The 49,773-nt window shown below is 71.9% G+C and carries 49 protein-coding genes, 1 pseudogene and 1 riboswitch (1 of these 51 running past the window's edge); of the genes and pseudogenes, 29 read left to right on the forward strand and 21 right to left on the reverse strand.

Annotated elements, in window-relative coordinates:
• From AC07DS_RS05975 to AC07DS_RS05995, 5 genes are all read left to right on the forward strand, one after another.
• Positions 1-282: the final stretch of a bifunctional methylenetetrahydrofolate dehydrogenase/methenyltetrahydrofolate cyclohydrolase gene (locus AC07DS_RS05975; RefSeq protein ID WP_145879650.1), read on the forward strand. The gene continues 573 nt to the left of window position 1, outside the view; the window shows 282 of its 855 coding nt (coding positions 574-855); its start codon lies beyond the left edge, outside the window; the stop codon is at positions 280-282.
• Entirely contained in the window at positions 272-724 is a 453-nt protein-coding gene (locus tag AC07DS_RS05980; RefSeq protein ID WP_479143057.1) for a DUF3017 domain-containing protein, read from the forward strand. Before AC07DS_RS05975 ends, AC07DS_RS05980 begins: the two co-directional genes overlap by 11 nt.
• 525 nt (positions 725-1,249) lie before the next feature.
• Positions 1,250-2,521 carry a helix-turn-helix domain-containing protein gene (locus tag AC07DS_RS05985; protein WP_479143059.1) on the forward strand — a complete coding sequence of 424 codons (1,272 nt, stop codon included), beginning with the start codon at positions 1,250-1,252 and terminating at the stop codon, positions 2,519-2,521.
• A gap of 367 nt (positions 2,522-2,888) precedes the next feature.
• Positions 2,889-3,878, forward strand: a complete 990-nt coding sequence (locus AC07DS_RS05990; RefSeq protein ID WP_479143060.1) for a malate dehydrogenase — start codon at positions 2,889-2,891, stop codon at positions 3,876-3,878.
• A gap of 130 nt (positions 3,879-4,008) precedes the next feature.
• Positions 4,009-4,989, forward strand: a complete 981-nt coding sequence (locus AC07DS_RS05995; RefSeq protein ID WP_479143062.1) for a hypothetical protein — start codon at positions 4,009-4,011, stop codon at positions 4,987-4,989.
• 37 nt (positions 4,990-5,026) lie between these two features.
• On the opposite strand, the gene AC07DS_RS06000 is transcribed toward AC07DS_RS05995, so the two are convergent.
• Positions 5,027-6,433 (reverse strand): MFS transporter, encoded by a 1,407-nt coding sequence (locus AC07DS_RS06000; RefSeq protein ID WP_479143064.1) that lies wholly within the window; start codon positions 6,431-6,433, stop codon positions 5,027-5,029.
• Positions 6,434-6,534: 101 nt separating this feature from the next.
• Here AC07DS_RS06000 and AC07DS_RS06005 point away from each other — a divergent pair, with 101 nt between their 5' ends.
• Entirely contained in the window at positions 6,535-7,452 is a 918-nt protein-coding gene (locus tag AC07DS_RS06005) for a LysR family transcriptional regulator (protein WP_479143066.1), read from the forward strand.
• On the opposite strand, the gene AC07DS_RS06010 is transcribed toward AC07DS_RS06005, so the two are convergent.
• Together AC07DS_RS06010 and AC07DS_RS06015 are read right to left on the reverse strand one after the other, a co-directional pair.
• Positions 7,435-8,331, reverse strand: coding sequence for a GNAT family N-acetyltransferase (locus tag AC07DS_RS06010; protein WP_479143068.1), 897 nt, complete (start codon positions 8,329-8,331; stop codon positions 7,435-7,437). The two genes, AC07DS_RS06005 and AC07DS_RS06010, sit on opposite strands and share 18 nt — an antisense overlap.
• Entirely contained in the window at positions 8,328-9,086 is a 759-nt protein-coding gene (locus AC07DS_RS06015; RefSeq protein ID WP_479143069.1) for a LolA-like protein, read from the reverse strand. The genes AC07DS_RS06010 and AC07DS_RS06015 overlap by 4 nt, the downstream gene beginning before the upstream one ends.
• A gap of 200 nt (positions 9,087-9,286) precedes the next feature.
• On the opposite strand from AC07DS_RS06015, the gene AC07DS_RS06020 reads away from it, so the two are divergent.
• The 5 genes and pseudogenes from AC07DS_RS06020 to AC07DS_RS06040 all read left to right on the forward strand — a co-directional run bounded on the left by AC07DS_RS06020 (position 9,287) and on the right by AC07DS_RS06040 (position 16,712).
• Positions 9,287-10,807 (forward strand): aldehyde dehydrogenase family protein, encoded by a 1,521-nt coding sequence (locus AC07DS_RS06020; protein ID WP_479143071.1) that lies wholly within the window; start codon positions 9,287-9,289, stop codon positions 10,805-10,807.
• Positions 10,808-10,851: 44 nt separating this feature from the next.
• Entirely contained in the window at positions 10,852-12,381 is a 1,530-nt protein-coding gene (locus AC07DS_RS06025; protein WP_479143073.1) for a GMC family oxidoreductase, read from the forward strand.
• Positions 12,381-13,499: pseudogene (locus tag AC07DS_RS06030) on the forward strand (quaternary amine ABC transporter ATP-binding protein); the annotation flags it as partial. The gene AC07DS_RS06025 and the pseudogene AC07DS_RS06030, both read left to right, overlap by 1 nt.
• Before the next feature lie 293 nt (positions 13,500-13,792).
• Positions 13,793-15,739, forward strand: coding sequence for an ABC transporter permease (locus AC07DS_RS06035; protein ID WP_479143075.1), 1,947 nt, complete (start codon positions 13,793-13,795; stop codon positions 15,737-15,739).
• Between the two features lies 1 nt (position 15,740).
• Positions 15,741-16,712, forward strand: coding sequence for an ABC transporter substrate-binding protein (locus AC07DS_RS06040; protein ID WP_479143077.1), 972 nt, complete (start codon positions 15,741-15,743; stop codon positions 16,710-16,712).
• An 8-nt stretch (positions 16,713-16,720) separates the two neighbouring features.
• On the opposite strand, the gene AC07DS_RS06045 is transcribed toward AC07DS_RS06040, so the two are convergent.
• From AC07DS_RS06045 to AC07DS_RS06055, 3 genes are read right to left on the reverse strand one after another with little or no spacing between them, the layout of a single operon-like run.
• Positions 16,721-17,440: an isocitrate lyase/PEP mutase family protein gene (locus AC07DS_RS06045; RefSeq protein WP_479143079.1), complete on the reverse strand. Its 720-nt coding sequence runs from the start codon at positions 17,438-17,440 to the stop codon at positions 16,721-16,723.
• A complete protein-coding gene (locus AC07DS_RS06050) occupies positions 17,437-17,907 on the reverse strand; it encodes a carboxymuconolactone decarboxylase family protein (protein ID WP_479143080.1) in 471 nt (156 codons plus the stop codon). Before AC07DS_RS06050 ends, AC07DS_RS06045 begins: the two co-directional genes overlap by 4 nt.
• Positions 17,904-18,404, reverse strand: a complete 501-nt coding sequence (locus tag AC07DS_RS06055; RefSeq protein WP_479143081.1) for a carboxymuconolactone decarboxylase family protein — start codon at positions 18,402-18,404, stop codon at positions 17,904-17,906. Before AC07DS_RS06055 ends, AC07DS_RS06050 begins: the two co-directional genes overlap by 4 nt.
• Before the next feature lie 46 nt (positions 18,405-18,450).
• Between AC07DS_RS06055 and pdxR the strand changes: the two genes are divergently transcribed.
• Complete coding sequence (pdxR, locus tag AC07DS_RS06060; protein WP_479143083.1) at positions 18,451-19,839, forward strand: MocR-like pyridoxine biosynthesis transcription factor PdxR; 1,389 nt, start codon at positions 18,451-18,453, stop codon at positions 19,837-19,839.
• 42 nt (positions 19,840-19,881) lie between these two features.
• Here the strand turns inward: pdxR and AC07DS_RS06065 are convergent, their stop codons facing one another.
• On the reverse strand, positions 19,882-20,733 hold the full coding sequence (locus tag AC07DS_RS06065) for a DMT family transporter (RefSeq protein ID WP_479143553.1): 852 nt from the start codon (positions 20,731-20,733) through the stop codon (positions 19,882-19,884).
• A gap of 120 nt (positions 20,734-20,853) precedes the next feature.
• Here AC07DS_RS06065 and AC07DS_RS06070 point away from each other — a divergent pair, with 120 nt between their 5' ends.
• A complete protein-coding gene (locus tag AC07DS_RS06070; protein WP_479143084.1) occupies positions 20,854-21,207 on the forward strand; it encodes a hypothetical protein in 354 nt (117 codons plus the stop codon).
• Between the two features lie 14 nt (positions 21,208-21,221).
• Positions 21,222-22,406 (forward strand): glutathionylspermidine synthase family protein, encoded by a 1,185-nt coding sequence (locus AC07DS_RS06075; protein ID WP_479143086.1) that lies wholly within the window; start codon positions 21,222-21,224, stop codon positions 22,404-22,406.
• Here the strand turns inward: AC07DS_RS06075 and rocD are convergent.
• A complete protein-coding gene (gene rocD / locus AC07DS_RS06080) occupies positions 22,403-23,608 on the reverse strand; it encodes an ornithine--oxo-acid transaminase (protein ID WP_479143087.1) in 1,206 nt (401 codons plus the stop codon). The genes AC07DS_RS06075 and rocD overlap by 4 nt on opposite strands.
• Positions 23,609-23,708: 100 nt before the next feature.
• A riboswitch (ZMP/ZTP riboswitch) is annotated at positions 23,709-23,800 on the forward strand.
• A gap of 32 nt (positions 23,801-23,832) precedes the next feature.
• Between rocD and AC07DS_RS06085 the strand changes: the two genes are divergently transcribed.
• The 3 genes from AC07DS_RS06085 (at position 23,833) to AC07DS_RS06095 (ending at position 27,203) form a co-directional block, all read left to right on the forward strand.
• On the forward strand, positions 23,833-25,281 hold the full coding sequence (locus AC07DS_RS06085) for a glycine hydroxymethyltransferase (protein WP_479143089.1): 1,449 nt from the start codon (positions 23,833-23,835) through the stop codon (positions 25,279-25,281).
• Between the two features lie 119 nt (positions 25,282-25,400).
• On the forward strand, positions 25,401-26,426 hold the full coding sequence (trpS, locus tag AC07DS_RS06090; protein WP_479143091.1) for a tryptophan--tRNA ligase: 1,026 nt from the start codon (positions 25,401-25,403) through the stop codon (positions 26,424-26,426).
• A 192-nt stretch (positions 26,427-26,618) separates the two neighbouring features.
• Complete coding sequence (locus tag AC07DS_RS06095) at positions 26,619-27,203, forward strand: 2'-5' RNA ligase family protein (protein WP_479143093.1); 585 nt, start codon at positions 26,619-26,621, stop codon at positions 27,201-27,203.
• A 7-nt stretch (positions 27,204-27,210) separates the two neighbouring features.
• Here AC07DS_RS06095 and AC07DS_RS06100 read toward each other — a convergent pair whose 3' ends face one another.
• Positions 27,211-27,966, reverse strand: coding sequence for a decaprenylphospho-beta-D-erythro-pentofuranosid-2-ulose 2-reductase (locus tag AC07DS_RS06100; protein ID WP_479143095.1), 756 nt, complete (start codon positions 27,964-27,966; stop codon positions 27,211-27,213).
• A gap of 85 nt (positions 27,967-28,051) precedes the next feature.
• On the opposite strand from AC07DS_RS06100, the gene AC07DS_RS06105 reads away from it, so the two are divergent.
• Positions 28,052-28,969, forward strand: coding sequence for a YihY/virulence factor BrkB family protein (locus AC07DS_RS06105; protein WP_479143096.1), 918 nt, complete (start codon positions 28,052-28,054; stop codon positions 28,967-28,969).
• On the opposite strand, the gene AC07DS_RS06110 is transcribed toward AC07DS_RS06105, so the two are convergent.
• Positions 28,917-30,158, reverse strand: a complete 1,242-nt coding sequence (locus AC07DS_RS06110; RefSeq protein WP_479143098.1) for a D-alanyl-D-alanine carboxypeptidase family protein — start codon at positions 30,156-30,158, stop codon at positions 28,917-28,919. The genes AC07DS_RS06105 and AC07DS_RS06110 overlap by 53 nt on opposite strands.
• A gap of 196 nt (positions 30,159-30,354) precedes the next feature.
• Here AC07DS_RS06110 and AC07DS_RS06115 point away from each other — a divergent pair, with 196 nt between their 5' ends.
• The 3 genes from AC07DS_RS06115 (at position 30,355) to AC07DS_RS06125 (ending at position 33,645) form a co-directional block, all read left to right on the forward strand.
• Entirely contained in the window at positions 30,355-30,594 is a 240-nt protein-coding gene (locus AC07DS_RS06115) for an SCO4848 family membrane protein (RefSeq protein ID WP_145879698.1), read from the forward strand.
• Positions 30,595-30,611: 17 nt separating this feature from the next.
• Complete coding sequence (locus tag AC07DS_RS06120; RefSeq protein WP_479143100.1) at positions 30,612-31,889, forward strand: metallophosphoesterase; 1,278 nt, start codon at positions 30,612-30,614, stop codon at positions 31,887-31,889.
• A 211-nt stretch (positions 31,890-32,100) separates the two neighbouring features.
• Positions 32,101-33,645, forward strand: coding sequence for an ABC transporter substrate-binding protein (locus AC07DS_RS06125; RefSeq protein WP_479143102.1), 1,545 nt, complete (start codon positions 32,101-32,103; stop codon positions 33,643-33,645).
• On the opposite strand, the gene AC07DS_RS06130 is transcribed toward AC07DS_RS06125, so the two are convergent.
• The 10 genes from AC07DS_RS06130 to AC07DS_RS06175 form a co-directional block, all read right to left on the reverse strand.
• Positions 33,646-34,392, reverse strand: coding sequence for a TetR/AcrR family transcriptional regulator (locus AC07DS_RS06130; RefSeq protein WP_145879704.1), 747 nt, complete (start codon positions 34,390-34,392; stop codon positions 33,646-33,648).
• A gap of 9 nt (positions 34,393-34,401) precedes the next feature.
• Positions 34,402-34,941, reverse strand: a complete 540-nt coding sequence (locus tag AC07DS_RS06135; RefSeq protein ID WP_479143104.1) for a thiol-disulfide oxidoreductase DCC family protein — start codon at positions 34,939-34,941, stop codon at positions 34,402-34,404.
• Positions 34,938-35,345, reverse strand: coding sequence for a hypothetical protein (locus AC07DS_RS06140; RefSeq protein ID WP_479143106.1), 408 nt, complete (start codon positions 35,343-35,345; stop codon positions 34,938-34,940). Before AC07DS_RS06140 ends, AC07DS_RS06135 begins: the two co-directional genes overlap by 4 nt.
• A gap of 108 nt (positions 35,346-35,453) precedes the next feature.
• Positions 35,454-35,864, reverse strand: a complete 411-nt coding sequence (locus AC07DS_RS06145; RefSeq protein WP_479143108.1) for a VOC family protein — start codon at positions 35,862-35,864, stop codon at positions 35,454-35,456.
• 92 nt (positions 35,865-35,956) lie between these two features.
• Positions 35,957-37,327, reverse strand: coding sequence for an FG-GAP and VCBS repeat-containing protein (locus tag AC07DS_RS06150; protein WP_479143110.1), 1,371 nt, complete (start codon positions 37,325-37,327; stop codon positions 35,957-35,959).
• A 119-nt stretch (positions 37,328-37,446) separates the two neighbouring features.
• Complete coding sequence (locus AC07DS_RS06155) at positions 37,447-38,208, reverse strand: succinate dehydrogenase iron-sulfur subunit (protein ID WP_479143112.1); 762 nt, start codon at positions 38,206-38,208, stop codon at positions 37,447-37,449.
• Positions 38,208-39,962, reverse strand: coding sequence for a succinate dehydrogenase flavoprotein subunit (gene sdhA / locus AC07DS_RS06160; RefSeq protein WP_479143114.1), 1,755 nt, complete (start codon positions 39,960-39,962; stop codon positions 38,208-38,210). Before sdhA ends, AC07DS_RS06155 begins: the two co-directional genes overlap by 1 nt.
• A 19-nt stretch (positions 39,963-39,981) precedes the next feature.
• The gene (locus AC07DS_RS06165; RefSeq protein ID WP_145879716.1) at positions 39,982-40,464 is read right to left on the reverse strand and encodes a succinate dehydrogenase hydrophobic membrane anchor subunit; all 483 of its coding nucleotides are present in this window, start codon (positions 40,462-40,464) and stop codon (positions 39,982-39,984) included.
• 5 nt (positions 40,465-40,469) lie between these two features.
• Positions 40,470-40,850: a succinate dehydrogenase, cytochrome b556 subunit gene (gene sdhC, locus AC07DS_RS06170; protein WP_043406142.1), complete on the reverse strand. Its 381-nt coding sequence runs from the start codon at positions 40,848-40,850 to the stop codon at positions 40,470-40,472.
• 191 nt (positions 40,851-41,041) lie between these two features.
• Positions 41,042-41,614, reverse strand: coding sequence for a 2-oxo-4-hydroxy-4-carboxy-5-ureidoimidazoline decarboxylase (locus AC07DS_RS06175; protein WP_479143116.1), 573 nt, complete (start codon positions 41,612-41,614; stop codon positions 41,042-41,044).
• Between the two features lie 211 nt (positions 41,615-41,825).
• Here AC07DS_RS06175 and AC07DS_RS06180 point away from each other — a divergent pair, with 211 nt between their 5' ends.
• The 4 genes from AC07DS_RS06180 to AC07DS_RS06195 all read left to right on the forward strand — a co-directional run bounded on the left by AC07DS_RS06180 (position 41,826) and on the right by AC07DS_RS06195 (position 45,395).
• On the forward strand, positions 41,826-43,430 hold the full coding sequence (locus AC07DS_RS06180; RefSeq protein ID WP_479143555.1) for a beta-N-acetylhexosaminidase: 1,605 nt from the start codon (positions 41,826-41,828) through the stop codon (positions 43,428-43,430).
• Positions 43,431-43,511: 81 nt separating this feature from the next.
• Positions 43,512-44,213: a DUF4328 domain-containing protein gene (locus AC07DS_RS06185; RefSeq protein ID WP_479143118.1), complete on the forward strand. Its 702-nt coding sequence runs from the start codon at positions 43,512-43,514 to the stop codon at positions 44,211-44,213.
• Positions 44,214-44,304: 91 nt separating this feature from the next.
• The gene (locus tag AC07DS_RS06190; RefSeq protein WP_479143119.1) at positions 44,305-44,862 is read left to right on the forward strand and encodes a hypothetical protein; all 558 of its coding nucleotides are present in this window, start codon (positions 44,305-44,307) and stop codon (positions 44,860-44,862) included.
• Between the two features lie 146 nt (positions 44,863-45,008).
• Positions 45,009-45,395 (forward strand): hypothetical protein, encoded by a 387-nt coding sequence (locus AC07DS_RS06195; protein WP_479143121.1) that lies wholly within the window; start codon positions 45,009-45,011, stop codon positions 45,393-45,395.
• A gap of 16 nt (positions 45,396-45,411) precedes the next feature.
• Here the strand turns inward: AC07DS_RS06195 and AC07DS_RS06200 are convergent, their stop codons facing one another.
• Complete coding sequence (locus AC07DS_RS06200; protein ID WP_479143122.1) at positions 45,412-45,693, reverse strand: hypothetical protein; 282 nt, start codon at positions 45,691-45,693, stop codon at positions 45,412-45,414.
• A gap of 197 nt (positions 45,694-45,890) precedes the next feature.
• Here AC07DS_RS06200 and AC07DS_RS06205 point away from each other — a divergent pair, with 197 nt between their 5' ends.
• The 4 genes from AC07DS_RS06205 to AC07DS_RS06220 all read left to right on the forward strand — a co-directional run bounded on the left by AC07DS_RS06205 (position 45,891) and on the right by AC07DS_RS06220 (position 49,504).
• The gene (locus AC07DS_RS06205; RefSeq protein ID WP_479143124.1) at positions 45,891-46,523 is read left to right on the forward strand and encodes an RNA polymerase sigma factor; all 633 of its coding nucleotides are present in this window, start codon (positions 45,891-45,893) and stop codon (positions 46,521-46,523) included.
• A 108-nt stretch (positions 46,524-46,631) separates the two neighbouring features.
• Entirely contained in the window at positions 46,632-47,450 is an 819-nt protein-coding gene (locus AC07DS_RS06210; RefSeq protein ID WP_479143126.1) for a hypothetical protein, read from the forward strand.
• Positions 47,451-47,762: 312 nt separating this feature from the next.
• Positions 47,763-48,425 (forward strand): RNA polymerase sigma factor, encoded by a 663-nt coding sequence (locus AC07DS_RS06215; protein WP_479143127.1) that lies wholly within the window; start codon positions 47,763-47,765, stop codon positions 48,423-48,425.
• A complete protein-coding gene (locus tag AC07DS_RS06220; protein ID WP_479143129.1) occupies positions 48,425-49,504 on the forward strand; it encodes a hypothetical protein in 1,080 nt (359 codons plus the stop codon). The genes AC07DS_RS06215 and AC07DS_RS06220 overlap by 1 nt, the downstream gene beginning before the upstream one ends.
• Positions 49,505-49,773 lie beyond the last annotated feature (269 nt).

The following is a 49,773-nucleotide window of genomic DNA, read 5'->3' on the forward strand; positions in this document are numbered from 1 at the left end:
ACCGGCACCCGTGACCTGTCCGCCCACCTCAAGCGGGCCGACATCATCATCGCCGCGGCCGGCGTCCCGCACCTGATCCGCGCCGAGGACGTCAAGCCGGGCGCGGCCGTCCTGGACGTCGGTGTCTCCCGCAACGCCGAGGGCAAGATCGTCGGTGACGTCCACCCGGACGTGGCCGAGGTGGCCGCCTGGATCTCCCCGAACCCGGGCGGTGTGGGCCCGATGACCCGGGCGCTGCTGCTGGTCAACGTGGTCGAGGCGGCGGAGCGCAGTGCCGGCTGAGGACTCCCGCTCCAGCGCCGGACCGGCCGGCTCCGACGCCGGCGGGGACCCGAAGCGGACCACGCGCCGCTTCCCGCGGTTCACCAGGGACACCGCGCGCCCCGAGGGCGGCGGCCGGGCCGCGCCCGGCAACGCTCCGGCGCCCGCCCGGCAGTGGCCGTTGCTCGCCGTCGTCGGCATGGTGGCCGTCGGCCTGCTGGTGATCACGCTGGGCGCGCTCCGCCCGGGGACGCTGCTCATCGGCGTCGCGCTGCTGGGCGGCGCCGTGCTGCGCTGGCTGCTGCCTGACGTCGGGATGCTCGCCGTGCGCTCCCGCTTCACGGACGTCGCCACCTACGGCGTCCTGGGCCTGGTGATCGTCCTGCTGGCGTTGATGATCCAGCCCGACCCGCTGCTGAAGCTCTCGTTCCTGAAGGACATCCTGCACTTCACGGTCAAGTAGCGGCTGCGGTACGGCCGCAGGCCCGCGCCTCCCCCGGGGGCGCGGGCGGGACGGCGGCCCGTCCCCTCCCCCGAGTAAGGACGAACCGCCGTCGGGTTCCAGCCTTCCCTCCATGAACTGCCTGTTCAACGGCTGTCCGTGCGCTGTGGCACGGAAGTGACCGTTCCGCTACGGTGTCCGCGCACTGCCACATGTGTGCCCGTCGTGTCGATGTGTTGACAGTTCGGGGGTACGGTCGCGAAGGCGCCGTGGAACCGGGCTAACGTGTCCAAGGTGCCCAATCGGGACGGTCCGGTGGACCGTGGGGCAGCCGGCGTGCGACGGTGCACAACCGGCGGGAGCGGCGCTCCAGTGCGCCCCCACTCCGGGAACTGGGATCCTTAGTCAGCGCATCCCTGTGGGTAGCCAGAGGGGGCCGCGCCGGGGGTACCGGACCGGCGCGAGGTCACGTGCGGGGAACGGCGCGGGGAACCATCAGCACCAACCGGGGGAATGAGGGGGGAAGCAATGCCTCGATGGAAAGCCTTGCCGGACGATCTGGATCCGCAGATCAAGGAGTTCACCAGCCAGGTGCGACGCCTCGTGGACCGCAGCGGTCTGAGCATCGCGGCGCTGGCCGACCGGACCGGCTACAGCAAGACGTCCTGGGAGCGCTACCTGGGCGGCCGGCTGCTCGCACCCAAGGGCGCGGTCGTCGCGCTCGCCGAGGTCACCGGCACCAACCCGGTCCATCTGACCACCATGTGGGAGCTGGCCGAACGCGCCTGGAGCCGCGCGGAGATGCGGCACGACCGGACCATGGAGCACATTCGTATCGCCCAGGCGCGCGCCGCGCTCGGGGAGTTCGGGGCGGCCGAGGCCGAGGCCGAGGGCGCGAGCGGCACCAGGACGGCCGGCAGAGGCACCGGCACCACCGTGACCCCGGGTGCCACCGCGACTCCGGGTGCCATCGCGGCTCCGGGCACCGGCGTCACCCCGGGCACCACCGTGACCCCGGGCATCGCCGGTCCGGCGGGCGTCTCGCCGACGATCCCGCCGCAGCCGACGGCGTCGGACGCCGACGGGCGGGAGAACGCGGACCGCGGTGCGGCCCCCGAGGTCAACTCCTGGGGGCTGGCGGGTTATGAGGGTCCGTCGAAGGCGAGCCGTCGGCCCGCCGCCGCGGCCGATGCCGGTGCCGGTGCCGGTGCGCGTCCCGCCACCTCGCCGGACGGCCCGGGCTGGACCCCGGGCACCCCGAACCCGTACGACGAGCAACTGCAGGGGGTACGGCCCGGCGACGCCGCCGCGGGCAAGGGGGCCGGGCGCAAGGGGCGGCTGACGATGTTCCTCGCGGGCGTCGTCGGTGTCCTCGTCGTCTTCGCGGCCGTCTACTTCTTCACCAACCCGGACAACGGCGCCAAGCACGAGCGAGCCGCCAAGTCGCCGTCCCCGACGGCCAGCAGCAACCCCAGCCTGCCCGCCGGGGTCAAGTGCAGTGGCGCCGCCTGCAACGGCAAGGACGCGGAGGCGATGGGCTGCAGCGGCGACCTGGTGACCACCGCCAGGACCGCCACCGTCGGCACCACCACCCTCGAGGTCCGCTACAGCAAGATCTGTGGCGCCGCCTGGGGGCGGATCACCGGCGCCACCCAGGGCGACAAGGTCCAGGTCTCCGCGGGCAAGCTCCGCCAGACGGGTGACATCACCGCCGTCGGCGACGCCATCGCCTACACGCCGATGGTCGCCGTGAAGGACGCGGCCGAGGCCAAGGCCTGCGCGATCCTCGCCTCCGGGCGTCAGGGGTGCACGAAGTAGGACGGACGGGCCCGCCGGGCGGGGCGCGAGGGCCCGTCCGGCGGTCACCGCACGTGCGGGGCCAACCAATTCGGGTGGAATTCCGGAGACGGACGCATGGGCCGCCGGATCCTGGGAACGCGAACGGTACCCCCACGGGAGTCCGGTCAGCCGGTACCCCCCACGGCGGCCGCCCTTCCCCCTCTCCCGGACGGGCGGCCGCCCCTTCCTGAACGACGAGTCCGACTTGTGGGCTGGGCCACACGGCCCCGGACGTCTCGCATGCCGGATGCGCGATAGCCTGACCGCTGGATTCTCTTGACGCCAAGAGATCGATCATCCGCCGGGGCAGTGACGCCCCACCGCCAGCTGTCATACGGAGAACGCCATGACCCGCACTCCCGTGAACGTCACCGTCACCGGCGCAGCCGGCCAGATCGGTTACGCCCTGCTCTTCCGCATCGCCTCCGGCCAGCTGCTCGGCGCGGACGTGCCGGTCAAGCTGCGCCTGCTGGAGATCACCCCGGCGCTCAAGGCCGCCGAGGGCACGGCCATGGAGCTGGACGACTGCGCGTTCCCGCTCCTGCAGGGCATCGACATCTCGGACGACCCGAACGTCGCCTTCGACGGCGCCAACGTAGCCCTCCTGGTCGGCGCCCGCCCGCGCACCAAGGGCATGGAGCGCGGTGACCTGCTGGAGGCCAACGGCGGCATCTTCAAGCCGCAGGGCAAGGCCATCAACGACCACGCCGCGGACGACATCAAGGTCCTGGTCGTCGGCAACCCGGCCAACACCAACGCGCTGATCGCGCAGGCCGCCGCCCCGGACGTCCCGGCCGAGCGCTTCACCGCGATGACCCGCCTCGACCACAACCGCGCGCTGACCCAGCTCGCGAAGAAGACGGGCTCGACGGTCGCCGACATCAAGCGCCTGACCATCTGGGGCAACCACTCCGCCACGCAGTACCCGGACATCTTCCACGCCACGGTCGCCGGCAAGAACGCCGCCGAGGTCGTCGGTGACGAGAAGTGGCTGGCCGAGGACTTCATCCCGACCGTCGCCAAGCGCGGCGCCGCGATCATCGAGGCCCGTGGCGCGTCCTCCGCCGCCTCCGCCGCCAACGCCGCCATCGACCACGTGCACACGTGGGTCAACGGCACCGCCGAGGGCGACTGGACCTCCATGGGCATCCCGTCGGACGGCTCCTACGGTGTCCCGGATGGCCTGATCTCCTCCTTCCCGGTCACCGCCAAGGACGGCAAGTACGAGATCGTCCAGGGCCTGGACATCAACGAGTTCTCCCGCGCCCGCATCGACGCCTCCGTCAAGGAGCTCGCCGAGGAGCGCGACGCGGTTCGCTCCCTGGGTCTCATCTGAGGCTGCCTCCGGCGGATTCGCCGCGAGCCTGTGCGGGCCCTGTTCCGGTTTCGTCCGGAGCGGGGCCCGCGCCCGTTTTCGCCGTTACTGTCAAAAGCAGGGCAGGGAAGGGCGATTCGGGGGGTTCGTGATGAGCGGCTGGAGCGGATGGAACGGCCCGGAGGGTTACGGCGCGGAGGGTTCCGGTCCGGAGCGCGGGCCCGGGGCCGAGCGGGGGCCCGGCGAGGAGAGAGGCCGGGCGGCCTGGACCACCGACGGGCCGCCGGCCCCGCCGTGGGCTTCGGCCCAGACCCAGTCGGCCGCGCTCCCGCCGCCCTTTCCCCGGACGTCCGCGGAGACCGGCCCGGCCCAGGCGCCGCCGCCCCTGCCGCAGCCCTGGACCGCCGCCCCCGCCCACCCCGGCGGCCCGGTCCCTTCGCCGCCGTACGCCCCCGCGCCTCGCCGTGTGCACGGCGGCCGGCTGGCCGCCCTGGTCGTCGCCATGGTGCTGGTCGGGGCCGGCTCCGGCTTCGGCGTCTGGTACCTCGGGCGGGACCGCGCCGGCAGCGGCACCCCGGCGGCCTCCGCTCCGGCCACCGGCGTCACCGTCTCCGCCTCGGCCTCCACGACGCTGCGGACAGCGGCCTCGACGCCGCCGTCCGCAGCGCGCCGGCTCCCCGCCGGCTACCGCCTCGTCCACGACCCCGTCGGCTACACCCTCGCCGTCCCCGCGGGCTGGACCCGGCGGCAGAAGCAGGGGGAGAAGGCGACCGTGGTGTTCTACGACTCCCCGTCCGACGGCCGCCAGTTGCAGATCTTCGAGCTGGCCGAGTCCACCGTGACCGAGTCCCTGGACCTCGCCGAGAACGACCCGGGCTACGGCTACTCCCACGAGCCCGGCTACCAGGCCCTCGCCCGCAGCTCCTCGGACACCTGGGCCGAGCTGTCGTACCGCTACGACGACCCGGACAAGGGTGCCCGCCGCGTCGTCGACCACCGCTTCCGCACGCCCGGCGGCACGCTGTACGCGATCCGCTCCAGCGGCCCGGAACACCTGCCCGACGCCCGCGTGCGCGCTCCGCTCACGACCGCGCTGGCTTCGTTCTGCCCGGCGGGGGCGTCCTGCGGGTAGGGGGCGGCAGCCGCCCGGCGTGCCGTCCCGCAGCCCCTCAGGAGCTGCGGGGCAGCGCCGGCTCCCGGTCCGCGGTGCTCTTCGGGGCAGGACCGGTGCCTGCGCCGGTGCCGTAGGCCGTGGTCACCAGGGCCGTTGCCGCCAGGACCACCATGGCCACCGTGCGCAGGGCCGGGCCCATGCCGTGGATGAGGTCGGGGTGGGCGGACAGGACGGTCCCGGTGACGGCGACGCCGAGGGCGGCGCCGGTCTCGCGGGCGGTGGTGCCGAGGCCCGAGCCGAGGCCCGCCTGGTGGGCGGGGAGCGAGGTGACGACGCCGAGGGTCAGGGCGGGCATGGACAGACCGGTGCCGGCCGAGACGACCAGCAGCCAGCCGGCGTACGCCCAGTAGGGGGTGTGCGCGTCGGCCGTGGAGACGCCGAGCAGGCCCAGGCCTATGAGGGCGAGGCCGGTGCCGATGAGCGCCCGGGGGTGGCCCGCCCAGCGGGCGGCCAGCCGCTGGGCGACCGCCATCCCGACGGGCAGCGGCAGGATCGCGACGCCGGTGAGGGCCGCTCCGAAGCCCTTCACGTCCTGCAGGTACTGCGAGTTGACGAAGAAGAGGGCGAACAGGCCGAAGAACCCGGTGGCCGTACCGAGGGAGGCGGCGCGCAGGCGGGACGAGGAGAAGACCCGCGGGTCGAACAGCGGGGCCGCCGAGCGCAGGGCGTACAGGGTGAACGCGGCGATCAGCGCGGCGCCCGCGGCGAAGGCGCCGAGGATGCGGGCGGAGGTCCAGCCGTAGCTCGGCCCCTCGATGATGCCGAACAGGACCGCGACCAGGCCCGCGGTGAGCAGCAGGGTGCCGAGCGGGTCGGGGTTGCTGCCGGTGGAGCGTGCGGTGCGCGGGGTGGTGACGGCGACGGCGGCGGCGAGCACCGCGGCGAGCGGGACCATGGCCGCGAACAGGGCACGCCAGGACAGGAACTGGCCGGCCAGGCCGCCGCCCAGGTTGCCCGCCGCGCCGCCCAGGCCGAGCGACAGGGTCCAGGCGGCCATCGAGCGGGCCCGGTGCTCGGGCGCGGACAGCTGCATCAGGATCGACAGGGTGGCCGGGGTGATCAGGGCCGCACCGGCGCCGGACAGGCCACGCCCCGCGATCAGCGCGGCCGGGCCGGCCGCCAGTGTGCTGGTGGCGGCGCCCGCCGCGAACAGGCCGAGCCCGACGAGCAGTGCGCCCTTGCGGCCGTACCGGTCACCGAGCGCGCCGGCCGGGACGAGGAGCCCGGCGAAGACGATGACGTACGCGTCGACCGTCCACAGGATCTCGCTGTGCGAGGGGTGCAGGCCGGACGAACTCAGTTGCGGTATCAGGAGGTTGATGGCGGCGACCATGCTCTGCGCGACCAGGACGCAGGCGCACAGCGCCAGCAGGGCGGGGCGTTTCAGGGCGTGCGTGGGCACGGCTCCTCCCGGGAGCTAGGTGGTTGGTGCGGGATGCCCTGCCACCGTAGGGTCGCTCCTGACCTGCTTTCCAGTGCAACCTTTGCAAGGGATACTTGCGCATGACGCAATCCACGGACCTGGACCTCAACCTGCTCCTCGCGCTGGACGTGCTGCTGGAGGAGCAGAGCGTGCAGGGTGCCGCCCGCCGGCTGCACCTGTCCGAACCGGCGATGAGCCGCACCCTCGGCAGGATCCGCAAGGCCCTCGGCGACCCGGTCCTCGTGCGGGCCGGGCGCCGGATGGTGCCGACGCCGCACGCGCTGGCCGTACGGGCCGAGGTGAGCGCCGTGGTGGAGCGGGCCCGCGCGCTGTTCCGGCCCGGCCGGGACGCAGACCTGCGCACGGTCACCCGCACCTTCACGATCATCGGCCACGACGCGATCGCCGCCTGCCACGGTGCCACCCTGTTCGCGCGTGCCGCCCAGGAGGCGCCCGGCATCCGCCTCCGCTTCCTGTCCGAGAGCCACGTGGACGCCCCGGTCCTGCGCCAGGGCACCGCCGATCTGGAGGTCGGCGTGATCGACGCGACCGCGCCCGAGGTGCATGTGGAGACGGTGTACGAGGAACGCATGCTGGGTGTCGTACGGGCCGGACACCCGCTGCTCACCGGCGAGTTGACGCCGGAGCGGTTCGCCACCGAGGCCGATCACCTGGGCGTCTCCCGGCGCGGCAGGCTGCACGGGCCGGTGGACGAGGCGCTGGCCGAACTCGGCCTGGAGCGCCGGGTGGTGGGCACCGTCGGCACCTTCCCGTCCTCGCTCTTCGTGCTGCGCGAGACCGACCTGGTCGGGCTGGTCAGCTCCTGGGGGTGCCCGCCCGCCGCCGCCCTCGGCCTGGTCACCTTCGAGGTGCCGCTCGCCCTCCCGCCGCTCCCGGTGGGACTGGCCTGGCACCCCCGCCACGACGCCGACCCGGCCCACGCCTGGCTGCGCGACCGTGTGAGGGAGCTGATGCGGCAGTCAGCCGGTGGCGACTAGCGGTTTCTCGAACCAGTGGCCGGCGTACACGTTGTCGTCGTAGCGCGGGATCTCGGTGTAGCCGCAGGCCCGGTACATCGCCTGTGCCTCGGTGAGCACGACGTGCGTGTCCAGCCGTACGACGTCCAGGCCGCGCGCCCGTGCCTCCCGCTCCAGTCCGTCGAGCAGCCGCCGGGCCAGGCCCAGCCGCCGGGCGTCGGGGTGCACCCACACGTGCCGGATCTCGCCCACCCCCGGTTCCAGCTGTCCGAGTGCCCCGCAGCCCACCGGCCGCTCCTCCTCGTACGCGACCAGGAAGGCGCCGGCGTCCCCGGTCACCTCCTCGGGGCGGACCAGGGCGGCGCTGTCGAAGCCCTCCGGGAAGCGGGCGTCGATGTCGGCCGCGTACGCCGTCAGGCAGTCCCGGGCCACGGCCGAGGCGCTGTCGACGGCCCGCACCGTGATCGCCGCCAGCCGCAGCAGGCGCTGCGCGATCGCCATCGCGGCGGTCAGCTCGGCCCGCTGGTCCGGGGCGAGTTTGTCGAGGAGTCCGGCGGCGAGGGCGTCGGCGCGCCGGTTCTGCTCGCCGATCTCGGCGCGGCCGGCCGCCGTCGGCTCGATCATCCGCAGCCGGCTGTCGTGCGGGGCCGCCTCGACCCGGACCATGCCCTGGCCCTCCAGCGCCTTCGCCATGCGGCTGAGGTAGCCGGCGTCCAGCCCGAGCCGGTTCCTCAGCTCGCGCAGGGAGGTGCCCTCCCCGACCTCGAACAGCAGCCGGGCCTCTCCGAGGGGGCGGTCCTGCCCCAGGTAGTGGTCGTCCAGGGCGCCGATGCGGCGCGTGAAGTAACGGTTGAAACGGCGGAGGGCCGCGACCTGCTCCGCCGACACTGGCTCGGTCATTCTTTGACTTTGGTCAAAGGACTCAGCCGGGACACGTCCACCGACTCCTTCGCGGACGGGGTGGCGGACGGCACGGGCTCGCCGTAGTCCGAGAACGTCATCGTCAGGTCGGTGCCGTCGCCCTTCCGGGTGCCCTCGACCAGCACGTGGGGCGAGTCCGCCGTGACGTAGAGGGTGACCGGTCTGCCGTCCTCCTCGCCCTTCAGCGGGATCACCGGTATGCCCCGGACCGTGGTCCTGTCGCCTCGCTTCAGCGGCTTCCTGTGCGACGAGTCGGGTGTCAGTTTCCTCTGGAAGGCGTCCAGGTCGCAGACGTCCTCCCACTCCTCGAGCGCGCTGTCGTGCGTGCTGCCGTGGATGTAGCGGTCCTTGAGGAGTTCGGCCGCCGCGGTGCCCTCGCCGCCCGGAAGCTCGGCCTTCCAGTACGTGCTGTCGCCCTTCAGCCACACCTCGTCGTCCCGTTTGACGATCTGGATGCTGCCGCCGTGCGCACCCATCCGCACGATGCCGACGCAGTTGCCGTCCCGGTCGAGGGACAGGTCCATCGACGCCACGTCCCCCTTCTTCGCGGCCGCCGCGCGGTCCGTCCACGTCATGTGGAGCGACCGGGTGTGGAGCAGGTGGTCCTGCGCCTCCCGGGCGAGCTCACGGGCGCTCGGATCGCCGGTGTCGTCCGCCGCGGCCGCCGTCACCAGGACGGGGGAGAGGAACAGGGTCACGCTCGCCACCGCACAGATCAGCGGTCCTCCGGCCATCGCGGCACCTCCATGATCACCCCAAGCCGCTCCGCCCAGCCTACTTTTGTCCCTTTTCGGACGCATTTTCAGTGACGCGGCGCACTTTCGGTCGGCGATTGCGCATGCGATCGGAGGCGTGGGGCAGGCGGCCACGGTCCCTGACTGTGACACGACTGTGACACAGGGGGACTGAACAGGAACGGAAGGCAATACCGATCATGGCGGACAGAACGGAACGACAGGCCCGGGCGACCATCCACGCGGGCGGCGAGTGGCTGGAAGCCGTCTCCGGAGCGACGCGCGAGATCCTCGACCCCGCGGACGCCCGGCCGTTCGCCGTGGTCGCGGAGGGCGACGAGAAGGACGCGGAGCGCGCGGTGGCGGCCGCCCGGCAGGCGTTCGACCACGGCCCCTGGCCCCACACCCCCGTCGGCGAGCGCGCCGCCCTGCTGCGCCGCGTCGCCGACCTCCTCGTACGCGACCGCGAGGAACTCGGCCTGCTGGAGAGCAGGGACGCGGGCAAGACCGCCGAAGAGGGCCGCATCGACATCGACTGTGTCGCCGACGCCTTCCGTTATTTCGCGGACCTGGTCGCCGGCGAGGCCCCCGGCCGGGTCGTCGACGCGGGCTCCCCCGACATCCACAGCGTCGTCGTGCACGAGCCCGTCGGTGTGTGCGCGCTCATCACCCCCTGGAACTACCCGCTGCTCCAGGCCAGCTGGAAGATCGCCCCGGCGCTCGCCGCCGGCAACACCTTCGTGATCAAGCCCAGCGAGATCACCCCGATGACGACCGTCGCGCTGATCGACCTGCTGGCCGAGGCCGGTCTGCCCGCCGGAGTCGCCAACCTGGTCACCGGACCCGGCCACACCGTCGGCGCCCGCCTCGCCGAGCACCCCGACGTCGACCTGGTCTCCTTCACCGGCGGCCTGGTCAGCGGCACCAAGGTCGCCCAGGCGGCCGCTCCGACCGTCAAGAAGGTCGCCCTCGAACTCGGCGGCAAGAACCCCAACGTGGTCTTCGCCGACGCCTGCGCCACCGCGGAGGGCTTCGACACCGCCGTCGACCAGGCCCTCAACGCCGCCTTCATCCACAGCGGCCAGGTCTGCTCGGCCGGTGCCCGGCTGATCGTCGAGGAGAGCGTGCGGGAGCGCTTCGTCGCCGAACTCGCCCGGCGGGCCGCCCTGATCCGGCTCGGCCGGGGCACGGCCGAGGGCGCCGAGTGCGGACCGCTGGTCTCCGAGCAGCAGCGCGCCAAGGTCGAGGCCTACGTGCAGTCGGCACTTCAGGAGGGCGCGGTGCTGCGCTCGGGCGGCAGGCGTCCCGAGCCGTCCGCCGAGCGGCCCGCCACCGGCTACTTCTACGAGCCGACGGTCCTCGACCGGTGCCACCGGGAGATGAAGGTCGTGCGCGAGGAGGTCTTCGGCCCGGTCCTCACCGTCGAGACCTTCCGCACCGAGGACGAGGCGGTCGCCCTCGCCAACGACACCGAGTACGGCCTCGCGGGCGCCGTCTGGACCACCGACGCCGGACGCGCCCGCCGCGTCGCAGGCCGGCTGCGCCACGGCACCGTCTGGATCAACGACTTCCACCCCTACCTCCCGCAGGCGGAGTGGGGCGGCTTCGGAAAGAGCGGCGTCGGCCGCGAGCTGGGCCCCGCCGGGCTCGCCGAGTACCGCGAGACCAAGCACGTCTACCAGAACCTCGCGCCGAAGCCGGTGCGCTGGTTCGCCGGCTGATCCCCCGACTGCCGTACACAGCAAGTCTTCTGGAGTAACACCCCATGTCCCACACCCCCCACCTCTACGACTACGTCGTCATCGGCGGCGGCACCGCGGGCTCGGTCATCGCCTCCCGCCTCACCGAGAACCCCGACGTCACCGTCGCCGTCATCGAGGGCGGCCCCAGCGACGTCGGCCGCGACGACGTGCTGACCCTGCGCCGCTGGATGGGCCTGCTCGGCGGCGACCTCGACTACGACTACCCGACCACCGAACAGCCCCGCGGCAACTCCCACATCCGGCACAGCCGGGCCCGCGTCCTCGGCGGCTGCTCCTCCCACAACACCCTGATCTCCTTCAAGCCGCTCCCGTCCGACTGGGACGAGTGGGAGGCGGCCGGCGCCAAGGGCTGGGGCGCCGTCCCCATGGAGGCCTACTACGCCCGCCTCCTCAACAACATCGTCACCGTGGACGAGAAGGACCGGAACGCCATCGCCCGCGACTTCGTGGACGCCGCCCGGGCGGCGCTCGACGTGCCCCTCGTCGAGGGCTTCAACAAGAAGCCGTTCACCGAGGGCGCCGGCTTCTTCGACCTCGCCTACCACCCCGAGGACAACAAGCGCTCCTCCGCCTCGGTGGCGTACCTGCACCCGGTGATGGACGAACGTCCGGGCCTGCACATCTTCCTGGAGACCTGGGCGCACAAGCTGGAGCTGAACGGCACCCGGGCCGAGGGCGTCCACGTGCGCACCAAGGACGGCGAGGAGCTGCTGATCCGGGCCCGGAACGAGGTCCTGCTGTGCGCGGGCGCCGTCGACTCGCCCCGCCTGCTGATGCACTCGGGCATCGGCCCCCGCGAGGACCTGGAGGCGCTCGGCATCCCCGTCGTGCTCGACCTGCCGGGCGTCGGCGAGAACCTGCTCGACCACCCCGAGTCGGTCATCGTCTGGGAGACCCACGGACCGATCCCGGAGAACTCCGCGATGGACTCCGACGCGGGCCTGTTCGTGCACCGGGACCCCGAACACGCGGGCCCGGACCTGATGTTCCACTTCTACCAGATCCCGTTCACGGACAACCCGGAACGCCTCGGCTACGAGCGCCCGCAGTACGGCGTCTCGATGACCCCCAACATCCCCAAGCCGAAGAGCCGCGGCCGCCTGTACCTGACCAGCGCCGACCCGTCCGTGAAGCCGGCCCTGGACTTCCGGTACTTCACCGACGAGGACGACTACGACGCCCGGACCCTGGTCGACGGCATCCGCATCGCCCGCGAGATCGCCAAGGCCGAGCCGCTCGCCGGCTGGCTCAAGCGCGAGGTCTGCCCGGGCCCGGAGATCGTGGACGACGCCGAGCTGAGCGAGTACGCCCGCAAGGCCGCCCACACCGTGTACCACCCCGCAGGCACCTGCAGGATGGGCGCCGCCGACGACGAACTCGCCGTGGTGGACCCCGAGCTGCGGATCCGCGGCCTCGACGGCATCCGCATAGCCGACGCCTCCGTCTTCCCGACCATGACCGCCGTCAACCCGATGATCGGGGTGCTCATGGTCGGGGAGAGGGCCGTCGACCTGATCGGAGGTGGTGCGTGATGAGTACGACCACTCAGTCGCCCGTGTTCTCGGTCGACGGCCTCTGGAAGGTCTTCGGACCCAAGGCCGACCGCGTCCCGGCCGACCCGGAACTCAGCACGCTGGCCCCCGCCGACCTGCGCTCGCGCACCGGCTGCACGGCCGCCGTCCGGGACGTCTCCTTCGACGTGCGCAAGGGCGAGGTCTTCGTCGTCATGGGGCTGTCCGGCTCCGGCAAGTCCACCCTGGTGCGCTGTCTGACCCGGCTGATCGAGCCGACTGCCGGCACCATCGCCATCGACGGCGAGGACGTGCGCGCCATGGACAAGGCCCGCCTGCGCGAACTGCGCCGGCACCGCGCCGCGATGGTCTTCCAGCACTTCGGCCTGCTCCCGCACCGCACGGTCCTGGACAACGTGGCCTACGGCCTGGAGATCCAGGGCGTCGGAAAGTCCGAACGACGCGAGCGGGCCGCCGAGTTCGTCACCAAGGTCGGCCTGGAGGGCATGGAGAAGCGCCGCCCCGGCCAGCTCTCCGGCGGCCAGCGCCAGCGCGTCGGTCTCGCCCGCGCGCTCGCCGTCGACCCCGAGGTGCTGCTGTTCGACGAGCCCTTCAGCGCCCTGGACCCCCTCATCCGCCGCGACATGCAGGACGAGGTGGCCCGGCTGCACCGCGAGGAGGGCCGCACGATGGTCTTCATCACCCACGACCTCAGCGAGGCGCTCAGGCTCGGCGACCGCATCGCCCTGATGCGCGACGGCCGCGTGGTCCAGCTCGGCACCCCGGAGGAGATCGTCTCCTCCCCGGCCGACGACTACGTCCGCGAGTTCGTCCGCGACGTGCCGCGTGAGCAGGTCGTGACCTGCCGCACGGCCATGCGCCCCGCCCACCCGCAGGAGGCCGGAACCGGCCCCGCGGTCAGTCCCGAGGCCCCGGTCGCCGAGGCCATCGAGGCAGTGGCCCGCGCGGGCGCACCCGCCCGGGTGATGGACGAGGGCAAGTGCGTCGGGGTCGTCGGCCCCGAGCAGCTGCTGGACGTGGTGGCCGGCGTGACCGCGGACGGAGATGCCGCGGCAGCCGCCGGCGGTCACGCGGACGCCGATACTGCGGCGGCCGCGGACGGCACCCCCGACGCGGCTGCGGACGACGATGCCGCGGTCGCCGCTCGTACGGACGCGGTCGTGGACGCCGATGCCGCGGTCGCCGCGGGCGGTCGTGCCGACGCGGCCGAGGCCGGGGGCGCTGCGGAAAAGGCGGGCGGTCGTACGGACGCGGCTGTGGACGACGATGCCGCGGTGGCCGGGGGCAGCAACGCCGACGCGGCTGTGCGCAGTGGTGTCGTCGGGGCGGCGCCCGTTCCGGGGAAGTCGGCGCCCGGCAAGCGCCGGCCGGCGGCCCCGCCCGCGCCCCGCACCAGCCCGGAGGACGTCTGATGGCAACGCTCACCGTCCCGGCCGCCGGCACGGCGATCCCGGGCTTCCTGAGAAACCGTGCCGCGGCCAAGCTCCTCGCCCTGGCCGCGATCGCCGCAATCCTCGTCCCCCTGGCCAACAGCCACTGGGGAAGCAACGCCTGGCCGCACGCGCTCACCGTCGACCTCTCCAAGCCCCTGGCCGGCGCCAGCAACTGGGTGATCGACAACCGTGACAGCCACCCCCTGTTCCTCTACTTCTTCGGCTACATCAGCAACGCCGTCGTACTGGCCGTACGCGCCGTCTACCTCACCCTGCTCGCCGCGGGCTGGGCAGGCGTCACCGCGTTCGGCGCCCTCGTGGCCTGGCGCCTCGGCGGTGTCCGTCTGGCCACCGGCACGGCGGTCGCGTTCCTGGCCTGCGGCGCGCTCGGCATGTGGGTGCCCACCATGCAGACCCTCGCGCTGATGGTGGTCGCCGTCCTCGCCTCCGTGGCCGTGGGCGCCCTGCTGGGCCTCGCCGCCGGCCTCTCCGACCGCCTGGACCGCGCCCTGCGCCCGGTCCTGGACACCATGCAGGTGCTCCCGGCGTTCGCGTACCTCCTCCCCGTCGTCCTGGTCTTCGGCATCGGCGTCCCCGCGGCCGTCCTCGCCACCGTCGTCTACGCCGCCCCGCCGATGGCCCGCCTCACCGCGCTGGGCCTGCGCGGCGCCGACCCCGAAGTCCTGGAGGCCGTGGAGTCGCTCGGCGCCACCGCCCGCCAGCGGCTGCTGACCGCCCGGATCCCGCTGGCCCGCAAGGAACTCCTGCTCGGCCTGAACCAGACGATCATGATGGCGCTGTCCATGGCCGTCATCGCCTCCGTCATCGGCGCCGGCGGCCTCGGCGACCGCGTCTACCAGGCCCTCGCCTCCGTCGACGTGGGCGCGGCCCTCGCGGCCGGCATCCCGATCGTGCTGCTGGCGGTCGTCCTGGACCGCGTCACCGCCGCCGCGGGAGCCGCGGGGGACGGCAGCCCCCGGCCCCGTGCCATCGGCCGGCCGTACGCCCTGGCCGTCACCGTGGCCGTGGCCCTGGCCACCCGCCTCCTCGGCGCACTCGACTGGCCCGGCTCCTGGAGCCTGGACATCGCCGAACCGGTCAACCGCGCCGTCGACTGGATGACCGCCCACCTCTACTCCGGCGTCCCGGTGGTCGGCGGCACCGCCGACTGGGCCGGTCACTTCACCACCTGGATCCTGGACCCCGTCCGCAGCGGCCTGCAGTGGCTGCCCTGGTGGGCCGTGCTGCTCCTGGTCGCCGCGCTGTCCTGGCTGATCGGCACCTGGCGCACCGCGCTGACCGCCGTCCTGGCGATGGCCGCGATCGGCGTGCTCGGGGTGTGGGAGCCCTCGCTCGACACCCTGTCGCAGGTGCTCGCCGCCGTCGCCGTCACCCTCGTCCTCGGCTTCGCCACCGGTATCGCCGCCGCCCGCAGCGACCGTGTCGAACGGGCATTGCGCCCGGTCCTGGACGTCTTCCAGACCATGCCGCAGTTCGTGTACCTGATCCCGGTCGTCGCCCTGTTCGGGGTAGGCCGCGCGCCCGCCGTCGCCGCGGCCGTCGTGTACGCCCTCCCGGCCGTCGTCCGGATCACCGCGCAGGGGCTGCGCCAGGTCGACCCGGCGGCACTGGAGTCGGCGCGCTCGCTCGGCGCGACCGGCCGCCAGCAGCTGTGGCAGATCCAGCTCCCGCTGGCCCGCCGGTCGTTGCTGCTCGCCGCCAACCAGGGCGTGGTCCTGGTCCTCGCCGTCGTCATCATCGGCGGCCTGGTCGGCGGTGGCGCCCTCGGCTACGACGTCGCCTTCGGCCTCGCGCAGGGCGACCTGGCGACCGGCCTGGTCGCCGGCGCCGCCATCGTCTGCCTGGGCCTGATGCTCGACCGGGTGACCCAGCCGACCGAACGCCGCGCGAAGAAGGGAGCGTGACATGCGATTCCGTACGACTGTCCCCGTCGGTGTTCCTGTCGCCGTCGCCGTCGCCGTCCTCGGACTGACCACCGGCTGCGGCGCCGCCGACATGACCAAGCAGGCTTCGCCGTTCGCGAACGCCCGGGGCGCGAAGACGGTCACCCTGTCCGTGCAGTCCTGGGTGGGCGCGCAGTCCAACGTGGCCGTCGCCCAGTACCTCCTCGAACACAAGCTGGGCTACCGCGTCGACACCGTCCAGGTGGACGAGGTGCCCGCGTGGGACGCGCTCAGCCAGGGCCGGGTCGACGCCATCCTGGAGGACTGGGGCCACCCGGACCAGGAGAAGCGGTACGTCACCGACAAGAGGACGATCGCCCGTGGCGGCGACCTCGGGGTGACCGGGCACATCGGCTGGTACGTCCCGACGTACCTGGCCCGGCAGCACCCGGACATCACCGACTGGAAGAACCTGAACAAGTACGCCCCGCTCTTCCGCACCGCGGAGAGCGGCGGCAAGGGCCAGCTGATGGACGGCTCCCCGTCCTACGTCACCAACGACAAGGCCCTGGTGAACAACCTGAAGCTGGACTACCAGGTCGTCTTCGCCGGGTCCGAGGCGGCCCAGATCACCCAGATGAAGCAGTTCGCCAAGGACAAGAAGCCCTTCCTGACCTACTGGTACTCGCCCCAGTGGCTGTTCAAGAAGGTCCCCATGACGGAGGTGAAGCTGCCGCCGTACAAGGAGGGCTGCGACGCGGACGCGGCCAAGGTCGCCTGCGCCTACCCGCACACCCCGCTGCAGAAGTACCTCAACGCGGACTTCGCCAGGTCCGGCGGGCAGGCGGCGGCCTTCCTGAAGAAGTTCCGGTGGACCACCGAGGACCAGAACCAGGTCTCCCTGATGATCGCCGACCAGAAGCTCTCGCCCGCGGAGGCGGCGAAGAAGTGGGTGGACAGCCACGCCTCCGTGTGGGAGAAGTGGCTGTCCTGACCGCCCTGCTACGTGATGCCGTCGGCGATCTCGCGGAGCGCCCGGGTGGCGCGCCGCTGGAGTCCCGGTCCGAACGTGACGCGGGTGGCCCCGAGTTCGCCGAGCACGGCGGGCGAGGGGCCCTCGCCGTCCAGCCGGGCCACCATGTTGAGCGGGCCCTGGATCCCGGCCCGCAACAGGGGCAGCACGTCCGCCGGAGCGAGGATCGGATACACGCAGTCGGCGCCCGCGGCCACATAGGACGCGGCCCGCTCGATGGCCCGTTCGGGATCCCCGTCGCCGTGGAGGAAGGTGTCGACGCGGGCGTTGACGAAGAGCCGGTCGGCGGCGGCCGAGCGGACCTCGGCTAGGTACTCGGCGTGCTCGTGCGGGTCCTTGAGGACACCCCCGTCGGAGTCCTCGAGGTTGCACCCCACGACGCCCGCCTCCAGCAGCCGCTCGACCAGCTCCTTCGGCGCGAGCCCGTACCCGCCCTCGACGTCCGCCGAGACCGGCACGTCCACCGCCCGCACGATCCGGGCCACCGCCGCGAACATCTCGTCGGCCGGGGTCGCCCCGTCCTCGTACCCGAGGGAGGCGGCCACCCCCGCGCTCGGCGTGGCCAGCGCCGGGAACCCGGCCTCGGCACACACCCGGGCGCTCGCCGCGTCCCAGGGGCCGGGCAGGATCAGCGGATCGCCCTGGGCGCGCCTGCGGTGCAGGGTGCGGAACACGTCCACCTTGCTCATGGCCGGTAACCCCCTGGCGGAACACGGCGGCTGACCATGAGACGGTTCCAGCCGTTGATGACGGTGATCAGGCCGACGAGGTGGGCGAGTTCGGCCTCGTCGAAGTGCTTGGCGGCGGTGTCGTACACCTCGTCCGGCACGAAGCCTCCCCCAGACTTCGTCCGGGAGGTTCCCCCAGTCAGGACGGTGACCGCCTCGGTCAGCGCCAGTGCGGCCCGCTCCCGCTCGCTGTACCGGTCCTCGGCCTCCTCCCAGGCGTTCAGCAGCTGGATGCGCTCCTCCGACTCGCCGTTCCCACGGGCCAGCCGGAGGTGCATGTCGAGGCAGAACGCGCAGTGGTTGAGCTGCGAGGCGCGGATCATGACCAGCTCGGCGAGGACCGGATCGCCGAGCCCCTTCTTCGCGGCCGCGCTCAGCGCCGACATGGCCAGGCCGACCTCGCGGTCCAGCAGCTGGGTACGGCTCACTTGTACTGCCCCGGCCGGTAGTGGCCCGGGGTCATCCGGGTGGTGACGCCGAACCGGTTCCACGCGTTGATCACCGTGATCGCGGCGATCAGCCCGGCCAGCTCCGCCTCCTCGAAGTGTGCGGCGGCCCGGTCGTACACCTCGTCCGGCACGAAGCCGTCGGTCAGCACGGTGACCGCCTCGGTCAGCTCCAGCGCCGCCAGTTCCTTCCCGGTGTAGAAGTGCCGCGACTCCTCCCATGCGCTGAGCTGCACGATCCGCTCCACGCTCTCGCCGGCGGCGAGAGCGTCCTTGGTGTGCATGTCGAGGCAGAACGCGCAGTGGTTGAGCTGCGAGGCGCGGATCTTCACCAGCTCGTACAGCGTGGGGTCGATGCCCTGCTTCGCGGCCGTGTCCAGGCGGATCATCGCCTTGTAGACCTCGGGGGCGTGCTTGGCCCAGCTGAGCCGTGGGGTCTGTTCGGCGGCGTACTCGACGGTTTCCTCTGCAGTGCTCATGGCTCGACCCTAGGAGCGAGGATGCCCAGGGGTATGGTCCATTTACATGGCGAATTCATGGGCCACTCTGGGAGTCGACCTGCACCTGGAACCGGCCGGTTCCAGCGGGCTGCGCCGCGGTCTGACCGACGCGCTGCGGGACGCCGTCCGTGCCGGCCGCCTCGCCCCCGGCACCCGGCTGCCGTCCTCCCGCAGCCTCGCCGCCGACCTGGGCATCGCCCGCAACACCGTCGCCGAGGCCTATGCCGACCTGGTCGCCGAGGGCTGGCTCACCGCCCGCCAGGGCTCGGGCACGCAGGTGGCGGAGCGGGTGGTCGTACCGCCTGCGGACACCGCACCCCGGCGCCGCGAGCCCGGCCGGCCCGCCTACAGCCTCGTCCCCGGCAGCCCCGACCTCGCCTCCTTCCCGCGCACCGAGTGGCTCAAGGCCGCCCGCCGCGCGCTGGCCACCGCCCCCTTCGACGCCCTCGACTACGGCGACCCGCGCGGCCGCCCCGAACTGCGCACCGCACTCGCCGGCTACCTCGCCCGCGCCCGCGGCGTCCGCGCCGACCCCGACACGATCATGATCACCGCGGGTTTCTCGCACGCCCTGCGCATCCTCGGGGCTCTGCTGCGGGCGCGCGGGGTGCGGAGCGTCGCGGTGGAGTCGTACGGGCTCGACGTCCACTGGGGGCTGCTGCGGAGCGCGGGCCTCGCGACACCCGCGCTGCCCTACGACGAACTGGGCACCGACACGGGTGCGTTGAGCGACGAGGGTGCGGTACTCGTCACCCCCGCCCACCAGTTCCCGATGGGCATGCCCCTGCACCCCGACCGGCGGACCGCCGTCGTGGGGTGGGCGCGGCGGACCGGCGGGCTGGTACTGGAGGACGACTACGACGGCGAGTTCCGCTACGACCGTCAGCCCGTCGGCGCCCTCCAGGGCCTCGCCCCCGACCGGGTCGTCTACCTCGGCACGGCCAGCAAGTCCCTGGCCCCCGGCCTGCGCCTCGGCTGGATGGTGCTGCCACCGTCCCTGGCCCAGGAGGCGGCCGAGGCCAAGGGCCGTGTCGACACCTGCGGCGTGCTGGACCAGCTGACGCTGGCCGAGTTCCTCACCTCCGGCTCCTACGACCGCCATGTCCGCTCCGCCCGGCTGCGCTACCGGCGCCGCCGTGACGCCCTCGCCGCCGCCGTGGCCGACCGCGCACCCGAGGTCCGGGTCACCGGGATCGCGGCCGGTCTGCACGCCGTGCTGCGGCTGCCGCCCGGCACCGAGCAGTCGGTGATCCAGGCCGCGACCTGGCAGGGCCTTGCCCTGCACGGGCTCGCCTTCCACCGGCACGAGCAGGCGCTCGCCGAGCCGCTGGACGCGCTGGTGGTGGGGTACGGGACGCCGCCGGACAGTGCGTGGGCGGGGGCGTTGGAGGCGTTGTGCAGGGTGTTGCCGTGACGGCGAACCCAGGCCCGTCCGGGAGCGCGGCCCCCGGGGCGGTCACCGCGGCGGACCCACGGCCTCCACGGTCTCACCGTCGGAGGCGGGCGCCTCGCCGAACCGCGCCAGCGCCAGCGCCCCCGCCACCGCCACCGCGAAACCCAGCGCCGCCAGCCAGGTCAGGCCCTCCTTGGTGCGGTCGCCGAGCCAGATCACGCCGATGGCCGCCGGGCCGATCGTCTCGCCGATGACCAGGCCGGCCGTCGCCGTCGTCACCGAGCCGCGCTGCAGGGCGGAGGTCAGCAGAATGAAGGCGGCGCCGCCGCCGATCAGCAGGGCGTAGGCCGCCGGGTTGGTGAGCAGCTCGGCCGGCCGCAGCGAGTCGATCAGACGGACCGACACCTCCACGACCCCGAATCCGAAACCCGCCCCCAGACCCAGTACCAGCGCCCGCATGCGCCCGGTCAGCCGTCCGCCCAGCAGCGCGAGCACCAGCATGCCGACGGCCGTCGCGAGCATGGCCCACTTCAGGGTGTCCGACCCCTCCCGGTCCCCCTCCGGCCCGGCCGCCAGCCCCAGCATCGCGAGCCCGACGCAGACCACGCCCACCGCGCCCCACTCCGTGCCGGTCAGCCGCACCCGCAGCAGCCGCGCCGCGACCACCGCGGTCACCGCCAGACTCGACGCCAGAGCCGCGCTGACCGCGTAGATCGGAATCGAGCGCAGCGCGGCGATCTGGAACAGGAAGCCAAGACCGTCCAGCGCAAGACCCGCCAGGTACCGCCACTGCCGCAAGGCCCGCAGCAACAGCGCGGCCTCGCCGCCCCCACCCGTACCGGCCTGCCTCGCGGCGACCGCCTGCAACACCGTCGCCGTACCGAAACAGACGGCCGCGGCCAGGGCACACACCATTCCAAAGAGCACGAAGTGACTCTAGGCGAGGGGCGAACCGGTAACCCGCCCAGGTGGTCGCTCTCACCGTTCTCTAGGCTGACCGCCGAAAACAGGCCAACCGACGGGGGAGACACCAGCATGGACACCGCACGCCGACGCCTTCGTTCGGGGACCGTTCTCCTCGGTGGCATGGGGCTGCTCGCCACCGCCCTGACCGCCTGCTCCTCCGCCCCGGACAAGCGCTGCGTCGACCGCGACAGCTACCGGCTGGCCAAGGGCTACAAGGTCGTCTCCGACAAGAACTGCAAGTCCGCCAAGGCCTTCGTCGACGGCGCCTGGTACTACGGCGGCAAGAAGAAGGGCTCCTGGGTGAGCGGCGGCTCCTTCACCAAGCCGGGCAAGGGCTCCGGCTCGCATTCGAGCTCGGGCGGCTCGTACGGCGGCGTGCACCGCGGCGGCTTCGGCGGCGGTCACGGCAGCTCCGGCGGCTGACGGGGAAACGGACCGTGGAACGCCGTACGACCACCCCCCGCCCCGGCTGGCAGCAGACCGTCGAGGAGCAGGGGCTCGTCTACCCTCTGACCCGCCACCCGGACGGCTCGCTGCGCCCCTACTGGGACGAGAGCGCCTACTACGTCTTCACCCTGGACGAGGTCGAGGCGCTGGAGGAGACCGTCGAGGAACTGCACCGCATGTGCCTCGCGGCCGCCGGGCACATCGTGGCCGAGGGCCGCCTCGCCGACCTCGGCATCACCGACCCGCGGGTCGCCGAGGCCGTCGCCGAGGCCTGGCGGCGCCGCGCCGAACTCCCCTCCGTCTACGGCCGCTTCGACCTCCGCTACGACGGAACCGGCCCGGCGAAGCTCCTGGAGTACAACGCCGACACCCCGACCTCACTGGTCGAGGCCGCCTCCCCCCAGTGGTTCTGGATGGAGGAACGCTTCCCCGGCGCCGACCAGTGGAACTCGCTGCACGACCGTCTGGTCGACGCCTGGCGCCGGCAGGCCGCGCTGCTCCCGCCGGGCAGCCCGCTGCACTTCGCGCACTCCTCGGCCGACGAACTCGGCGAGGACCTGATGACGGTCGCCTACCTGAAGGAGACCGCCGAGCAGGCCGGCCTCGCCACCGAATGGATCTCCATGGAGGAGATCGGCTGGGACACCCTCTCCGGCCGCTTCGTGGACAACGGGCTCCGCTTCATCCGCAGCGTCTTCAAGCTCTATCCGTGGGAGTGGCTCACCACCGACGCCTTCGCGGGGCACGTCCTGGACACCCTGGACAACGGCGGCGGCACCGGCAGCACCCTGTGGATCGAACCCGCCTGGAAGATGCTCCTGAGCAACAAGGCCCTGCTGGCGATCCTCTGGGAGCTGTACCCCGGCCACCCCAGCCTGCTGCCCGCCTACCTGGACGGCCCGCGCGAGCTGGCCGGGTCGACCGGCTATGTCGCCAAGCCGCTGCTGGGCCGCGAGGGCGCGGGCGTGACCGTCCACGAGCCCGGCGCCCCGGCCGCCGTCCGGGACGAGCCCTGCTGCTACCAGCAGCTCGCCCCGCTGCCCGCCTTCGACGGCAACCACCTCGTCCTCGGCGCCTGGGTCGTCCGGGACGAGCCGGCCGGCCTCGGCCTGCGCGAGTCCTCGGGCCTGATCACCGACGAGTACGCCCGCTTCCTGCCGCACGTGATCCTCTAGCCGGCCAGCACCGCCGCCAGCTGTTCGAGCCCCCAGTCCAGGTCCTCCTTGCCGATCACCAACGGCGGCGCGATCCGGACCGTCGCACCGTGGGTGTCCTTCACCAGGACACCCCGGTCCATCAGCCGCTCGGACACCTGCCGGGCGGTCCCGGCCCCCGGCGCGATGTCCACCCCGGCCCACAGCCCGCGCCCGCGCACCGCCGTCACCCTGCCGGTGCCGAGCAGGGCGCCCAGCTCCCGGTGCAGATGATCGCCGAGCTCGGCGGCCCGTGCCTGGTACTCGCCCGTCCGCAGCATCCTGATCACCTCCAGCGCCACCGCACACGCCAAGGGGTTCCCGCCGAACGTCGATCCGTGCTCACCCGGCCCGAACACCCCGAGCACCTCGGTGCTCGACACCACCGCAGACACCGGCACGATCCCGCCGCCCAGCGCCTTCCCCAGCACGTACACATCCGGTACGACCCCCTCGTGCTCGCACGCGAACGTCCGCCCCGTCCGGCCCAGCCCGGACTGGATCTCGTCCGCGATGAACAGCACGTCCCGCTGCCGGGTCAGCTCACGCACCGCCGGCAGATAACCGGCCGGCGGGACGATCACCCCCGACTCGCCCTGGATCGGTTCGAGCAGCACCGCGACCGTGTTCTCGGTGAGCGCCGCCCGCATCGCGGTCAGGTCGCCGTACGGCACGATCTGGAAGCCCGGTGTGTACGGCCCGAAGTCCGCCCGCGCCTCGGGGTCGGTCGAGAAGCTGATGACCGTCGTCGTACGGCCGTGGAAGTTGCCGCTCGCGACCACGATCTTCGCCATCTCGGCCGGCACCCCCTTGATCCGGTACCCCCATTTCCGGGCGGTCTTCACCGCGGTCTCCACCGCCTCGACGCCGGTGTTCATCGGCAGCACCATCTGCATGCCGCACAGCGCGGCCAGCTCGGTGCAGAAGGCGGCGAACCGGTCGTGGTGGAACGCCCGCGAGGTCAGCGTCACCCGCTCCAGCTGTGCCTTGGCAGCCTCCACCAGCCGGGGGTGGCCGTGGCCGAAGTTCAGCGCCGAGTACCCGGCCAGCAGGTCGAGGTAGCGCCGCCCCTCGACATCCGTCATCCAGGCCCCCTCCGCGGTGGCGACGACCACCGGCAGCGGGTGGTAGTTGTGCGCACTGTGGGTGTCGGCGGCGGCGATGAGCGTCTCCGTAGCGTTCACGGGAACTCCAAGGGGCCAGAGAGTCGGATGCACCCCCTTCTTATCCTCGCTCGCATGGTGGACGCGGGACCTCCCCGTTCCGGCGCGCCCGGTAGGCTGATCAGCGGGCCGTGACTGGCGCGCTAGGGATGGGACCGACCATCGGGGAGCGGCCCGAGCCGGAAATGAGTGCCGTGCGCCTGGGCCGAACGTGAACGCTGTACGCACACCGTCCGGAGGTCCCCATGCCAGAGCAGTCCCTGTCGACCGAGTCCACCGCCTTCCGTGCCGCCCTCGACGTGATCCGTGCCGTCGAGCCGCGGGTCGCGGACGCCATCGGCCAGGAGGTGACCGACCAGCGCGAGATGCTGAAGCTGATCGCCTCCGAGAACTACGCCTCCCCGGCCACCCTGCTGGCGATGGGCAACTGGTTCAGCGACAAGTACGCCGAGGGCACCATCGGCCGCCGCTTCTACGCCGGCTGCCGCAACGTCGACACGGTGGAGTCCCTGGCCGCCGAGCACGCCAAGGCGCTCTTCGGCGCCCGGCACGCCTACGTCCAGCCGCACTCCGGCATCGACGCCAACCTCGTCGCCTTCTGGGCCGTCCTCGCGGACCGCGTGGAGGTCCCGTTCCTGGAGAAGACCGGCGCCCGCCAGGTCAACGACCTCTCCGAGGCCGACTGGGCTGAGCTCCGCCAGGCCTTCGGCAACCAGCGCATGCTCGGCATGTCCCTGGACGCCGGCGGCCACCTCACCCACGGCTTCCGTCCGAACATCTCCGGCAAGATGTTCGACCAGCGCTCCTACGGCACCGACCCGGCCACGGGCCTGATCGACTACGAGGCGCTGCGTGCCCAGGCCCGCGAGTTCAAGCCGCTGATCATCGTCGCGGGCTACTCGGCGTACCCCCGTCTGGTGAACTTCCGCGTCATGCGCGAGATCGCCGACGAGGTCGGCGCGACCCTGATGGTCGACATGGCCCACTTCGCCGGTCTGGTCGCCGGCAAGGTCCTGACCGGCGACTTCGACCCGGTCCCGCACGCCCAGATCGTCACCACGACCACCCACAAGTCCCTGCGCGGCCCGCGCGGCGGCATGGTCCTGTGCGACGACTCCCTGAAGGACCAGGTCGACCGCGGCTGCCCGATGGTGCTCGGCGGTCCGCTCCCGCACGTCATGGCCGCGAAGGCCGTCGCCCTCGCCGAGGCCCGTCAGCCCTCCTTCCAGGACTACGCCCAGCGCATCGTCGACAACTCGCGCGCCCTCGCCGAGGGCCTGATGAAGCGCGGCGCCACCCTGGTCACCGGCGGTACGGACAACCACCTCAACCTGATCGACGTGGCCACCTCCTACGGCCTCACCGGCCGCCAGGCCGAGGCGGCCCTGCTCGAGTCCGGCATCGTCACCAACCGCAACGCCATCCCGGCCGACCCGAACGGCGCCTGGTACACCTCCGGCATTCGCATCGGCACCCCCGCCCTGACCACCCGTGGCCTCGGCACCGCGGAGATGGACGAGGTCGCCGGACTGATCGACCGCGTCCTCGGCGCCACCGAGGCGGGCACCACCAAGTCGGGCGCCCCGTCCAAGGCGGCCCACGTCCTGGACGAGAAGACCGCGCAGGAGATCGCCCAGCGGGCGACGGACCTGGTGGCCGGCTTCCCGCTGTACCCGGAAGTCGACCTGGGCTGAAACGCCCCGTGAGGGGCGCGGGGGGACTGCGGCGGGCAACCACGGACGGCCCGCGGTCCCCCGCGCCCCGAAGCCTCCTTGCGCCTCACGGGCCGATGCCGCCCCCAGCCGATGAGAGAATGGGCAACATGGCCTCTGCTGACCGACCCCGCGTGCTCTCCGGCATCCAGCCCACCGCCGGCTCGTTCCACCTCGGCAACTACCTCGGCGCCGTCCGCCAGTGGGTGGCCCTGCAGGAGTCCCACGACGCCTTCTACATGGTCGTCGACCTGCACGCGATCACGGTCCCGCAGAACCCGGCGGATCTGCGCGCCAACACCCGCCTGGCCGCGGCCCAGCTGCTGGCCGCCGGTCTCGACCCCGACCGCTGCACCCTCTTCGTGCAGAGCCATGTGCCCGAGCACGCCCAGCTCGCCTGGATCATGAACTGCCTCACCGGCTTCGGCGAGGCCAGCCGGATGACCCAGTTCAAGGACAAGTCCGCCAAGCAGGGTGCCGAGCGGGCCTCCGTCGGCCTGTTCACGTACCCGGTCCTGCAGGTCGCGGACATCCTGCTGTACCAGGCCAACGAGGTGCCGGTCGGCGAGGACCAGCGCCAGCACATCGAGCTGACCCGCGACCTCGCCGAGCGCTTCAACGGCCGGTTCGGCGACACGTTCGTGATCCCGTCGCCGTACATCCTCAAGGAGACGGCGAAGATCTACGACCTTCAGGACCCGACGATCAAGATGAGCAAGTCGGCGTCCACGCCGAAGGGCCTGATCAACCTGCTCGACGAGCCGAAGGCGACGGCCAAGAAGGTCAAGAGCGCGGTCACCGACACCGACACCGTGATCCGCTACGACGCGGAGAACAAGCCGGGCGTGTCGAACCTCCTCACCATCTACTCCACGCTCACCGGCAAGTCGATCGCCGAGCTGGAGCAGGACTACGAGGGCAAGATGTACGGCGCGCTCAAGACGGACCTCGCCGAGGTCATGGTCGAGTTCGTGACGCCCTTCCGGGAGCGCACCCAGCAGTACCTGGACGACTCCGAGACGCTCGACTCGATCCTCGCCAAGGGCGCGGAGAAGGCGCGCGCCGTCGCCGCGGAGACGCTTGCGCAGGCGTACGACCGGGTGGGTTTCCTGCCGGCGAAGCACTGAGAAGCACGATCCGGCGCTGCGGCGCACGACCGTACACACGTCCGACCGGGCAGAGCGCTGCACATCACTTCCACTGCGCCTGCCCACGGGACATCCGTGGCCGTACAGTCGATAGCCGACGGCCCGGACGCAGACGCGACGACGACGGCGGCGAAGACGGCCGGAAGACATCACGCGACGACAGGAGACGACGTGGGGACCGTAACGATCGGCGTGTCGATCGCGGTCCCGGAGCCTCACGGCAGCCTGCTCCAGGAGCTGCGCGCGGGCTTCGGTGACGCCGCGGCCCACGGCATCCCCACGCATGTCACCCTGCTGCCGCCGACCGAGGTGGACGCGGCCGACCTGGCGGCGGTCGAGGCGCACCTCACGCAGGTCGCGGCGACCGGCCGGCCGTTCCCGATGCGGCTGTGCGGGACCGGCACCTTCCGGCCCCTGTCGCCGGTCGTCTATGTGCGTGTCGCGCGGGGTGCCGAGGCCTGCGCCCGGCTGCAGCAGCGGGTGCGGGACGCCTCGGGTCCGGTGGCACGCGAGCTGCAGTTCCCGTACCACCCGCACGTCACGGTGGCGCACGGCATCGACGAGGCGTCGATGGACCGTGCCTTCGCCGAGCTGGCCGGCTTCGAGGCCGAGTGGCCGTGCACCGGGTTCGCGCTGTACGAGCAGGGCGCCGACGACGTGTGGCGCAAGCTGCGGGAGTACATGTTCGGTGGATCCGTGGTGCCCGCACAGGGGGGCCACGCGGGCGTCGAGCGCGGGCGGATCGCCAGTCGCTGACGCTCCGCTACAGGGGCAGCCTCCGGAACAGCGCACGCGGCGCGTGTCGTAGCGCCGACATCACCAGGCGCAGAGCGCCCGGCACCCACACCGTCTCCGAGCCGCGGCGCAGGCCCAGTTCGACGGCCGTGGCGACGGCCTCGGGGGTGGTGGCGAGCGGGGCCGCGGGCAGGTCCGCCGTCATGCGGGTACGGACGAATCCGGGGCGTACGACCATGACGTGCACGCCGGTGCCGAAGAGTGCGTCGCCGAGGCCCTGGGCGAACGCGTCGAGGCCGGCCTTGCTGGAGCCGTAGATGAAGTCGGCGCGGCGGGCCCGTTCGCCGGCGGCGGAGGAGAGGACCACCAGGGAGCCGTGGCCCTGGGTCTGCAGGGCACGGGCCGCGACCAGGCCCGCCGACACGGCTCCGGTGTAGTTCGTCTGCGCGACCCGGACCGCACGCAGGGGCTCGCGTTCGTCGTGGGCCTGGTCGCCGAGGATGCCGAACGCGAGCAGCACCAGGTCGATGTCGCCCTCGGTGAAGACCTTGCCGAGGGCCGCCTCGTGGGACTCGGGGTCGAGGGCGTCGAAGGCGACGGTGCGGACGTCGGCACCCAGGGCGCGCAGCTGATCGGCCGCCCGGTCCAGGGCGGGTGAGGGGCGGCCGGCCAGCCAGACGGTGCGGGTGCGGCGGGCGATCAGCCGGCGGGCGGTGGCCAGCGCGATCTCGGACGTGCCGCCGAGGATGAGCAGGGACTGGGGCAGAGCGGTGGCGTCCTTCATGACAGCCGACCGTATCGCCCTCATATGTCCGTTCTGGTGAAGAAACGCGGTGTTGACGTCCACCAGGAGCGGGCAGAGTCCGATCATGGACTGGCTGAAGAAGCTCCCCGGGATCGGGCCGATCGTCACCTGGCTGATGACCACGCACGCGTGGCAGGCGTACGAGCGGCTGGACCGGGTGAAGTGGACACGGCTGGCCGCCGCGATGACCTTCATCAGTTTCGTCGCGCTGTTCCCGCTGCTGACGCTGATCGCCGCGATCGCCGCCGCCACGCTCAGCCAGTCGCAGCAGAAGAACCTGCAGCACAAGATCGCCGACCAGGTCCCCGGCATCGCCGATCAGCTGGACATCAACTCCCTGGTGCAGAACGCCGGTACGGTCGGAGTCATCGCCGGTGCCGTGCTGCTGTTCATCGGCATGGGCTGGGTCGGCCAGATGCGCGAGTGTCTGCGCGTGGTGTGGGAGCTGCCCGACAGGACGGGGAACCCGGTCCTGGCCAAGGTCAAGGACGCGGGCATCCTGATCGGCCTCGGCGGAGCCCTCCTCGCCACCCTCGCCATCTCCACCATCGCCTCAGCGCTGGTGGGCTGGAGCACCGACCACCTCGGCATCGAGCGGGCGGGCTGGGGCGCCGTCCTGCTGCGGATCGCCGCGTTCACCGTCGCCGTGCTCGCCGACTTCCTGCTCCTGCTCTACGTCCTGACCCTGCTGCCCGGCGTCGAACCGCCGCGCCGCCGCCTGCTGGAGGCCGCGCTCCTCGGCGCGGTCGGCTTCGAACTGCTGAAGGTGCTGCTCAGCGGCTACATCCAGGGAGTCGCCGCGAAGAGCATGTACGGCGCGTTCGGTGTGCCCGTCGCGCTGCTGCTGTGGATCAACTTCACCGCGAAACTCCTCCTGTTCTGCGCCGCCTGGACGGCGACGCAGAGCGAGGACAGCGGTGCGCAGGAGGTCAGGAGCGCGTCCGACGGCGCATCAGGTCCGGCAGCGGCCAACGGCGGTTGACCAGGAACGCCCCGCCGCCGAGCAGCACCAGCAGCCCGCCGGCGACGGCCAGGGCGATCCCGATGCCGCCGGAGCCGCCCGCGGCGGTGGAGCTCGCCACCGGCTTCGAGCCGGACCCGCCGGTGGTCCCCGCCGCTCCGGCGGAGGCGGAGGCGGTGGCGCCGGGGCTCGGGGTGGACTGCGCGGCGCTCCTCGGCGGGGCCAGCTCGCCCACCGGGCTGACCTTGCCGGCCGCCTCGAAGCCCCAGTCCAGCAGCTTGGCCGCCTCCTTGTAGACCTCGTTGTGCTCGTGCTTCTCCGGGTTCATCACCGTGACCAGCAGCACCCGGCCGCTCCGCTCGGCGACACCGGTGAAGGTGGCGCCCGCGTTGGTGGTGTTGCCGTTCTTCACCCCGGCGATGCCCCGGTAGACGGGCACGTCGGTGTCACCGCTCAGCAGCCGGTTGGTGTTCTGGATCTCGGCGGACCCGAACTTCGCCCGCACCGTCGAGCAGTAGTCGCGGAAGTCCTTCTTCTGCAGCCCGGAGCGGGCGAACAGCGTCAGGTCGTACGCCGACGACAGCTGTCCCGGCTCGTCGTAGCCGTCCGGGCTGACCACGTGCGTGTCCAGGGCCTGCAGCTCGTCGGCGTGGTCCTGCATGTCCTTCACGGTCTGCGCGACGCCGCCGTTCATCGCGGACAGCACGTGCACGGCGTCGTTGCCCGAGCGCAGGAAGACGCCGAGCCACAGGTCGTGGACGGAGTAGGAGCGGCCTTCCCTTATCCCGACCACGCTGGAGCCGATGCCCATGCCGGCCAGGTCGTTCGGCACCACCTTGTGCTCGGTCGTCTTCGGGAACCTCGGCAGCACGGTGTCGGCGAACAGCATCTTCAGGGTGCTCGCCGGGGGCAGCCGCCAGTGCGCGTTGTGCGCGGCGAGCACATCGCCGGACTCGGCGTCGGAGACGATCCAGGAACGGGCGGTGAGGTCCTTGGGGAGCACGGGCACGCCGGCGGCGAGGTTCACCTGTGTCCCGGGCAGCCCGAGCCGGGCTCCGCCGACCTGCGACATCCGCGCCGGAGGCGTGGCCGTCGGGCTCGTCGACGGGGTCGGGGCCGCGAACGCGGCGGGCGCGGTGGCGGCCAGGGACAGCAGCGTGGCGGTGGTGACCAGCAGGGATCGCCTGGCGGTCTTCTTCGGTGCGGGCACGGCCCTGAACGTACCCGGCACGGGCTGCGAAGTCCCGCCGCGCACCCCACCCCGGAAACGGAACCGGACATCGAACGGCGATACTGGTCGCATGCTGTGCTCATCCGGGGGGCACTGCATCCGATTACTGCCGCGCAGCGGGCCGGACCCACGGCCGCCTGCGGGTGCCCGGCACTGTGTTGAAAGGTCAGTCCCTGTGAAACTGAGCCGCCCGGTCTCCTGGTTCCTGCTCGCCTTCGGGGTGTGGAGCTGGATCATCTGGGTCACTTTCGTCAAGAACCTGGTCAAGGACGGCAGCGGTCTCGCCTTCGACGACGGTCACCCGACCGCGTACTTCTGGGTGCACCTGCTGCTGGCGGTCGTTTCCTTCGTATTGGGGACGGTCATCGGGGTCATCGGGTTGCGCGGACTGCGCGCACTGCGCCGGACGTCATAGCGGGGGAACTCGACAGCGTGGTCATCGTCTTCGCCCTTGTCGCGCCGGCCGTCCTGGCCGTCCTCGTGCTGGGGCACTGGTACGTGTGGCGCCGCCTGGTCCGTGACACGACCCGCGGCCCGGGCCCCGCCCGCCGCGCCGGCACGGCGCTCTTCGTCGCCGGTCCGCTCCTGATGATCACGGCCCTGGTCGCCGAACGCTCGGGTGCCCCCTTCTGGCTCCAGCGCACCCTCGCCTGGCCCGGCTTCCTGTGGATGGCGCTGGCGCTGTACCTGCTGCTGGCGGTGGCGGCGGGAGAGGCGGTACGACCGCTGCTGAGACGCGTCCTGGACCGGCGGCACCCCGTGGAGCCGCTGCCCAGCCCGCAGCGCCGGGTGGCGGCCGGGCACCTGCCGGGGGTCCAGGAGGCGGAGCCCTCCGGTACGCCCGCCGCGGCACCGCAACCGACCCGGGAACCCGCGGCACAGAACCCCGGCCGCCGCCTCGTCGTCTCCCGTGTCATCGGCGGAGCCGCGGCCGCCGCGGCCGTGGGGACCGTCGGCCAGGGCACCTACGGCGTCCTGCGCGGGCCCCGGGTGAAGCGGGTCACCGTACCGCTCGCCAAACTGCCGCGCGCCGCACACGGCTTCCGGATCGCCGTCGTCAGCGACATCCACCTCGGACCCGTCCTGGGCCGCGGTTTCGCGCAGCGGGTCGTCGACACCGTCAACGCCACCCGGCCCGACCTGATCGCGGTCGTCGGCGATCTGGTGGACGGCAGCGTCAAGGACCTCGGCCCGGCCGCGGCGCCCCTCGCCCAGCTCACCGCCCGGCACGGGGCGTTCTTCGTCACCGGCAACCACGAGTACTTCTCCGGCGCCGAACAGTGGGTCGCCGAGGTGCGCACGCTCGGCCTGCACCCGCTGGAGAACGCCCGCACCGAGCTGCCCTACTTCGACCTGGCCGGGGTGAACGACCTCCAGGGCGAGAGCGAGGGCCAGGGGCCGGACTTCCGGAAGGCGCTCGGGGACCGGGACCCGGCACGGGCCTGCGTGCTCCTCGCCCACCAGCCGGTGCAGATCCACGAGGCCGTCCGGTACGGCGTCGACCTCCAGTTGTCCGGCCACACCCACGGCGGCCAGCTCTGGCCCGGCAACCTCGTCGCCGCCGCGGCCAATCCGACCGTGGCCGGTCTCGACCGGTACGGCGACACACAGCTGTACGTCAGCCGGGGCGCGGGCGCGTGGGGCCCGCCCACGCGTGTCGGGGCGCCGTCGGACGTCACGGTGATCGAGCTCGCCGCGACGCGCGCGTGACCAGAACTCTCCCCACCGCTGTGAAGGCGCTGTGAAACCCGGCGGAACAACGTCTCGGTAAGTTCTTCCACATCTGGTCAGAAAGCCCTTCCCCCGGGTGAAAGTCCTGTGATTAGGTGAGCGGCGCCGCTTAGGGGAGTGGCGAAATTGTGCTGGCCAGGGGTAGGGCCCTGGAGGGCCTGGGGAGGGCACCACCATGCGATCTTTTCGCATGCGCATTCTCGTGACGCTGCTCGTACTCGCCGTCGTGGGAATCGGCGGCTGGCAGTTGCTGCCGTCGCAGACGGACAAGAACAAGACGATCTCGGTCGGTACGACCGACGCCGTCACTTCACTGGACCCAGCGGGCGCGTACGACGCCGGTTCCTGGGCCCTGTTCAGCAACGTCTTCCAGACGCTGCTCACCTTCGAGCCGGGCGGTGTCCAGCCGATCCCGGACGCCGCGAAGAGCTGCGGCTTCGTGGGCAGCGGGCTGAAGACGTACCAGTGCCGGCTGCGGGACGACATCACCTTCCCGAGCGGGCGCAAGATGACCGCAGAGGACGTCCGGTACTCCTTCGAGCGGGTCAAGAAGATCGACGCCCCCGTCGGCCCGGCGTCGCTGTTCTCCACGCTCGGCTCGGTGAGCGCGGACAGCGCGACGACGGTCACCTTCCATCTGTCGTCCCCGGACGCCACCTTCCCGCTGAAGGTCGCCACGGGTGCCGGTTCCATCGTCGACAAGGACAAGTACCCGGCCACCGCCCTGCGCAAGGACGACGGCGTCGACGGCACCGGTCCGTACACGCTGACGTCGTACACGAAGGACAAGAAGGCCGACCTCGACCCGTACGGGAACTACCGGGGCTACCTGAACGGCACCGGCCGCCCGATCGAGCTGCGCTACTACACCGACTCCGACCGGCTCAACAGCGCCTGGCAGGGCAAGCAGGTCGACGTGGCCACCCGGACGCTGCCGCCGAGCATGCTGTCCCGGCTGAACCCGAGCGACCCGAACAACCGGGTCACGGAGTCCGACAGCGCCGAGACCCGCAACCTCTACCTCAACACCCGCGCGAACTCGCCGCTGCACGACGTGCGCGTGCGCCGCGCCCTGGCCTGGCTGGTCAACCGCGAGAAGCTGGCCTCCAAGGTGTACGAGGGCACGGTCGACCCGCTGTACTCGCTGATCCCGACCGGCATCACCGGCCACACCACGTCCTTCTTCGACGACTACCCGACGCAGAGCACCCAGAAGGCGCGGGATCTGCTCACCCAGGCCGGGGTGACCCTGCCGGTGCACTTCACCTTCGGCTACGGCAAGAACCGGGGCGCGGGCGAGGAGGAGGCCGCGGAGCTGAAGAAGCAGCTGGAGGCGGGCGGCCTGTTCAAGGTGGACGTCCAGGGCTATGAGTGGACCGACTTCCAGAAGCGCTGGGCCGCCGGGAAGATGGACGCGTGGGCGGTCGGCTGGGTGGCCGACTATCCCGACCCGGACACCTTCGGCTCCCCGCTCGTCGCCACCGGCTCCACCATGGCCACCGGCTACAGCAACAAGGTCGTCGACCACCTCATCCTGGACAGCCAGCAGTACGCCGACCGCACGCGGGCCGCGAACGACTTCCACGACATCCAGGCGGACGTGGCGACCGATGTGCCGCTGATCCCGCTGTGGCAGCGCAAGGAGTACGTGGTGAGCACCGAGGACGTCGGTGGCGGCCAGTACCTCACGGACGGCACGGGCGTCTTCCGCCTGTGGCGTCTGCAGTGGATCTGATCAGCCCGTCTCGTCGCGGTGCGCCCTGGCCCCCGGGTCCGGCAGTGCCTTCGTCATCCCCGGCAGGAAGTCCGTGAACAGTTCGTGGACTTCGAGCACGAGGGGACGCAGCACCCGGAAGCGGGCCAGGGCGACGCCGCGTGCAGTCAGCCGTGCGCCCCGGCGGGCCAGCCGGTAGCTGCGCTCACGTCCCTCGGTGCGGTCGAACACCCAGTACAGGACGAGGCCCATCTGGGAGAGCCACATCAACTCCGGCAGCACGTCACGGAGTTCGGGTGCGACCTTGGACTTGGAGCCGGCCAGCACCTCGCGGTGGACGCTGATGGCCTGCTCGCGGGCGTGCTCGCTCTCCGGTGAGAACGGGCTGAGCGGGCTGTCGGGGTCGGCGGCGTTCTTGAAGAACTGCACCGCGAACTCGTGGTACGGCTTGGCGATGTCCAGCCACGCGGTCAGCACGCCCGCGAGCCGCGCCTCCAGGTCGGTCTCCCGGTCCAGGACCTCCCGGACCGCCACCTGGTGCTCGGCGGCGATCCTGTCGTAGAAGCCCTGGATCAGGTGCTCCTTGCCCGCGAAGTAGTAGTAGGCGTTGCCCACGGAGACCCCGGCCTCCGTGGCGATGGCCCGCATGGTCGTCTTGTCGTAGCCCCGCTCCTGGAACATCCGCATGGCGGTCTCCAGGATCAGGGCGCGGGTCTGCTCGGACTTGGTCGGGGAGCCGGCCTCGGGGCCGTCGTTCTTCGCGGGCACGGGAGGAGCCTAACCAGTCGGGCAGGCACCGTCTGAACAGGACGGCGGGTTGTAACTCCAGCCCGTGCCGGGGTCGTACGACCACCCGTCCGTGCCCTGGTAGGACTGCCCGCCCCACTGCGCACCGCCCCACTGCGCACCGCCCTGCCGCGTACCGCCCCACAGCGCACCCCGCCATTTCGCGGCCGCCAGCGCCGCGCCCCGGGCCAGCTTGGCCCCGGCCGGGGTACTCAGCCTGTGGGCGAGCGGGCGGTGTTCACGCAGGGCCCACAGGACGACGATCCAGGCGCGGGAGGCCTGGTAGACCTGGCCGGAGTCGCCGAGCACGGTGATCTCGTCGAGGGTGGCGGCGTGGTCGAGCCCCGGGTAGCGCCTGCGGGCCTCGGCGGATCCGGCCGGCACCAGCTCCAGGGGCACCAGCTGCGGCTGCCGTACCAGCCAGTCGCGCAGATGGGTGCACAGGGCGCACTCGGCGTCGTACAGGACGGTCAGCCGGCGGACCGGGACGCCCGTGGCGCCCCGGCCGTCCGTGGCGGTCACGGCCGTCACGCCCCGACCGTCGGCGGCATCCAGCCCTGCGGGTTCACCGGGGGCTGCTGCTCGCGCTCCATGATCCCGCGCCGCCGGATCTTGTTCAGCACGTACACGTTGCCCAGGTGCATCGCGCCGAGCACCAGCAGCACCACGCCGAGCTTGACCGACAGCACCTCGAAGACGGCCCGGGTGTCGCCGACATCGCTGTTGTCGGTCAGGAACAGGGCCACGAAGCCGAGGTTGACGAGGTAGAAGCCGACCACCAGGAGATGGTTGACGGCGTCTGCCAGCTTCTCGTTGCCCTGCAGCACGTCGGCGAGGAAGACCCGGCCGTTGTGGCTGAGCGTGCGGGCCACCCAGACGGTCAGCGAGATGCTGACGACCAGGTAGATGACATAGGCGATGACGATGCGGTCCATGCGCCCCACCCCTTCTTGAACGCGTTCAAAACGCTGACAGGCATGACTGTAGACCTGCTTTTGAACATGTTCAACTCAATGGGCGGGGAGTGCGGGGAGACCCTCGTCTCATCCCCTGCGGCCCAGGGCCCGCCGTTTGCTGTAGTCGGTGAACCCGAGGACGTTTCCCCAGGGATCGGCGATCTCGACGGTCCAGCCGGTGGCCACCGGGAACACCTCGTCCAGTGCCGGAATGCCGGCGGCGGCCAGCTCCCGCGCCGCGGCCCGGGCGTCCGGCACCTCCAGCCACAGGCGCGGCGAGGGCCACAGTGGCGGCCGTTGCCCCAGCCCGTCCTCGACGCGCAGCAGAATCCCGGGCGTCTCGCCGCCGACCTTCAGCAGTGCGATCCCGGCCTCGTCGAACCGGAACCCGACGGTGAACCCGGCCCGCTCGTAGAACCCGACGGCCTCACCGAGGTCACCGACGGGCAGCAGCACGTTGTCGAACCCGAGCAGTTCGTACGACTCTTCGTCTGACATGTCGTCAGATTAGGGGCTGAGCGGGACAAGATGCGAGGAGCCCCACCGAAGCGGATTCGGCGGGGCTCCTCGGGTGGGCGCGGACGCGCGGGCTACTGCGGGAAGGCGGCGATCAGCGCCTGCTCCGTCGCCCCGTCGGTCGTGATGCCGGTCGCGCCCGCGCGGAGCAGCACACCCGGGCTGTAGTAGTCGTTCGACACCAGCAGGTCCGCGTCACCGTCCCGGTCGAAGTCGCGCAGGCGGACGTACCTGCCGAAGTCCCCGTACTGCGTGGCGTCGCCCGGTACGCCCGCGGTGGCGCGGGTGAACCACTGGGAGCCGGTGCCGGTCAGACCGTGCGCGCCGCCCCGCAGGACGTGGACGCCACCCGCCTGCTTGACCGTGCCGACCTTCTCCTCGGACACGCCGACCGCCAGATCCGGGTAGCCGTCGCGGTTGGTGTCGGCGGCGGAGAGACCGGAACCGAAGCTGTCGTGCGCCGTGGCGGCGGTGGCCACACCCGCCGTCGACTGGGTGAGGCGGTAGGAGGTGGTCGGGCCGCTGGAGCCGCCGCGCAGGACGACGACCGAGCCCGCGTGCTTGTTGTACGGGGTGTCGCTGACGGCCAGGTCCCCGTAGCCGTTCTTGTCGAAGTCGGCGATGACTCCGGTCGGGCTGTAGTCCGGTGACGACGCGTCGTACGTCGTGAACCTGCCCGGCCTGACGGTGGTCCCGCCGCGCAGGAACCAGGCGGCCTGGGTCATCTTGTCGTTCTTGTAGCCCTGGCCGAGGACGTAAAGGTCGGTCGCCTTGTCCTTGGTGACCTTTCCGGCGACGAGAGCGGTCGGTTCGAGGATGCCGCCGGAGTACCCGTGCCGGGTGACCGCGCCCGTCGTACCGGACTGGGAGAAGCCGCCGCGGTAGATGTGGACGGTGTGCACGCCGTCGGCGACGGCCAGGTCCGCCTTTCCGTCGCCGTTGAAGTCACCGGTGGCCAACGCGGTGCCGAACCCGTAGTCGGCGTGGGCCGTGACGGGGATCCGGGTGGCCTTCGCGCCGAGGCCCGCCTTGGCGCCCCACAGGATGGTGACCGCGCCCGCTCCGGCCTTCGTGCCCACCTTCTCGCTGCGGTCCGCGACCGCCAGGTCGGCGTAACCGTCGCGGTTGAAGTCCGCGTTCGCGAGCCCCTCGCCGAACATGTCGCCGTACCCTCCGGCGTCGCCCGCCTTTCCGGGGATGCCGGCGCTGTTCTGGGTGAACTTCTTCGTCACGGTGCCGGGACCCGTCGCGGTGCCGTAGGTGACGGTGACCTCCCCCGACCAGCCGACCGCGTAGTCCCGGTAGCCGTCGCCGTTGAAGTCGTCGGCGTACTTGGCGGGGGTCGCCGCAGTGGCCGTCTGGGCAGAGAGGGCCAGCAGCCCGCCGGCGAGCGAGGCGGCCGTGGCCGTCGCGAGCGCCAGGCGGAGCTTCCTGTGCGTGAACATGTGTCTCCTGTGATCCGAGTACACAGGAGACGCCTGACGAGGCGTGAGGGTTGTACGGCGAGGGCCCCGCCCCCGGCGGAACCGGAGACGGGGCCCAACTCGCCCTGGGCGAGGGTGGATCAGAAGCGACGCGTGATCAGCGCGCGCTTGACCTCCTGGATCGCCTTGGTGACCTCGATACCGCGCGGGCAGGCGTCCGTGCAGTTGAAGGTCGTGCGGCAACGCCACACGCCGTCCCGGTCGTTGAGGATCTCCAGGCGCTGCTCGCCAGCCTCGTCACGGCTGTCGAAGATGAAGCGGTGGGCGTTCACGATCGCGGCCGGACCGAAGTACTGGCCGTCGTTCCAGAACACCGGGCAGGAGGACGTGCAGGCGGCGCAGAGGATGCACTTCGTCGTGTCGTCGAAGCGCTCACGGTCCTCGGCGGACTGCAGACGCTCGCGCGTCGGCTCGTTGGTGTCCTTCGTGATCAGGAAGGGCATCACGTCCCGGTACGCCTGGAAGAACGGCTCCATGTCCACGACCAGGTCCTTCAGGACCGTGAGGCCCTTGATGGGCTCGACCGTGATCGGCTTCTCGGGGTTGATGTCCTTGATCAGCGTCTTGCACGCAAGGCGGTTCTTGCCGTTGATCCGCATCGCGTCCGAACCGCAGATGCCGTGCGCGCAGGAACGGCGGAAGGTGAGGGTGCCGTCGACGTCCCACTTGATCTTGTGGAGACCGTCGAGGACACGCTCCTTCGGGTCGATTTCCAGCTGGAAGTCTTCCCACGTCGCCTCGGCCGAGACCTCCGGGTTGAAGCGGCGGACCCGGAAGGTGACGGTGATGTAGGGAGAGGCCGCGGCCTCCGCCTCCACCTTGTCCAGAACAGGAGTTGCCATCAGTACTTACGCTCCATCGGCTGGTAGCGGGTCTGGACGACCGGCTTGTAGTCGAGACGGACGGATTCCGAGCCGTCGGCGCCGACCTCGCGGTACGCCATCGTGTGGCGCATGAAGTTGACGTCGTCGCGGTTCGGGTAGTCCTCGCGGTAGTGACCGCCGCGGGACTCCTTGCGGGCCAGGGCCGAGACCGCCATGACCTCGGCCAGCTCGAGCAGGTTGCCCAGCTCGATGGCCTCCAGCAGGTCCGTGTTGAACCGCTTGCCCTTGTCCTGGATCGCCACGTTCCTGTAGCGCTCGCGCAGCTCGGCGATCTTCTCGACCGCGGTCTTGATCGTCTGCTCGGTGCGGAACACCATGACGTTGGCGTCCATGGTCTCCTGCAGCTCGCGACGGATCTGGGCGACCCGCTCGGTGCCGGTGGAGTTGCGCAGCTGCTCGATCTGCTCGACGACGAAGGCCTCCGGGTTCTCCGGCAGCTCGACGAAGTCGGCCGTGTGGGAGTACTCGGCGGCGGCGATGCCCGCACGGCGGCCGAACACGTTGATGTCCAGCAGCGAGTTGGTGCCGAGGCGGTTGGCACCGTGCACGGACACACAGGCGACCTCGCCGGCCGCGTACAGGCCCGGGACGACGGTGGTGTTGTCGAGAAGGACCTCACCCTCGACGTTCGTCGGGATGCCGCCCATGGCGTAGTGCGCGGTCGGCTGGATCGGGATCGGGTCCGTGTAGGGCTCGATGCCGAGGTAGGTGCGCGCGAACTCGGTGATGTCCGGGAGCTTCGCGTCCAGCTGCTCCGGCGGGAGGTGCGTGAGGTCCAGGTAGACGTGGTCGCCCTCGGGACCACAGCCACGGCCCTCGCGGATCTCCGTGTAGATGGAGCGGGAGACGACGTCACGGGACGCGAGGTCCTTCATGACCGGCGCGTACTTCTCCATGAAGCGCTCGCCGTCCTTGTTGCGGAGGATGCCGCCCTCACCACGGGCGCCCTCCGTCAGCAGGATGCCCATGCGCCAGATGCCGGTCGGGTGGAACTGGAAGAACTCCATGTCCTCCAGCGGCAGACCGCGGCGGTAGACGGCGGCCTGGCCGTCACCGGTCAGCGTGTGGGCGTTCGACGTCACCTTGAAGAACTTGCCGGTGCCGCCGGAGGCGTAGATGACGGCCTTCGCCTGGAAGATGTGGATCTCACCGGTGGCCAGCTCGTACGCCACCACACCGGCCGACTTCTTGACGCCGTCGACCTCGGTGATCAGCTGGTCCAGGACGTAGAACTCGTTGAAGAACTCCACGCCCTCCTTGACGCAGTTCTGGTACAGCGTCTGGAGGATCATGTGGCCGGTGCGGTCGGCCGCGTAGCAGGACCGGCGGACCGGGGCCTCACCGTGGTTGCGGGAGTGACCGCCGAACCGGCGCTGGTCGATGGTCCCGTTGGGCGTCCGGTTGAACGGCAGGCCCATCTTCTCCAGGTCGAGGACGGCGTCGATGGCCTCCTTCGCCAGGATCTCGGCGGCGTCCTGGTCGACCAGGTAGTCACCGCCCTTGACCGTGTCGAAGGTGTGCCACTCCCAGTTGTCCTCCTCCACGTTGGCCAGCGCGGCGGCCATGCCGCCCTGCGCGGCGCCCGTGTGGGAGCGGGTGGGGTAGAGCTTGGTCAGGACCGCGGTGCGGCTGCGCTTCGTCGACTCGATGGCGGCGCGCATGCCCGCGCCGCCGGCGCCGACGATGACGGTGTCATACTTGTGGATCTTCATGATTCTCGCAGCCCCGTGCCTAGCGGATGTTCGGGTCGAAGGTGAAGATCACCAGCGTGCCCAGCAGGATGGTGAACACCGTGGCGGTGTAGAGCAGCCCCTTGAGCCACAGCCGGGTGTTCGCGCGCTCCGCGTAGTCGTTGATGACCGTGCGCAGGCCGTTGGCGCCGTGCAGCATGGCGAGCCAGAGCATCAGCAGGTCCCAGACCTGCCAGAACGGGGACGCCCAGCGGCCGGCCACGAAGGCGAAGCCGATCTTGGAGACGCCGCCGTCCAGCACGAGCTGGATCAGCAGGTGGCCGAGGACGAGGACGACCAGCACGACGCCGGACAGGCGCATGAACAGCCAGGCCGCCATCTCGAAGTTGCCCCGGGTGGACCGGGGGGTCTTCTTGGTCCGCTTGCGCGGCGCCTCGATGAGCGGGGCCGGGTTGTCGACCGTGTAGACGGGGGCGCCCTCGACGGGGCCGACTCCGGACGCGGTGGTTTCAGTCGTGGACATGGGCGTCAGCTCCCGAACAGAACACGAGCGGCGTGGCCGAGAACGGGGTAGATCGCCCCGGCCATCAGGACGACCCAGACGCCGACGACGGTCCAGAGCATCTGCTTCTGGTAGCGCGGTCCCTTCGACCAGAAGTCGACGGCGATGACGCGCAGGCCGTTGAGCGCGTGGAAGAGGATGGCGGCGACGAGGCCGTACTCCAACAACGCGACGATCGGCGTCTTGTACGTGGCTACGACCTTGTCGTAGTCCTCGGGGGAGACACGGACGAGTGCGGTGTCCAGCACGTGAACGAACAGGAAGAAGAAGATGAGGACGCCGGTGACTCGATGAGCCACCCAGGACCACATTCCTTCCCGGCCGCGGTACAGCGTTCCAGCCGGCACGGAAGAACCCTCCGGGAGCGGGGACTAGGGCCGCGCCGGCTTCGGTGTCGGTCGGGCCCGGCCGGGTACGGTCCACCGGCCCTCAGCATCGTATCCATGCGGTGCGCCGCCGCTTACGGGGGGCCTACCTGTGTGATCAAACTGGCATCGGATGGGCTATTGCGCTGCGGCTACTGGGGTGGCGTGTCCGGTCATTTGCCGGGCGCGGGCGCGTTGTGGCCGGCCGCGTCCCGCGGCGGAGCCGCTGGTGGATGCGGCAACGAGTCCCCGAGGAGCTGGGACAGCCGCTGCCCCGCGAGGCGCCGGAGTTCTTCCGCCGCTATGACCCGCTCCTCCTCCGGATCGTTCGTCAATCGTGATCGGATGCCTTCGAGGATGCGGTCGAGGGCCTCCTCGCGAGGACAATCACCCAGATAGATGACGAAAACGTGTCCGAACCGGGCCTCGTAGGCCGCGTGGGCCGCGCTCAGGGCCGTGTGGGCGGCGGAGTACGTGTCCTCCGGCAGCTCGGGCAGGGACTCGCTCGCCAGCGCCTCGGACAGATCCCCCGGCGCCAGGTCGTACGCCGCCTCGTTCGCCGCCGCCAGGAGCGAGTCCAGGTCGGGGTAGGGGCGGTGCTCGGTCAGGCGACGGGACCAGTGCAGGCTGCGCAGGCAGTTCAGGAGCAGGGCGCGGGACTCGTCGGCGGGTGCGGCGTTGAAGGCGTCCAGCGGTTTGGGGAGGTACGGGAGACGGTGCGCAGGCAGCGTGGGTCCTCGCGTCACATGTGGTGTGGCAGGGGATGTCGTGAAAGGTGTGTCATCACGTTATCGAGAGTGGTCACTGTGTGTCCGACGGATGCCCGAATTTCACTCCAACGGGAGAGTTTCGGAACGTCTCGGTGACGAATGAATCCTCGATCGGACGTACGTTGGCTGGGTGAGCCAGCACAGGCGCCGGGCCTCGGCGCAGCAGGTGAGGCGGAAGCGGGCGGTCGTGAGCGCCGCGTTCGCGGGAACCGTCGCGCTCGGCGTGGGCGTCGGCGTGTGGGCCTCGGCGGACGGCGGCGGTGGCGGGAAACCGGTGGGGAGCGCGGCGCAGGCGCCGTCGGACCGCACTTCGGGTGCCGGGTCCGGGCACGCCACCACGCCGAGCAGTCCCTCGCCCAGCCGGTCCTATCCGCTCTCCCAGGCGCCGCGCACCATACCCGCGGTGCGCTCCCACACCCCGGCCCGCGGTCCCGGCTGGCGCGCACAGCGGGGCGAGCGGGTGGTGGTGAGCGATCCGCAGCTGGCCGACGAGGGGCGGCTGATAGCCGGGGAGCTGGGGCTGTCGTACGCGGGGGAGAAGGACGACGTCCGGGCCGGCGATCTGCGGCTGGCCCTGGGCGGCGGGGGCGGGAACCCGGAGTCGTACACGATGACCGTGCGCGACGGGCGGGTCGAGATCAGCGGGCCCGCCGATGCGGGCGTCTTCTACGGCACCCGCACCCTCAAGCAGGAGGTCCACGGGGGCGGTACGGCGCCGGAGGGCGTCGTACGGGACGAGCCCGCCAAGCCGCGGCGGGGCTTCATGCTGGACATCGCGCGCAAGCCGTACACCGCGTCCTGGATCGAGGACCGGATACGCGAGCTGGGGGACCTGAAGTACAACGAGCTGGGGCTGCACTTCTCCGACGACCAGGGTTTCCGGATCGAGTCCGGCACCCACCCCGAGATCGTCTCCAAGGACCATCTGACCAAGGCGCAGGTCAAACAGATCGTCGGGCTCGCGGCCGCCCGGCACATCACCGTCGTGCCCGAGATCGACTCGCCCGGGCATCTGGGCGCGGTCATCGCGGCCCACCCCGACCTGCAGCTGCGCAACGTGAACGGGGTGGCGACCCGGGGCGCGGTCGACATCTCCAAGCCCGCCGCCGCGAAGATCGTCGACGACCTGCTGGGTGAGTACGCCGGGCTCTTCACCGGTGACCAGTGGCATCTCGGCGGCGACGAGTACCAGGCGCTGACCGTGGCGAACCCGCAGGCGTCGTATCCGCAACTGGCGGCCGCCGCCCGGCAGAAGTACGGGTCCGGCGCGACCGTCGCCGACCTCGCCACCGGCTGGCTGAACGACCGGGCCGCCACCGTGCGCGCCCACGACCGGACCATGCGGGCCTGGAACGACGGCTTCTTCCGCAACACGTCGGTGCAGCCCGCCAAGGACCTCCAGGTCGCCTACTGGACCGGCAAGGAGATCGGCGCCCGGCAGCCGGTGGAGTACCTGAGCGCGGGCCGCAAGGTGCTCAACTACAACGACGAGTTCCTGTACTACGTGCTGGGGGAGCCGCAGACCTTCGTCTATCCGACCGGGCAGCGCATCTACGAGCAGTGGAACCCGCGGGTGCTGCGCGGCACGACCGCCGTACCGGCGAGCTACGACGGCCAGATACTCGGCGGGTCCTTCGCGGTGTGGAGCGACATCGCAGGCGCCCAGACGCAGGACCAGGTCGCGGCAGGCATCCGGATGCCGCTGCGGGCCACCGTGCAGAAGCTGTGGGACCCGCGTAAGCCCGCCCTGTCCTGGGCGCAGTTCAAGCAGCTGGCCGACCGGCTGGGCTGATTCATCAGGTGGACATGCCAGGCCGGTGAACCGTATCTTCCGCGTGCCACGACGTACTTGGGGCACGCGGGGGGATTCACCATGAGCACCGATGTCATGAGCGCCGGCTCGAAGGGCGCCCGGCTGCGTTCGCCGGTCGGGCCCGGCAGGGCCACTGCCGTGCTGCTCGGCCTGGTCGCCCTGGCCGACCTGGTGGCCGTCGTGGCCGGTCTGAACGTGTACCGCGTGGCGGACGACCTCGCGGCGGGCACCGGCGCTTTCGGCAGACGTCTCTCCGCGCGCGCCGACCGGGCGGACGCCCTGTACTCGGTGGCGGGGGGCGCCCAGAGTGTGCTCTGGCTGGTCTGCTCGGTCGTGTTCCTGGTCTGGTTCTACCGGGTGCGGGTGAACGCCGAGGTGTTCAGCCCCGACGGACACAGCAAGTCGCGCGCCTGGACCGTCGCCGGCTGGGTGGTGCCCATCGCGAACTTCTACTTCCCGCGGCGCATCGCCCTGGACGTCTGGGACGCCAGCCACCCCGCCGGTGTGCGGGCGCGGCACGGGCTGATCAACGCCTGGTGGGGGTTCTGGCTGCTCTCCACCGCCGTCGGCCGGCTCATGCAGAGCGAGTACGAGGCGGCGCGCACCGCCCCGGCGATCCGGGACGCCGCGCTGCACGTCATGATCGCCGACGGCGTCGACATCCTGGCCGCCGCGCTCGCCGTCCTGTTCGTGCTGCGGCTGACCCGCATGCAGCACGAGAAGGCACTCGCCGGACCTGTGTTTGTCCCGGCTCTTGGCTGAAAACCCACTGCTGTGACACTCTCTCGCAGTCGCACGCAGTTAGGGGAAGTGCGGGCTCCGTAAAGGCGGCGCCCTGGCGAGGGAGGCTTTCATGAGCCTGGTGGAACTGATCGCTCAGGCCGACGAACGCGGACTGGCTGCCAGTGGGCTGGCTTGTTTGGACCGGTGTGTGCCCTTGCTGGGCGGTGACGACGAGGTGCTGCGCCCGCTGTGGGCGAGCCTCGTCGACGGCTCCGAGTGGGCCGCAGGCCTGGAGAAGGCGCGGGGCGCCCTCGGCCCGGCGCAGGCCGGCGAGGCCGAGGCCGAGCACCTCGCCCACCGCATGCTGGACGCTGCCCCGGCCGAGCGCACCGCCGAGGAGATACGGGCCTGGGCCGACGCCTGCTCCGTCGCCTCCCTGCGCATCCACCGGCTTCTCGACCCGGCGGCGGGCGGCGGCTCGTCGGCCGACGAGCCGGAGACCGGGCGCGAGGGCGGCGACACGGACGCGTCCCCGCTCGTCGCCGCCGAGCTGCGCCGCCAGGTCGTCGTCCTGGAACTCCTCGCCGAGCACGGCCCGAACGGGCTGCGCCGCGCCCTGGACGTCTCGGTGGAGGGCCGCCGGGTGCTGCAGGCGGTCGTGTCCCGCCGCGCCCGCAGCCGCGGCTGACCGGAGTTCAAACCCCGGTTCCGGGGGAGTCCTGTGGCTGTCGTGCGGTGGCGGTGGGGTGGTCCTGCACCGGTTGGGAAACGTGGCCCGATCCGGGTGACGGATGCCGGGCCCCGCCCGCTTCTCCCTATGTGACAGCGCAGTACGTGACACCACAGCAGGAGACCAGGCCGCACGCGGCGGCCAAGCCCGTCCGGTGGGCGGCCGACGCGGTGGCAGCCATGCGCGAGGGCGCGCGGGTGCGGCTCGACTACTCGGCACAGAGTCTGTGGCGGGTGGACCGGATGATCGAGGACATCCGCCGCGAGGATCCGCCCTACGCGGCGGTCGAGAACGTGCTGCGCGGCTTCGGCGCCTACGCCGGCGAGGTCATCGTCCGCCAGACCGGCGCCGAGTGGTGGTCGACCGGCGGCGACCACTGGATCCGCACACCCGACGGCAAGTTGTGGGATCCCGTCGAGGAGGCCCGCCGCTGTTTCGCCGGCCAGGGCTCCCTGCGCCTGCTCTGCCGCGACGCGTCCGCCTCCGCATGAACACCCGGCGGCGCCCCTAGGGCCGTTCGCTCAGGCCGAGCACCTGCGGGTTTTCGCCGGGGAAGTTCCCGGGCATGCCCGGCACATCGATGGTGCGCCCGTACACGCCGGCCAGGAACTCGACGGCGCCGACCGGGAACTCGAACCACTCGGCGTTGTCCGTTCGGACGACCACCGGCCATGCGTCCGGGTCCGCGGGGCTCGTCCTCCAGTAGAAGGAATCCCCCGAATTGGACTCGGCCCAGGGGATCAGGCCCCCGGGCTGCGGGAAGGGAACGTAGCCCTCGGTGTCGCCCATCTCGTACATGCCAACGGGACCGGCGCGACCGCCGAGGTCGCGGCGGGCTGCGACCGGGAGCCCGCCGCCGACTGTGACAAATCTGTGAGCTCCGGCGCTGATGACCGTGGGGCGTGGGACACGGGCGACCGTGTCGCACGAGGGGATTCGAGGCGAGCGCGGGCGCGGCCCGGGCTCGGTACGGACGAGGACGGTTCTTGGGCCACGGAAGGGAACCCCGCCGCGTGCAGACGTACGACGGGGAATTGGGCGCGGCCGTCGCACGGGCCCAGGACGGTGACGAGAACGCTTTCGCGGTGGCCTACCGGATCGTGCAGCCGGGCCTGCTCGGCTATCTGCGCGGTCTCGTCGGAGAGGACGCCGAGGACGTGGCCTCCGACGCCTGGCTGGAGATATCCCGCGACCTCGGCAGGTTCCGGGGGGACGGCGCGGGGTTCCGCGGCTGGACCGCGACCATCGCCCGGCACCGGGCGCTGGACCACCTGCGCAGGCAGCGGGTACGGCCCCGGGGGACGACGCTCGAACAGGACGTACTGGACCTGCCGGGGCCGCACAGCACCCACGAACAGGCGCTGGAGTCCATCTCCACCGAGCGCGCCCTGGAACTGGTCCGGTCGCTGCCGCGCGACCAGGCCGAGGCCGTCCTGCTGCGGGTGGTCGTCGGCCTCGACGGCCCCTCCGTGGCGCGCGTCCTCGGCAAACGCCCGGGTGCGGTCCGTACCGCCGCGTACCGGGGGCTGAAGCGGCTCGCCCGCCAGCTGGGCGTCCAGGACGCGGTGGACGCAGGTGTGACGGATGACGGCTCCCGGACGCTGGGGGAGTCGAAATGAACGCTGACGGCCGCCGGCCGTATGGATTCTGCAGAGACAGTGGGCCGAGGCCCCCGGCAGATCCGGGACGCCGGGCGGGCCGCACTAGGAACAGGATCGGGAACGGACATGGGTGAACGGCACAGCGGCGACGAGCCCGGCCGCCGGCGCGGGCACCCTGGCGGCACCGTCCTCGGGCCGGCCCCGGCCGACCGGACCGCCCGGGACCCCGCCTTCGAGGCGCTGCTCGGTGCCGCGCTCAGCCGGGGCGCAGCCTCGGGCGATGTCGACCCCGAGGCCGAGCGGCGCGCCGTGGCCGCGTTCTGCGCCGCCCGTGACTCCGGGGCGCACGCGCTGCGCACCCGGCGCCGGGACGACTGGCGGCCGCGGCAGGCGCGCGGCGCCCGGCTCTCGCTGAAGGCCACGCTTTCGGTGTTCCTCGCGAGCGTCACGCTGGGCGGCGTCGCCTTCGCCGCGATCGACTCCGTCGGATCCCGGAAGGACGACGCCGGGCAGCAGAAGAGGCCCTCGGCGAGCGCCCCGGGACACTCGAGCGCGAAACCGGCCGCTCCCGGGTCCGCAGGTGCTTCGGCGCGCCCCCGTCACCCGGCCGCGGCGAAGGACACCCTGGCCCACTGCCGTGCCTACGAGCAGGTCAAGGACCATGGCAAGGCCCTCGACGCGACGGCCTGGCAGCGGCTCGTCACGGCGGCGGGCGGCCAGGAGAAGGTCGCCGGCTACTGCGCCGGGCGGATCGCACGTGCCGACGGCGCGACCGGCGACAAGGGTCACAAGGGCGACAAGACGCGCAACAGCGGCAATGGGCGCAGCAGTTCCGACAGCAGCAGTGGCAACAGCAGCAGTAGCGGCAATGGTGACAACAGCGGCAAGGCGGGCGTGAAGCCCACCGGCTCCGCCGGCCCCGGGAAGTCCGGCGGGAAGAAGTAACGTCGTTCCCCGCTGCCGGACGTGAGGATTCATCTGCCGGCGCGAGGATTCACCCACTGTCGGACCTCGGCTCGACGGCACCGTGCGGCGCCAGGGCAACGGCCGGGGCCGCCACCCCCCACAGGAGAGGCCCCGGCCGTCGCGCTCGCGGGCCGCCGTGCGGCCCGTACTTCCTTCAGCGCCGTGAGTGCGTTTTCTGTCACACATCGGCGTGTCACGAGTTAGTTGCATCTTCTACCGACCTGGACGCGAGCGGATTCACGCCGTAACGTGCCTTTCGCGCCGACCGAAGACAGGCGTAAAGGGAGTGCGGTGCTGGGGGACGACGCGGAGCTGACCACCGCGGTGCGTGCGGCACAGGACGGGGATGAGACCGCGTTCCGTACGGTGTACCGCGCGGTGCATCCGAGGCTGCTCGGATACGTACGCACGCTGGTCGGCGACCCTGACGCCGAGGACGTGACGTCCGAGGCCTGGCTGCAGATAGCCAGGGACCTCGACCGGTTCAGCGGTGACGCGGACCGCTTCCGGGGCTGGGCCGCCCGTATCGCCCGCAACCGGGCCCTGGACCACATACGGATGCGCGGCCGCCGTCCCGCCATAGGCGGCGACGAGACGGAACTGACCGGCCGGGCCGCCGAGTCCGACACGGCCGGCGAGGCCATCGAGGCCCTGGCCACCGACAGCACCCTCTCCCTCATCGCCCGGCTTCCGCAGGACCAGGCCGAGGCGGTGGTGCTGCGCGTGGTGGTCGGCCTGGACGCCAAGTCCGCGGCCGAGACCCTCGGCAAGCGCGCGGGCGCCGTACGCACCGCCGCGCACCGCGGTCTGAAGCGGCTTGCGGAGCTGCTCGGTGACGATCCGGAATCGGCGGGCGTGCTCGACGCGCTCCCTCCCCAGCGAGAACCGCGTGGTCGAGCGGTGACGTCCGCAACTGTGACGCATACGCGTGCGAGGACGCAGAAGGACATGTGATGGCCGACGAGCACAACAAGTGGCTTACCCGTGATATGGCGGAACGTCTGCTGCGCGGTGAGTCGCTGGAAGCCGTCGACGCCTCCTCATCCGATCAGGCGGAACGGCTTGCGAAGGCGCTGGGCGCACTCTCCGCCGAGGTGGCTCCCGCCGCCGGTGAACTCCCCGGCGAACAGGGTGCGTTGGCCGCGTTCCGCAAAGCCCGCGAGGCGGCCGAGGCCGAACGGACCGCCGCCGCGCTCGGCGACGGCACCCCCGCCGGGCGCTCCGGCCGGCCCGCGGGCGTCACCGACGCGGGCCTGGTCCGCATCGGCTCCCCGGCCCGTACCGGAATCCGCGCCCGTCGCCCGCGCTGGGCCCGCCCGGTGCGCTTTGCACTCGCAGCGGCGGTGGCCGCGGGCACACTCGGCGGGGTCGCCATGGCCGCCGGCAGCGGAGTGCTGCCGATCCCGTTCCACGACGATCACCCGGATCCCGCCTCCTCCGTCTCCGCCGCCCAGAGCCCCGGGCAGCCGCACGCCTCGCCGCAGTCCCCCGATGGCATCCGCCCGAGCACGGACGCGCCCGACGGCGGTACGAGCGGGACCCTCGCCCCCTCCGGCGGGGCCACCCACCAGGGCACGCACCCGGGTGCCACGCCCGGTTCCGGTGAGGCCTCCGGGGTCCCCGGCACCTGGTGGCAGGTCGCCGACGCGGCCTGCCGCGACCTGCGGGACGGCAAGGGGCTGGGCTCCGACCGCAGGCGGGTCCTGGAGGGCCTGGCGGGCGGCTCCTCGCGGGTGACCACGTACTGCAAGTCCGTCCTGGCGGGTCACTACGGCACCGGCGGTACGGGCAAGGGAGCCGGCGACGACGAGGGCGGCAAGGGCCACGGGGACGACGGCGACGGCAAGGGTGACGGCGACGGGAACGGCCAGGGCGGCGACGGCGACGGTCACCAGGGCCGGGGCCACGGCCACCGCCACGACCGCCGGGGCGGCGCAGCCAGCCCCGCGCCCTCGGCCTTCGGGCCCCTCGGCCCGGACCGGAAGGCCGCCGGACCGGTGCCCTCGCCGAGCCCGTCGTACACCGCGCTCTGAGTTCTGTTGGTGCCCGTCATGCCTGTGACCTGCGATTTTGTGTGCCGCGAAAATTTTTCCGCGAGGGGTGTGACGTTTCCGGACCCCGCGGCGCAGTAATGAGTGAGCCGACTGGTCATCGGCCGTAGCACTGAGCCGGGGTTCCCCCCGTACCCGCGGCTCGTGCACCTGGCGGGGGGGGGGGGGGGGGGGGGGGGGGGGGGGGGGGGGGGGGGGGGGGAGGGGGGAGGGGGAGGGGGGGGGGGGGGGGGGGGGGGGGGGGCGGAAAG

The sequence above is a fragment of the Streptomyces sp. NPDC044064 genome, assembly GCF_056434245.1.

Bases quoted from the DNA above. Each gene is read 5' to 3' on its own strand.
- pdxR (WP_479143083.1), top strand. From the start codon at position 18,451: ATGGCGAATTCATGGGCCACTCTGGGAGTCGACCTGCACCTGGAACCG.
- AC07DS_RS06020 (WP_479143071.1), top strand. From the start codon at position 9,287: ATGGCGGACAGAACGGAACGACAGGCCCGGGCGACCATCCACGCGGGC.
- AC07DS_RS06070 (WP_479143084.1), top strand. From the start codon at position 20,854: ATGGACACCGCACGCCGACGCCTTCGTTCGGGGACCGTTCTCCTCGGT.
- AC07DS_RS06125 (WP_479143102.1), top strand. From the start codon at position 32,101: ATGCGCATTCTCGTGACGCTGCTCGTACTCGCCGTCGTGGGAATCGGC.
- AC07DS_RS06045 (WP_479143079.1), bottom strand. From the start codon at position 17,440: ATGAGCAAGGTGGACGTGTTCCGCACCCTGCACCGCAGGCGCGCCCAG.
- AC07DS_RS06040 (WP_479143077.1), top strand. From the start codon at position 15,741: ATGCGATTCCGTACGACTGTCCCCGTCGGTGTTCCTGTCGCCGTCGCC.
- AC07DS_RS06105 (WP_479143096.1), top strand. From the start codon at position 28,052: ATGGACTGGCTGAAGAAGCTCCCCGGGATCGGGCCGATCGTCACCTGG.
- AC07DS_RS06165 (WP_145879716.1), bottom strand. From the start codon at position 40,464: ATGTCCACGACTGAAACCACCGCGTCCGGAGTCGGCCCCGTCGAGGGC.
- AC07DS_RS05990 (WP_479143060.1), top strand. From the start codon at position 2,889: ATGACCCGCACTCCCGTGAACGTCACCGTCACCGGCGCAGCCGGCCAG.
- AC07DS_RS06145 (WP_479143108.1), bottom strand. From the start codon at position 35,864: ATGTCAGACGAAGAGTCGTACGAACTGCTCGGGTTCGACAACGTGCTG.
- AC07DS_RS06035 (WP_479143075.1), top strand. From the start codon at position 13,793: ATGGCAACGCTCACCGTCCCGGCCGCCGGCACGGCGATCCCGGGCTTC.
- AC07DS_RS06015 (WP_479143069.1), bottom strand. From the start codon at position 9,086: ATGGCCGGAGGACCGCTGATCTGTGCGGTGGCGAGCGTGACCCTGTTC.
- AC07DS_RS06005 (WP_479143066.1), top strand. From the start codon at position 6,535: ATGACGCAATCCACGGACCTGGACCTCAACCTGCTCCTCGCGCTGGAC.
- AC07DS_RS06190 (WP_479143119.1), top strand. From the start codon at position 44,305: ATGAGCCTGGTGGAACTGATCGCTCAGGCCGACGAACGCGGACTGGCT.
- AC07DS_RS06220 (WP_479143129.1), top strand. From the start codon at position 48,425: ATGGCCGACGAGCACAACAAGTGGCTTACCCGTGATATGGCGGAACGT.
- AC07DS_RS06140 (WP_479143106.1), bottom strand. From the start codon at position 35,345: ATGGACCGCATCGTCATCGCCTATGTCATCTACCTGGTCGTCAGCATC.
- sdhA (WP_479143114.1), bottom strand. From the start codon at position 39,962: ATGAAGATCCACAAGTATGACACCGTCATCGTCGGCGCCGGCGGCGCG.
- AC07DS_RS06150 (WP_479143110.1), bottom strand. From the start codon at position 37,327: ATGTTCACGCACAGGAAGCTCCGCCTGGCGCTCGCGACGGCCACGGCC.
- AC07DS_RS06025 (WP_479143073.1), top strand. From the start codon at position 10,852: ATGTCCCACACCCCCCACCTCTACGACTACGTCGTCATCGGCGGCGGC.
- AC07DS_RS06085 (WP_479143089.1), top strand. From the start codon at position 23,833: ATGCCAGAGCAGTCCCTGTCGACCGAGTCCACCGCCTTCCGTGCCGCC.
- AC07DS_RS06065 (WP_479143553.1), bottom strand. From the start codon at position 20,733: ATGGTGTGTGCCCTGGCCGCGGCCGTCTGTTTCGGTACGGCGACGGTG.
- AC07DS_RS06210 (WP_479143126.1), top strand. From the start codon at position 46,632: ATGGGTGAACGGCACAGCGGCGACGAGCCCGGCCGCCGGCGCGGGCAC.
- AC07DS_RS05995 (WP_479143062.1), top strand. From the start codon at position 4,009: ATGAGCGGCTGGAGCGGATGGAACGGCCCGGAGGGTTACGGCGCGGAG.
- AC07DS_RS06155 (WP_479143112.1), bottom strand. From the start codon at position 38,208: ATGGCAACTCCTGTTCTGGACAAGGTGGAGGCGGAGGCCGCGGCCTCT.
- AC07DS_RS06100 (WP_479143095.1), bottom strand. From the start codon at position 27,966: ATGAAGGACGCCACCGCTCTGCCCCAGTCCCTGCTCATCCTCGGCGGC.
- trpS (WP_479143091.1), top strand. From the start codon at position 25,401: ATGGGCAACATGGCCTCTGCTGACCGACCCCGCGTGCTCTCCGGCATC.
- AC07DS_RS06010 (WP_479143068.1), bottom strand. From the start codon at position 8,331: ATGACCGAGCCAGTGTCGGCGGAGCAGGTCGCGGCCCTCCGCCGTTTC.
- AC07DS_RS06185 (WP_479143118.1), top strand. From the start codon at position 43,512: ATGAGCACCGATGTCATGAGCGCCGGCTCGAAGGGCGCCCGGCTGCGT.
- AC07DS_RS06200 (WP_479143122.1), bottom strand. From the start codon at position 45,693: ATGGGCGACACCGAGGGCTACGTTCCCTTCCCGCAGCCCGGGGGCCTG.
- AC07DS_RS06055 (WP_479143081.1), bottom strand. From the start codon at position 18,404: ATGAGCACTGCAGAGGAAACCGTCGAGTACGCCGCCGAACAGACCCCA.